Annotated in this window: 42 protein-coding genes and 1 pseudogene (2 of these 43 cut by a window edge); 23 read left to right on the top strand and 20 right to left on the bottom strand. The window is 51.7% G+C overall.

The window, feature by feature from the left end; genetic code table 11:
• The 4 genes from B156_RS29440 to zwf form a co-directional block, all read right to left on the bottom strand.
• On the bottom strand, nt 1–711 hold the start of the coding sequence (locus tag B156_RS29440) for a capsule assembly Wzi family protein (RefSeq protein WP_157627094.1). Its footprint begins 831 nt before the window's first position; the window shows 711 of its 1,542 coding nt (coding positions 1–711); its start codon is at nt 709–711; the stop codon falls past the left edge of the window.
• A gap of 78 nt (nt 712–789) precedes the next feature.
• On the bottom strand, nt 790–1,530 hold the full coding sequence (pgl, locus tag B156_RS0118575) for a 6-phosphogluconolactonase (RefSeq protein ID WP_018621279.1): 741 nt from the start codon (nt 1,528–1,530) through the stop codon (nt 790–792).
• Between the two features lie 9 nt (nt 1,531–1,539).
• The gene (locus B156_RS0118570) at nt 1,540–1,884 is read right to left on the bottom strand and encodes a cupin domain-containing protein (RefSeq protein WP_018621278.1); all 345 of its coding nucleotides are present in this window, start codon (nt 1,882–1,884) and stop codon (nt 1,540–1,542) included.
• Between the two features lie 95 nt (nt 1,885–1,979).
• Complete coding sequence (zwf, locus tag B156_RS0118565) at nt 1,980–3,524, bottom strand: glucose-6-phosphate dehydrogenase (RefSeq protein ID WP_018621277.1); 1,545 nt, start codon at nt 3,522–3,524, stop codon at nt 1,980–1,982.
• Nucleotides 3,525–3,652: 128 nt separating this feature from the next.
• Between zwf and rpiB the strand changes: the two genes are divergently transcribed.
• The 4 genes from rpiB (at nt 3,653) to B156_RS0118545 (ending at nt 9,234) form a co-directional block, all read left to right on the top strand.
• Nucleotides 3,653–4,084 carry a ribose 5-phosphate isomerase B gene (rpiB, locus tag B156_RS0118560; protein ID WP_018621276.1) on the top strand — a complete coding sequence of 144 codons (432 nt, stop codon included), beginning with the start codon at nt 3,653–3,655 and terminating at the stop codon, nt 4,082–4,084.
• 109 nt (nt 4,085–4,193) lie between these two features.
• The gene (locus B156_RS0118555; protein WP_018621275.1) at nt 4,194–6,320 is read left to right on the top strand and encodes an FUSC family protein; all 2,127 of its coding nucleotides are present in this window, start codon (nt 4,194–4,196) and stop codon (nt 6,318–6,320) included.
• A 111-nt stretch (nt 6,321–6,431) separates the two neighbouring features.
• Complete coding sequence (locus tag B156_RS0118550) at nt 6,432–8,405, top strand: S9 family peptidase (protein ID WP_018621274.1); 1,974 nt, start codon at nt 6,432–6,434, stop codon at nt 8,403–8,405.
• A 211-nt stretch (nt 8,406–8,616) separates the two neighbouring features.
• A complete protein-coding gene (locus tag B156_RS0118545) occupies nt 8,617–9,234 on the top strand; it encodes a 3'-5' exonuclease (RefSeq protein ID WP_026260904.1) in 618 nt (205 codons plus the stop codon).
• 10 nt (nt 9,235–9,244) lie between these two features.
• Here B156_RS0118545 and B156_RS0118540 read toward each other — a convergent pair whose 3' ends face one another.
• Nucleotides 9,245–10,396, bottom strand: coding sequence for a site-2 protease family protein (locus B156_RS0118540; RefSeq protein WP_018621272.1), 1,152 nt, complete (start codon nt 10,394–10,396; stop codon nt 9,245–9,247).
• Between the two features lie 75 nt (nt 10,397–10,471).
• Nucleotides 10,472–11,101, bottom strand: a complete 630-nt coding sequence (locus B156_RS0118535) for an HAD family hydrolase (protein ID WP_018621271.1) — start codon at nt 11,099–11,101, stop codon at nt 10,472–10,474.
• Nucleotides 11,102–11,187: 86 nt separating this feature from the next.
• Here B156_RS0118535 and B156_RS0118530 point away from each other — a divergent pair, with 86 nt between their 5' ends.
• Both B156_RS0118530 and B156_RS0118525 read left to right on the top strand, forming a co-directional pair.
• Complete coding sequence (locus B156_RS0118530) at nt 11,188–12,372, top strand: AAA family ATPase (RefSeq protein ID WP_018621270.1); 1,185 nt, start codon at nt 11,188–11,190, stop codon at nt 12,370–12,372.
• On the top strand, nt 12,365–12,880 hold the full coding sequence (locus B156_RS0118525; RefSeq protein ID WP_018621269.1) for a hypothetical protein: 516 nt from the start codon (nt 12,365–12,367) through the stop codon (nt 12,878–12,880). The genes B156_RS0118530 and B156_RS0118525 overlap by 8 nt, the downstream gene beginning before the upstream one ends.
• Nucleotides 12,881–12,929: 49 nt before the next feature.
• Here the strand turns inward: B156_RS0118525 and B156_RS0118520 are convergent, their stop codons facing one another.
• Nucleotides 12,930–13,898 carry an acetyl-CoA carboxylase carboxyltransferase subunit alpha gene (locus B156_RS0118520; RefSeq protein ID WP_018621268.1) on the bottom strand — a complete coding sequence of 323 codons (969 nt, stop codon included), beginning with the start codon at nt 13,896–13,898 and terminating at the stop codon, nt 12,930–12,932.
• Nucleotides 13,899–13,987: 89 nt separating this feature from the next.
• Nucleotides 13,988–15,433: an MBL fold metallo-hydrolase RNA specificity domain-containing protein gene (locus tag B156_RS0118515; protein WP_018621267.1), complete on the bottom strand. Its 1,446-nt coding sequence runs from the start codon at nt 15,431–15,433 to the stop codon at nt 13,988–13,990.
• Nucleotides 15,434–15,571: 138 nt separating this feature from the next.
• Between B156_RS0118515 and dacB the strand changes: the two genes are divergently transcribed.
• Complete coding sequence (gene dacB / locus B156_RS0118510; protein WP_026260903.1) at nt 15,572–17,116, top strand: D-alanyl-D-alanine carboxypeptidase/D-alanyl-D-alanine endopeptidase; 1,545 nt, start codon at nt 15,572–15,574, stop codon at nt 17,114–17,116.
• 106 nt (nt 17,117–17,222) lie between these two features.
• Here the strand turns inward: dacB and B156_RS0118505 are convergent, their stop codons facing one another.
• The 4 genes from B156_RS0118505 to B156_RS0118490 all read right to left on the bottom strand — a co-directional run bounded on the left by B156_RS0118505 (nt 17,223) and on the right by B156_RS0118490 (nt 20,392).
• Entirely contained in the window at nt 17,223–17,687 is a 465-nt protein-coding gene (locus B156_RS0118505; RefSeq protein WP_018621264.1) for a response regulator, read from the bottom strand.
• Nucleotides 17,641–19,119 carry a sensor histidine kinase gene (locus B156_RS0118500; RefSeq protein WP_026260902.1) on the bottom strand — a complete coding sequence of 493 codons (1,479 nt, stop codon included), beginning with the start codon at nt 19,117–19,119 and terminating at the stop codon, nt 17,641–17,643. The genes B156_RS0118505 and B156_RS0118500 overlap by 47 nt, the downstream gene beginning before the upstream one ends.
• A gap of 96 nt (nt 19,120–19,215) precedes the next feature.
• A complete protein-coding gene (gene hslV, locus B156_RS0118495) occupies nt 19,216–19,755 on the bottom strand; it encodes an ATP-dependent protease subunit HslV (RefSeq protein WP_018621262.1) in 540 nt (179 codons plus the stop codon).
• 163 nt (nt 19,756–19,918) lie between these two features.
• A complete protein-coding gene (locus B156_RS0118490; RefSeq protein ID WP_018621261.1) occupies nt 19,919–20,392 on the bottom strand; it encodes an Lrp/AsnC ligand binding domain-containing protein in 474 nt (157 codons plus the stop codon).
• Between the two features lie 538 nt (nt 20,393–20,930).
• Between B156_RS0118490 and lepA the strand changes: the two genes are divergently transcribed.
• Nucleotides 20,931–22,718 (top strand): translation elongation factor 4, encoded by a 1,788-nt coding sequence (gene lepA / locus B156_RS0118485; protein ID WP_018621260.1) that lies wholly within the window; start codon nt 20,931–20,933, stop codon nt 22,716–22,718.
• Between the two features lie 237 nt (nt 22,719–22,955).
• Here lepA and B156_RS30395 read toward each other — a convergent pair whose 3' ends face one another.
• Together B156_RS30395 and B156_RS30390 are read right to left on the bottom strand one after the other, a co-directional pair.
• Nucleotides 22,956–23,258 (bottom strand): ATP-binding protein, encoded by a 303-nt coding sequence (locus B156_RS30395; RefSeq protein ID WP_084757789.1) that lies wholly within the window; start codon nt 23,256–23,258, stop codon nt 22,956–22,958.
• Nucleotides 23,259–23,274: 16 nt separating this feature from the next.
• Nucleotides 23,275–23,733 (bottom strand): phytochrome family protein, encoded by a 459-nt coding sequence (locus tag B156_RS30390; protein ID WP_052635771.1) that lies wholly within the window; start codon nt 23,731–23,733, stop codon nt 23,275–23,277.
• A 297-nt stretch (nt 23,734–24,030) separates the two neighbouring features.
• On the opposite strand from B156_RS30390, the gene B156_RS0118470 reads away from it, so the two are divergent.
• The gene (locus tag B156_RS0118470; protein ID WP_018621258.1) at nt 24,031–25,227 is read left to right on the top strand and encodes a glucuronyl esterase domain-containing protein; all 1,197 of its coding nucleotides are present in this window, start codon (nt 24,031–24,033) and stop codon (nt 25,225–25,227) included.
• 147 nt (nt 25,228–25,374) lie between these two features.
• Here B156_RS0118470 and uvsE read toward each other — a convergent pair.
• Nucleotides 25,375–26,210, bottom strand: a pseudogene (gene uvsE, locus B156_RS29430) (UV DNA damage repair endonuclease UvsE).
• Between the two features lie 570 nt (nt 26,211–26,780).
• On the opposite strand from uvsE, the gene B156_RS0118455 reads away from it, so the two are divergent.
• The 4 genes from B156_RS0118455 to B156_RS0118440 all read left to right on the top strand — a co-directional run bounded on the left by B156_RS0118455 (nt 26,781) and on the right by B156_RS0118440 (nt 31,010).
• Nucleotides 26,781–27,509, top strand: a complete 729-nt coding sequence (locus B156_RS0118455) for an OmpA family protein (protein ID WP_018621256.1) — start codon at nt 26,781–26,783, stop codon at nt 27,507–27,509.
• A gap of 70 nt (nt 27,510–27,579) precedes the next feature.
• Complete coding sequence (locus tag B156_RS0118450) at nt 27,580–28,356, top strand: oxygenase MpaB family protein (protein WP_018621255.1); 777 nt, start codon at nt 27,580–27,582, stop codon at nt 28,354–28,356.
• Nucleotides 28,357–28,448: 92 nt separating this feature from the next.
• Nucleotides 28,449–29,831, top strand: a complete 1,383-nt coding sequence (locus tag B156_RS0118445; RefSeq protein ID WP_018621254.1) for an L-serine ammonia-lyase — start codon at nt 28,449–28,451, stop codon at nt 29,829–29,831.
• A gap of 117 nt (nt 29,832–29,948) precedes the next feature.
• Complete coding sequence (locus B156_RS0118440; protein WP_018621253.1) at nt 29,949–31,010, top strand: AI-2E family transporter; 1,062 nt, start codon at nt 29,949–29,951, stop codon at nt 31,008–31,010.
• A gap of 23 nt (nt 31,011–31,033) precedes the next feature.
• Here B156_RS0118440 and B156_RS0118435 read toward each other — a convergent pair whose 3' ends face one another.
• Nucleotides 31,034–31,900, bottom strand: coding sequence for a helix-turn-helix domain-containing protein (locus B156_RS0118435; RefSeq protein ID WP_018621252.1), 867 nt, complete (start codon nt 31,898–31,900; stop codon nt 31,034–31,036).
• Nucleotides 31,901–32,088: 188 nt separating this feature from the next.
• On the bottom strand, nt 32,089–32,850 hold the full coding sequence (locus B156_RS0118430) for a TrmH family RNA methyltransferase (protein WP_018621251.1): 762 nt from the start codon (nt 32,848–32,850) through the stop codon (nt 32,089–32,091).
• On the opposite strand from B156_RS0118430, the gene tamL reads away from it, so the two are divergent.
• Both tamL and B156_RS0118420 read left to right on the top strand, forming a co-directional pair.
• A complete protein-coding gene (gene tamL, locus B156_RS0118425; protein WP_018621250.1) occupies nt 32,849–35,506 on the top strand; it encodes a translocation and assembly module lipoprotein TamL in 2,658 nt (885 codons plus the stop codon). The two genes, B156_RS0118430 and tamL, sit on opposite strands and share 2 nt — an antisense overlap.
• A 146-nt stretch (nt 35,507–35,652) precedes the next feature.
• Nucleotides 35,653–36,381: an SDR family NAD(P)-dependent oxidoreductase gene (locus B156_RS0118420; RefSeq protein ID WP_018621249.1), complete on the top strand. Its 729-nt coding sequence runs from the start codon at nt 35,653–35,655 to the stop codon at nt 36,379–36,381.
• On the opposite strand, the gene B156_RS0118415 is transcribed toward B156_RS0118420, so the two are convergent.
• The 3 genes from B156_RS0118415 to B156_RS0118405 all read right to left on the bottom strand — a co-directional run bounded on the left by B156_RS0118415 (nt 36,378) and on the right by B156_RS0118405 (nt 41,452).
• Entirely contained in the window at nt 36,378–37,232 is an 855-nt protein-coding gene (locus B156_RS0118415; RefSeq protein WP_018621248.1) for a sugar phosphate isomerase/epimerase family protein, read from the bottom strand. The genes B156_RS0118420 and B156_RS0118415 overlap by 4 nt on opposite strands.
• Nucleotides 37,233–37,350: 118 nt before the next feature.
• A complete protein-coding gene (locus B156_RS0118410) occupies nt 37,351–40,542 on the bottom strand; it encodes a PVC-type heme-binding CxxCH protein (protein ID WP_018621247.1) in 3,192 nt (1,063 codons plus the stop codon).
• Nucleotides 40,543–40,552: 10 nt separating this feature from the next.
• Entirely contained in the window at nt 40,553–41,452 is a 900-nt protein-coding gene (locus B156_RS0118405) for a ThuA domain-containing protein (RefSeq protein WP_018621246.1), read from the bottom strand.
• Between the two features lie 821 nt (nt 41,453–42,273).
• Between B156_RS0118405 and B156_RS0118400 the strand changes: the two genes are divergently transcribed.
• The 8 genes from B156_RS0118400 to B156_RS0118360 all read left to right on the top strand — a co-directional run.
• A complete protein-coding gene (locus B156_RS0118400) occupies nt 42,274–45,624 on the top strand; it encodes a SusC/RagA family TonB-linked outer membrane protein (protein WP_245563778.1) in 3,351 nt (1,116 codons plus the stop codon).
• A 19-nt stretch (nt 45,625–45,643) separates the two neighbouring features.
• The gene (locus tag B156_RS0118395; RefSeq protein WP_018621244.1) at nt 45,644–47,410 is read left to right on the top strand and encodes a RagB/SusD family nutrient uptake outer membrane protein; all 1,767 of its coding nucleotides are present in this window, start codon (nt 45,644–45,646) and stop codon (nt 47,408–47,410) included.
• A 305-nt stretch (nt 47,411–47,715) separates the two neighbouring features.
• Nucleotides 47,716–48,840, top strand: a complete 1,125-nt coding sequence (locus B156_RS0118390; protein WP_018621243.1) for an alpha/beta hydrolase — start codon at nt 47,716–47,718, stop codon at nt 48,838–48,840.
• Between the two features lie 106 nt (nt 48,841–48,946).
• Nucleotides 48,947–50,590 (top strand): amidase family protein, encoded by a 1,644-nt coding sequence (locus tag B156_RS0118385; protein ID WP_018621242.1) that lies wholly within the window; start codon nt 48,947–48,949, stop codon nt 50,588–50,590.
• A gap of 301 nt (nt 50,591–50,891) precedes the next feature.
• Complete coding sequence (locus tag B156_RS0118380) at nt 50,892–51,932, top strand: LacI family DNA-binding transcriptional regulator (protein WP_018621241.1); 1,041 nt, start codon at nt 50,892–50,894, stop codon at nt 51,930–51,932.
• A 53-nt stretch (nt 51,933–51,985) separates the two neighbouring features.
• Nucleotides 51,986–53,227 (top strand): mandelate racemase/muconate lactonizing enzyme family protein, encoded by a 1,242-nt coding sequence (locus tag B156_RS0118375; RefSeq protein WP_018621240.1) that lies wholly within the window; start codon nt 51,986–51,988, stop codon nt 53,225–53,227.
• Nucleotides 53,228–53,356: 129 nt separating this feature from the next.
• A complete protein-coding gene (locus B156_RS0118365; RefSeq protein ID WP_018621238.1) occupies nt 53,357–56,488 on the top strand; it encodes a SusC/RagA family TonB-linked outer membrane protein in 3,132 nt (1,043 codons plus the stop codon).
• An 18-nt stretch (nt 56,489–56,506) separates the two neighbouring features.
• On the top strand, nt 56,507–57,671 hold the 5' portion of the coding sequence (locus tag B156_RS0118360; protein WP_018621237.1) for a SusD/RagB family nutrient-binding outer membrane lipoprotein. It continues 368 nt past the right edge of the window; 1,165 of the gene's 1,533 nt are visible here — the first part of the coding sequence; its start codon is at nt 56,507–56,509; its stop codon lies beyond the right edge, outside the window.

The raw sequence follows: 57,671 nt of genomic DNA, 5'->3' as shown, positions 1-57,671 counted from the left end.
TCCATCGTTCGACACGCCGGGTGCTATGAAGGGAGAGTACCCATTCCAGGTAACCTGATGATTGATACCACCATATACACGAATAGGCCCCGACGGTCGGCCAATTCGAATGTACAACGTTGACTGCTGCATCAGTGCATTGGAAACTTTCCGGTTTACATTTTCAAACCAGGCGTTGGCAAACGTTGCGTTGATGCTAATGGCCCCATTTGTGAAAGGAAGAGGAACATACCCCCGGGTCCCTAGCTGAATGGTGGGCAGCGGGAGCGCATTTCCCGACATGGCATAGGCACCCGACGTTAGCAACGTATCTACCAAACCCACAATGGTTTTTCGGCGACCGGCATAAACTTCCAGCTGGCGCCACCGTGCCTTGATGTACGCTTCGGGCACGTATACCTGCTGATTGGCAGGTATGGGACCCACGTTTCCAACCACCTCAACCCCGTATCCCCAATCAACCCGCCGGTTTTGCTCTGGCCGATAGTCGGAGGAAACACCCGCCCGAACCGTTGCAAATGAGTTAGCCAGGGGCACTACTCCATATTGGTTGGCCCGTTGCCAGAAGGGTACACCTCTTCCGGATTTTCCTAATGCACCAACTTCTACGAAAGCCTGCGTAGTTCTTTCCGACGAATCCGCTTGCCCGGCCGCTCTCTGGTATGGAATAAGTAGTGCTACAATAAGTAACGGATAAGGGATAAAGCGCATTAGCAATAGAGTAAGCAGGATAACCAGTCAGTTGACGAGGTGAGTTGATTGTAGAACGATTATAAAGGTAAGTACTTGTTAACGAGTCAGCTTTTCAGCCGCTTTTTCATCGACCAGCCACACCAGTTCCCCTGTTTCCGGCTTGATTTGCTGAGAGGGATAGGTGTCCGGATTATAGGCTCCTTCCAGTACTTCTTTCAGCGGATCGGCCTTTTTAGGCCCTGCTACCAGAAACAGGATGCAGGATGCCCGATTCACGATGGGTGCCGTCAGGGTCAGCCGAAACATAGTTTGCTGCGTTAAAAAATAAGCTTTTGTCCAGGCCTTTTTTTCGTGAACCACGTCAGTGCCGGGAAACAAAGACAGGGTATGCCCATCATCCCCCATACCGAGCAGCACCAGATCGAACGTGGGGCTGGGCGACGCGTCGTCTGTTTCGCCAAAGTACGTATGCAAGACCCGGTCATAGTCGGCGGCAGCAGCGTCGGGTTCCAGGTCGGTACGCCAGATGTGAATCTGATCTTCGGGTGTATACACATGTCCAAGCAGCGTATCGTAGGCCATGCCGGCATTACTCTGCTCATCGTCGATGGGTACGTACCGCTCATCACCCCAGAATATGTGCAGCTGCGCCCACGGAATCTGCTCTACAAAGGGCGGTTTAGCCAGTAGTTCGTGTAGGGCTTTGGGCGTACTTCCCCCCGATAGCGCAATTGTAAACCGATCCTGCGTTTTAAGCACCTCGTTGATGCGCTTCGCAATAAAACTGGCCGCTTCTTTAGCCAGTTCGGCCGGATTTTTCTTGATAATCAGTTGCATGGACGTTTCTTACACAAAATCCTCACGCATGGGCGTGAATAAATCAACCAGCTCACCTGCTTCCACACACACGGCCCCGTGCCGTACGTTAGGCGGTATATAATACGCATCACCCTGCCGTACGGTACGGGTCTCGTCGGCAATGGTAATAGCAAAAGCCCCACTCGCTACGTAACTCATCTGCGTATGCACATGGCTGTGAGCAGCCCCGATACCACCCGTTTCAAAGCGGACTTTTACCATCATCAGGTTGGCGTCATAGGTCATCATCTTACGCTGCACCCCGTCGGCTACCGTTTCCCACGGCAGGCTTTCGTCATCTACAAAAAGAACACCCAGTTGAGTTGTCGTCATGCGTTTAGGTATATAGCTTGAGGTGTATGGTGTTTGGTATACGGCTGGCCGACGCGTTAGCTACGTATACGTCAGCCACCATAAACTGTAAAGCTTTATTCTGCCGTCCAGTCAAATCCATCTTTTTCGACCAGTTGCCGGGCGGCATCCGGTCCCCACGAGCCAGGGGTATAATTCGGAAAATCAGGCGTTTTACTTTCCCATTCGTCCAGAATCGGCGTTACCACTTTCCAGGCGGCTTCAACCTGATCGGCCCGCATAAACAGCGTGGCATCGCCCGTCATCACGTCGAGCAGTAGGGTTTCGTAGGCTTCCGGCTCCTGACCGTCGTAGGTATCTTTATAGCTAAATACCATTTCGACCGGATCGATGGCCAGTGTTTGGCCGGGCCGCTTTACCTGAAACCGAAGACGGATATCCAGATCGGGTTGAATATCGATAGTGAGCCGGTTGGACTGCCAGTTTTTAGTGGCTTCGTTCGGAAACGCGTAGGATGGGGCGGTTTTAAATTGAATCGTGATAACGGTAGCCTTCCTGGGCAGCGCTTTACCCGTGCGGAGATAGAACGGCACATCTTCCCACCGCCAGTTGTCGACGTATAGTTTGACGGCTGCAAACGTCTCGGTGGCTGAATCCGGTTTAACGCCTTCCTCCTCCCGATACCCTACAATTTCTTTCTCCTCTTTTTTGCCAGCCGATTTCTTACCCGGTCGGTCCGCCGGTGCGGTGGATTCGCCCGGACCATACTGCCCCCGAACGGCAACATCCTTCACCTCATCGGGCTGAATCCGGCGGATAGCGTTCAGCACGTCGACTTTTTTGTTCCGTACTTCGTTGGCCTCGAACGAAATAGGGGCCTCGGTTGCTACCATACACAGCATCTGGAGCAGGTGATTCTGGATCATGTCGCGCAAGGCACCTGAGCCTTCATAATACCCTCCCCGTCCTTCCAGTCCCACCGTTTCGGCCGCCGTAATCTGTACGTACTCCACGTAGCGACGGTTCCAGATTGGCTCAAAGAGGGAGTTAGCAAAGCGAAGGGCCAGAATATTCTGCACTGTTTCTTTACCCAGGTAGTGGTCTATCCGGTAAATCTGCTCTTCGGCGAAAAGGCCGCCCAACAAGGTATTTAGCTCTTGAGCCGTTTTCAGGTTATGCCCAAAGGGTTTCTCAACGACAATCCTGACCCGTGATTTGTCGCCACAGAGCGAGAGCTTGCCAAGGTTCATGGCAATATCGGGCACCAGTTGCGGGGCCACTGCGAGATAAAACACCACATTGGCCGCTACACCCCATTCCTTTTCCCGGGCGGCAACAAAGTCAGCCAATTTCGTATAAGCTTTATCATCACCGGCATCCATCGGCAGGTACGAAATAGCCGGTGAAAACGACTTCCAATCCTTATCCCCATCGTTTTTTCGCCTTGAAAACGACGCTATCCCCTCCTCCAGACGCTCCCGAAACGATTCGTCGGAGTACGGTGTCCGGCCTAATCCAACAACGGCAAATTGATCGGACAGGTACTTGTCAAGGTACAGATTATACAGCGCAGGGGTTAGTTTACGAAGGTTCAGGTCACCGCTGCCGCCGAAAATAAACAAAACGGTAGCAACGGGTTTCTGATTGGTAGCTGGTATCATAAGTTGGTTGTATTGGGAGGGTGCAAATTACCGTCCGTCTGTTTTCCGAACAAGTTTAGTCCCATAAGGTTTCATCTTGGCCCCCGATTCCACTACTTTTGGGCGTTGTTCTTACTTTGTTTAAATACATGAAAATAGCTATTGGTTCCGACCACGCAGGTTTCCACTACAAGGAAGCCATCAGGCAATTTCTGACCAGTCTCGGGCACGAGGTCATTGATAAAGGTACCTATGCCGAAACGCCATCCGTCGATTATCCCCTCTTTATCCGGCCCGTGGCCGAAGCCGTAGCTGCCGGCATCGTGGACCGGGGTGTGGTGCTGGGCGGTTCAGGCAATGGAGAGGCCATAGCCGCTAACCGGGTAAAGGGTGTTCGCTGCGGGCTGTGCTGGAATGAAGAATCGGCCCGTTTATGTCGCCAGCATAATGATGCCAACGTCATCTCCCTCGGCGAACGGATGATGGACGAAGAAACCGCCCTGAAACTAGTTAAAATCTGGCTCGACACGCCGTTTGAGGGTGGCCGTCACCTGGCTCGTATTCAGGAATTAGATAGATAGTCAGTTGATTAGTTGGTTGATCGGTTGATTAGTGGCTGATGTAAAAATAATACTCGCGTCAGCCATTAATTAACTAATCACCCCACCAACTAATCAACTGACCAAGCCCATGAACAAACGCACCCGACAAGTTAGCTACTTCCTGTTCAGTCAGTATTTTTCTGACGGACTGCGAACGACGCTTTCTGTTTTGTTACCCTCGCTGGTATGGGCGCAGTTCGGGCAGCTACAAACGGGGCTTGCCATGTCGCTGGGGGCGTTGAACGTTAGTTTGAGCGATGCCCCCGGCCCGGTTATGCACCGCCGGAATGCCATGGTTGCTACAGCCCTGATTGGGTTTGTGGTTACGTTCATCACGGGTTTTGCCCGCATGAACCCCTATTTTCTGGCGGTAGAGATTCTGCTGTTCAGCTTTTTTTTCTCGATGTTCGCCATCTGGGGAAACCGGGCTGCTTCGGTAGGTACGGCGGCTTTGCTCATCATGATTCTAATGCTCGACCGCCCACTTAACCCGGAGGGGGTAATTGAGGAAAGTTTGCTCGTGCTGGCTGGCAGCGTGTGGTACACCGTCATTAGCTTGCTCGTATCGCAGCTACGGCCTTACCTGCTGGCAAAGCAGGCGTTGGGGAAGTGCATCCATGAAATTGCCAAACTCATGGTTATCAAGGCTGATTTTTATTCCACTGCTACCCAACTGGATGACGATTACCGGCGATTTATTGCCCAGCAGGTGGTTGTGAGTGAACATCAGGATGCCGCGCGCGAAGTATTGTTCAAAAGCAGGCGTATCGTGGCCGAATCGACCCAGACCGGCCGGTTGCTCTTACTGACATTTACCGATGTAATTGACCTGTATGAGCAGATTATTGCCATGTACTACGACTACTCGGACCTGCGCGACCGCTTTGGCAAAACCGGCGTACTGGAGAAGATTACCCACCTCATCAGGCAGCTATCCTCCGAACTCGATCACATTGGTCTGGCCGTTCAGTCACCCATTCCGCTTAGCCAACCCCGGCCCCTCGACCCGTTGCTCCAGTCGTTGAAACAGGACATCGACGCCCTGAGCGATCAGGAAGGAAGTACGCTGGTGCTTAAAAAAGTACTGGTCAGCCTTCGTACCGTCCGGCAACGAATCACTACGATTCAGGGAAACCTGTCGGGAACTAACATTGATCCCCAATCCGACCGCGACCCCGAATACGGGCGGTTTGTATCGCATCAGGTCATTACGGCTGCTTCGTTTCGCGACAGTCTGACGCCAGATTCATCTGCCTTCCGGCATTCGGCCCGCGTGGCCATCGCCATGCTGCTGGGCTTCATCCTGACCAAGCTCCTCCCCTACGGCCACCATAGCTACTGGGTTCTGCTCACGATTTCGGTTATTCTGAAACCGGCGTTCAGCCTGACCAAACAGCGAAATATCGAGCGTATTGGCGGCACGCTGATTGGCGGTATCATTGGCGTGCTGATTCTCACCTTCATCCCCAACAAAACGGCTCAGTTTGGTTTTATGACCCTGCTCATGCTGGGCACCTACAGCGCACAGCGCGTCAACTACCAGGTAATGGTTATCTGCCTGACTCCGTTTGTGCTGATTTTATTTAGTTTTCTGGGTGTCAATTACCTGGGTGCTGCGGAAGAACGGTTCCTGGATACGCTTATCGGCGGTGGCATTGCGCTGGTAGCTGGTTACGCCTTTTTTCCCAAGTGGGAGTCAGAACAGCTACTAAGCCCCATGCAGGCGGTGCTGAGAGCCAATGTCCGTTACGCTCAGTTACTACTTGATAGTTTGTTGGGGAAAGGCATTGGCCTGGTCGACTACAAACTGGCCCGGAAAGAGGTTTTCGTCACATCGGCTAACCTGGGCGCTACCTTCGACCGGATGGTTTCGGAGCCAAAAAATAAACAGCGTAATGAGAAACTCATCTACCAGTTTGTGGTATTGAACTACGTGCTGTCAGCCAACATAGCCACGATTATGTCGGCCCGGCTGTCTGGTGAGCCGGTTTATTATCCGGCTTCCTACCTGAAACCCGCTAAAAGGGCGTTGTTCATACTAACAGAAAGTCTGCAAAAGCTGAACAAATCGACCGAAAAAGTTGAACTGGATTCCGGGATGCAGGAAGCCTATCGTCCGGCGTCAGTTACGGAAGATACTTCTCTACTGGAACATCTCCAGTTTATTCAGCAAATCAGTGGTGATATTATCAAACTGGTTGAACAGATAGACTAGCGAGCATCCTTCCAACGCGCTGCCAGTATCCGGTCAATTTCGCAATTACTCCCTTTCCAATTTGCTTATAGTTCTTTATTTTCAGCCTTTTATACCCATTCATCTCGTCAAATGAATTATTTCTCCCCACTTATTCTGCTGGCTTGCCTGGTCGGTACTTACGCTGGACTGGCTCAGGCTCCTACCATCGACCAGTCCATTGCCATGAAGAGCGTATCAAACCCGCAGCTTTCGCCCAACGGCCGGTGGGTAGCCTACACGCTTACCAGAGCGAATTGGGACGATAATGCCTACGATACCGATATCTGGATAGCCAATACGGCAACCGGCGATAAATTTCAGCTGACGCATTCCAAGAAATCGAACAGTAGTCCGGCCTGGTCGCCCGATGGAAAATGGCTGGCGTTTCTGTCTACCCGTGATGAGAAGGCGCAACTCTACGTAATTAGTCCAACGGGCGGAGAAGCCCGGCCCGTGTCGAAATTTGAGACGGGTGTAACGGCCTTCAAATGGTCGCCAACGGGGAAGCAACTCATTTTTTCAGCGACCGTACCCGATATTAAAACCGACAAGGAGCGTAAGGAGAAATACAGTGATTACGAAGTCGTTCGGGACGATTACAAAATGGTTCACCTGTACCTGCTCGATAGCCTGGATAAGGAGAAACCTGCCGTAGCCAAAGCCTTAACCAAAGGTATCGGGTTTTCGGTAGGCAGTTTTGTGGTATCGCCAGATGGGAAGAAAATCGCCTTCGATGCGTCGAAAAACCCGGACATCATCAACGGTCATACATCGGACCTCTACGTACTGACGCTGGGCGATACGATAACCCGCAAGATTGTTTCGCTGAAAGGGCCGGACCAGAACCCGGTCTGGTCGCCGGATGGGCAGCAAATTGCCTTCACGACCGCCAACGAAAATGAGTTTTATTTTTATAGCAACCGGCTCATTGCCACCATACCGGCCACTGGCGGAACGCCCAAAACACTGACCAATACGTTCGATGAAAACGCGAGTTTGCTGGAGTGGACAGTAAGCGGAATTTTGTTCAGCGGGTATCAGAAAACGGCGGCCCATTTGTTCAGCATTGACCCGGCTTCCCTCAAAATAGACCGGCTCACCAAACCCGACAAGCTGATTGCTACACAGTTCTCTTTCAGTAAAGATGGCCGACAGATGGCCTTTGTGGGGGCCATGCCGAACCAGTACCCGGAGATTCAGACATCGATCGTATCTGCTTTTGCACCCCGAGTACTGACGGATATGGGTACCCAGCTTGCTTCGTACAAAACGGCCACCCGTGAGGTAGTGAGTTGGAAATCGGTTGATGGGAACGACATTGAAGGTATTTTAATCAAGCCTGCCAACTACGACCCGGCCCGTAAATACCCGTTGCTGGTTGTGATACACGGTGGTCCTACGGGTATCGACTTACCATCCGTGACAGCTGACCGGTACTACCCCGTCGAGCAGTTTGCCGCCAAAGGGGCACTGGTGCTGCGACCAAATTATCGGGGGTCAGCGGGTTATGGCAGCAAATTCCGGGCGTTGAATGTCAAAAACCTGGGCCTGGGTGACTATGATGATGTTATTTCGGGGGTCGATTACCTGATTGGTAAAGGCATGGTCGATAAAGACAAAGTGGGGGCAATGGGCTGGAGTCAGGGAGGATACATATCGGCCTTTATCACGACTTACAGTGATCGGTTCAAAGCGACATCGGTAGGAGCCGGCATATCGAACTGGGCTACTTATTATCAGAATACCGATATTACGCCGTTCACCCGGCAATACCTTCAGGGTACCCCCTGGGACAATGCCGATGTGTACCAAAAGACTTCCCCTATCAGCTATATCAACCGGGCAAAAACGCCCACGCTTATTCAGCACGGTGAATTGGACAAACGGGTACCCATTGCCAACGCCTATGAATTGCGGTTAGCCCTGGAAGATAAGGGTGTGCCCGTAAAAATGGTGGTATATAAAGGGTTTGGCCACGGTATTACCAAGCCAAAGTCTATGCGGCAGGTGATGGAGGAAAATTACCGGTGGTTCAGCAAATACATCTGGGGTGAATCCCTATAAAACCCATCTTACTTCCGGGTTCAGCAAGCCAATAACGTCATTTAACACAAAGCCCCGGCATTTGGGCTGTCGGGGCATTTGCAGGCATGTATGAAAGTAAAACCCCGAATAGCCTCTTTTTGTTGCCTAAATGAAAAACTGATTGATTATTTTTCAGTTTAATTCGCAAAAATAAATCCGTTATCACTTATCGCGTTTTCGCCAACATCCAATGCCTTTTTTAGTCCTTGACCTTGAAATGACCGGCCCGGAGCCGGACTACAATGAAATTATCCAAGTGGGTGCCGTACTCTTCGACGATAACTGGATCGAAAAGGGGCAATACCTCACCAATGTATACCCGGAGAATAAGGAAGCATTCTCCTCATCGTCCGAAAAAATCCACAACCTGTCCCTGGCCGAACTGGAGGATGCACCCATGATTTATGATGTATTGCCCGAACTGGAAGAATGGATTTGCACGGAACTCGGTCTGCGCGTTCCGAAAGGGCAGCTGGATCGAACACCATTCCTGCGCGATGTCATCATCTGCGGGCAGAGCGTTATCAACGATATCAATTTCCTGAAAGAAGCGTACCGGTACGAGAAGTTAAAATGGCCCTACTCCCGCGTCCTGCTCGATTTGCACACGCTGGGGTACTTTAGCTTCCGGGTACTAAAAGCCAACGGTCAGAAAGTTCCGGATCGGTTGAGCCTGACCGCCATTGCCAGCTACTTCGGTTTTGCCCGCGAAGACGGGTTTCATAACGCACTGGAAGATGCGGTGTTGACCGCTAAATGCCTGAAAGAGGTGTTTGCCCTGAGTGAACGGCTAAAAATACCAGCCTAGCCGTTTTCTGCTACGAGATGATAAAAGGACGGGGGCTAAAGCACAGGACAAAAATCAGCAGGGCAAGCCAGCCCAGTACCTGCCGTTTTAGATCGAGTGGCTCCTCCAGTTCCGTTTCCGGGTGGTAAATACCCAAAAAACGGCCTAATACGAAAACGAAAACCAGAAAGCCGGAATAGCCCTCCAGGTCGGGATTGACCCAGGACACCACCAGTTGGGTAGCCACTACGCTGAGGGTAACCAGTAGCGATGTCATCCGATTTTTGCTGATACGCGCGAAAGCCAGGTACAGAAAGCCAACATAAAGAGCAAAATCGCCTAGTTCGGAGAAAAACTCCTCGTTAGTCGGCACCGCAAAATCGGCCGGTTTATAGATGCCCAAGCCAGCGAAAAAAGCAAAAGCCGTGAACAACGCGGGAGCCACTACCTGAAACCGTTTACGGCCAATGAGGGCATAAAGTATATGCCCCCCATCGAGTTGACCAATGGGAATCAGGTTAAGCGACGTAAAAAACAGCGACAGGTATCCCGCCAGCACAAACGGGTAGTGGGTCATCTCATACGGGTGGGGCAACCGGGCGGGATCGGCCACGTAGGTTTTAAAGAAGCTGAACAAAAAATTATCGCCCAGCGCTACGGCGCCCCCCGCGGGCATTTTCTGATACGCATACTTCCCGTATTCCAGCCCCCATTTCTGGTACTCCGGATGAATGGTAAAAATATACTCCGGCGGGGGCAGGTGCGAGAAAGCGTACCACAGCACAACCAGTGCCAGCACAAACCCGGCCAATGGTCCGGCAATGCCAATATCGAAGTATTTTCGGCGGCTGTTGATGTAATCCTTGATGCGGATGAAAGCCCCCAGCGTACCGATGCTTTGCCCGATGCCAAACCAGATAGGAATGTAATATGGGAGGGTTACCCGGACCCGATTGGCTTTCGCCGTAAAATAGTGGCCAAACTCATGAACAGTCAGGATGGCCAGAAATGGCACCGAAAACTGAAACCCCGCCAAGAACTCGGTCCAGCCGAGCGGCTGCGACCCTTCAAACGGAATAAAAATCCGTCCGTACATCCACTCCGCCCCCGCCAGCGTGGTGGTGACAAGGGTAACTAAAAAAAGACCTCCGTGCAGGAGGTACGATTTAACGCGTTGATTCATAGACGACTTATGAATAATGAACTGCAAAGGATGGATGGGAGTAGCATCCCATCATCAACAATTCTCTATTCATCATTAATAATCCTTCAGGTAGTCGAGAATTGTCATGGGTGGCTGAACGTGTACAGCCTGAATACCTAACCCGGCAGCCGCCTGTATGTTTGCCGCATTATCGTCAAAAAAGGCCGTCTCTTCGGCTACCAGACCTGCCTCGGTCAGCACGTGCTCATAAATGGCGGACGATGGTTTGGCCATGCGAACGTCGTACGAATAGAATACCCGCTCGAACAGGTCTTCCAGTGTTGGCTGGTTCAGATTGACCAGCAACTGGTTTACCTGCCGGATATGAATTGGACTGGTATTACTCAGTAAAAACAGCCGGTAGTTTGGCGCAAGCTCTTTGATACGCTCAACCCGTTCGACGGGTAAATCGAGCAGTACACTATTCCAGGCCGTGTCGATTACCTCATCCGCCCACTTTTCGTTACCAAGTAACTGACGAACATGCAACCGGAATGCTTCATCGTCGACCAAACCCGTTTCGTACCGATTCCAGATATCGTACTGTTTCCAGATGGCCCGCACCTCGGCTTCGGGCATATTGGCAAGCATCGCAAAATTCCGAACGGGGGCGGTCAGATCAATGGGAATGATAACATCCCCAAGGTCGAAAATAAGGTTTTTCAGCGTTGATTTGTCAGGCATAACGGGTAGTAACGGGTTCGTTTCGGGACGGGTACGAACCGGAAGCCAAAGATAAGGTTAGATTTGCAGACAAACGGCGAAGCAATATGGCAAAGTTGACAGTAAAGAACGTCGGCCCAATTCGGGAGGCTGAGGTAGAGGTCAAAAAGCACACGGTGTTTATCGGCCCGCAAGGTTCCGGTAAAAGCACGCTGGCTAAGTTGATTGCGATTGGGGGAGATACTCAATTATTCCCAGGTGCAATTACAGAAATATTTTTGGAAAAGTACGGAATCAGCACTTATATTTCTACCGACACTAAAGTTGACTACCTTGATGATTTATATAGTATTTCCTTTGAAAATAATAAGGAATTTATTGCCCCTAAAGTAAATGATAGAATAGAATCAATGTATGAGGTATTAGCAAGAAGATACATTGACTCTAGTAACGATTTATCAAATAGATGGATAAAAAAATTATCTGGTGTTGAAGCTCAGGATGTTTTAAAAAACTTTGATGAAAGTAAATCAGCCTTTCTAATTCTATTAGAAAACTTACTTACTCATCCTTCTATATATATACCGGCAGAACGTACAATAATCTCGCTCCTTTCTTATCATATTTGGGGTATTGTATCTTCTGGGGCTGACTTACCTGACATAGTTACTCAGTTCGGCTCATCCTTCGAATTTGCTCGTAATTACATAAAGAGACTGGAAATTCCGTATTTAGACATTCTTTATTCTCTTGAAGCGGGTTCAGATATGGTTTACAGTGATAAATCTGGTCATGTAATTTTATCAAAAAGTGCTAGCGGCTACCAATCTATCATCCCTTTATTGCTTGTGGTAGAACACCAACGCCGTCAATCCCAGCGTCATTTTATCATCGAAGAGCCAGAACTTAATCTCTTTCCAACTGCACAGAAAGATCTTATTTATAACCTGATGGGTGGGCTTGATCCAACTATTGACTACAAAGAAGCGGAGTGGGTTATCACGACGCACAGCCCCTATGTGCTCACGTCTTTTAACACGCTCATACTCGCGCATAAAGTAGCGCAAAAGAGCGACGAGTTGCGGGCCGAAGTGGAGAAAATCATTCCGTCCCGGTGCTGGATTAATCCCGATGAGTTTGCCGCCTATTATGTCGATAAGGGTACAGTACGGAGTATAATGGGTGAAAAAACTGGCCTTATTGCCGATAGTGAATTAGATAATGTGTCGGAGGATTTTGCCGGTGAGCAGGATCAATTATTGAACTTGTACAGGAGCGTCCCCAGTGCGTAACCTGATCGAACGAACATTTCCGGAAACAGTCCAGAAGACTTGTCTGCAAACGAGCGTAGAAACTGAGTTTTTTGTATTCGATACCGAAGCTAAACAGTGCGCTATTCAAACCGACCCGTACGGTTTAAAGCACTTCACCGTTGAAAACCCGACCGGGCGTAGTATTCATTTTCTGGCGATTGACCATTGTCTGTTTACTGACCGGGACAAGACCCGCTGTGATTGCGCCGTTTTTGATGAGAAGACCTTTTGCTTTATTGAAATAAAGGAAACAGAAACTGCCGCCCGTCGATCTGTGCATTATCAGAAAGCAAAAGACCAATTAAAAGCAACCATTCAGTATTTTCAGGAACGAATGACATTTACCACGAAACGGATTGAAGCCTACGCCTGCGTTGGACGAACCGCTGTGCGACCTGCCCGACAAACTACTGACCTGAACGAGCAGGTAGAATTTGCTGATATGGGAGCCATTCTATATCACGGGAATGTTAAACGTTTTGCATAAAAAAGCCGCTAAGTCATACTCAGCGGCTTTTTTGCAATTATCACTGTCTTCACTCCATCACAACGCCCATTTCGCAGAACTTATCGATGCGCTGGTTGATGCGTTCCTGAGGGTCGACGGCGTTGAGCTCCGCCAGCGTGTCCAGAATAACATTTTTGAGAAGGTTGGCCATTTCCTGATGGTCGTTGTGCGCTCCGCCAAGGGGTTCCTCTACAATTTCGTCAATTAATTTATTGGCTTTCATGTCGCGGGCCGTTAGCTTCATGGCTTCGGCGGCCTGCTCCTTAAAATCCCAGCTTCGCCATAGAATAGTGGAGCAATTTTCGGGCGAAATCACGGAATACCAGGTGTTTTCAAGCATCATGACCCGGTCGCCGATGGCTACGCCCAAGGCTCCACCCGATGCGCCTTCGCCAATGATGATGCAAATGACCGGCACCGTCAGCATAAACATTTCTTTCAGGTTGCGGGCGATGGCTTCCCCCTGACCGCGTTCCTCCGCTTCCAGACCCGGATACGCGCCCGGCGTATCAATCATGGTGATGATAGGCTTATTGAATTTCTCGGCCAGCTTCATCAAACGCAGGGCTTTGCGGTATCCTTCGGGGTTAGGCATTCCGAAGTTACGGTACTGCCGCTGCTTGGTGTTGCGGCCTTTTTGTTGCCCGATTATCATGACTGTCTGGCTCGGTTCGCCGGTGCGGCCCAGTTCGCAGAAGCCGCCTACCATAGCCGGGTCATCCCGAACAGTTCGGTCGCCGTGCAATTCGATGAACTGATTGCACATAAGCGAAATGTAGTCGAGCGTATACGGACGATCGGGGTGCCGGGAAAGCTGTACCCGTTGCCAGCGCGTCAGGTTCTGAAAAATCTCCCGGCGCAGCTTGTCGATACTCCGCTCCAGTACGGAAACCGCTTCGCTCACATCGACATTGCTGGTTTGGGCCAGTTTTTTTGTCTCTTCCAGCCGTGCTTCGAGGTCAGCAATCGGTTTCTCAAAATCCAGGTACGTTCTCATTCAATGATGACCGGGTCGCCGGTGCGATGATGACTGATAAATGATGAATTAAGATCCGCAGCCATTTGCAGACATTCATCAGTCATTATTTATAATTCGAATATTTCGCCTTTTTTCGGGATAATCACCTGCGGATACCCTTCTTCGGCCAGGGTTACTTTAAACGACTCCATGCTCTCGTATTCGCCGTGAACGAGAAAGATAGACCGGAGCGTTTCGGGTGACTGCATTTGCACAAAATTAATCAGATCGTTTCGATCACCGTGTCCACTGAACACATCAATTTTCTTTACGTTGGCCAGTACCTGATGTTCTTTCCCTTTGATCGTGAGTGTCGATTGTCCGTTCATAAGACGCCATCCCAGCGTCCCTTCGGCGCAATAGCCGATTATGAGTATTGTAGCGTACGGGTTACTGATATTTTCGGCTACGTGGTACTCAACCCGGCCACCCTGCACCATGCCCGACGATGAGATAATGATACACGGCTCCCCGTAATTGGAGACGGCTTTACTGGCTTTTGAGGATTCCAGAAACTGGAAGTTCTCAAAGTCGAACAGGGATTCGTTTTCCCGGTAGAATTCGCGGGCCTCACCATTCAGCATTTTTACATGCTGCATGTACACCTTGGTGCTCTCGTAACCCATGGGGCTATCCGAAAAAACCTTGATTGGTGGAAAACCGCGTTCGGTGTAGAGCCGATTCAGGGTGTATAGCAGTGCCTGGGTTCGGCCAACGCTAAAGGACGGGATAATGAGTCGCCCCGGAATGTCGATACAGGCCTGCTGAATAATATCAGCCAGCGCATCTTCGGGCGACATCGTATTTTCGTGCAGCCGGTTGCCGTACGTGCTTTCACACACTAGGTAATCGACGGGCGGAACGGGAGAAGGGTCAACCAGAAGCGGGTAGTTTTTACGGCCAATATCGCCCGAAAAACAAATGCTTTTGCGCTCACCATTTTCCGTAACGTTGATCAGAACATGGGCTGCGCCCAGCAGATGACCGGCAGGCAAAAACGTAACGTCTACGTTATCCGCTATTCTAAATTTTCGGTTGAAGGCAATGGGAACCACATTTTCCATTGTTTCCCGCACCTGAAGGTCTAAATACAGATCCTGTTGCATCTGTACCTGACGATCCTTAACGCGCTGTTTTTTGCTTACGTTCAGTTCATTTATCCGCTTTTGATTGAGCGAAGCCGCGTCTTTAAGCAGTACATTCGCTAAGGCAAAGGTAGGCTCGGTACACAAAATCTGTCCTTCGTACCCCTCGCGAAACAGGTTCGGCAGATTGCCCGAGTGGTCCATGTGCGCGTGCGTCAGCAGAACCAGGTTTATACTCGATGCTTCGAAGGGGAACAGGCCGGGGTGCGTAACAACGGGGGCCGCCTGCCCGTTTGAACCAGCCTCTCGTGGCCCAGATCGCTCCATGTCAGAACCACAGTCAATCAGGATGCGGTAATCATCCTCCAACTCCAGCAGATACATACTACCTGTTACTTGCCGGGCTGCCCCCAAAAATGATAATTTCATGCGTACAACTTTAACTAATCAATAGCCTCTATCCGAAGTTTAATGAAAGGAGCGTCATTTCAAGGCAAGCAGGATAGTACACTTTTCGTAAGTTTGCAAAAGTACGAAATACCCTCCGAATCGCCTAACTGTTCCCTAATGCGCTTTTTCCCCCATTTTTACGCGTTCCTGTTCGTCTTCATACTTGCCTGTTCATTCGTTTGCTACACACCAGTTATTGCAATACCTCAACCTGAACCACCGGCCGATTCGGCCGGCGTACAGCATCTTATCAGGGTAGTAGAGGCCTTTCAGGCTGGTCCGGCAGTCCGTTTTGGAACGGTTGCCCTCTCGGTACGGCGGGTGCGCGATGGGCAGGAGTTCGTTGGCTACAACGCCCGCCTGAGTTTACCTTCTGCTTCTACCCTCAAACTTATCACCACCGCCACCGCCCTATCGGTACTGGGGAGTCAGTACACGTATACCACGTCACTCGAATACGATGGTACTATAAAAGACAGCGTGCTAACGGGTAATGTGTATATACGTGGTACCGGCGACCCATCGCTGGGAAGCTGGCGCTTTACTACTTTCGCCGACTTACCCGGGTTACTTTCCAGTTGGTCTACAGCCGTTCGGGCAGCGGGTATACGTCGGATTCAGGGTATGGTCGTTGGCGATGCCAGTCTGTACAGCGACCTGACCACCCCCGATACCTGGCCCTTCGGTGATTTGGGCAATTATTACGGCGCCAGTTTGAGTGCGCTGAATATCAACGAGAACCTGTTTCGGGTCTTTTTCCGGCCGGGCCGAAGTGTAAACGCCCCTGCCGACGTACTGCGTACCGACCCACTCCTACCCTATCTTAGCTTCAGTAATACCGTTACGACCGACGCCCCCCGTACCGGCGATCAGGTCAATATTTACGGTGCCCCCTTCACAAACCAGCAGTGGTTAACGGGTAAAGTGCCCCTGGGCGCACCGGCCAACGAGTTCAGTGTGAAAGGCTCCCTGCCCGATCCGGCTTATTTTGCCGCGTACGCCTTACAGAATCAGCTTATCCAGGATAACGTACTAATTAGTAATCCGGCCGTTTCCATAGGTGGTGGCCTGGCCACTGCTGTTCCTGCAAACGGCAGACGTACGTTGCTCAATCAGCATAAGTCTCCCATACTAATTAACCTGATACAGCAAACAAACTATCAGAGTATCAATCTATTTGCGGAAGCCCTGCTGCGAACCACGGCCCTTGCCCTCGACAAAACGGTTCGAACTACAGAAGCCAGTGTCGACGTACTAACGCAGTTCTGGAAAAAGAAAGGTGTTAATCTGGATGGATTTCGGATTAAGGATGGTAGTGGCCTATCGGCAGTAGGGGCACTCACCGCCGACAATATGACGGGTATTCTGAGCGCTATTGGCCGGGAAAAAACGTTTTCGCAATTTCATGAAACGATTCCGGTAGTGGGCCAGACGGGTACGGTACGCAGCCTCGCCCGTGGCACGGCCGCAGCGGGGAACATTCGGGCCAAGAGTGGCTCTATTGAAGGCGTGAGAGCTTACGCCGGTTATTTCAAAGCCGATGATGGCGAACTAATGAGTTTCTGCGTTCTGGTCAACAAGTACACACCCGGCCAAAACCGCACCGTGACTAACGAACTGGAAAAGATTTTTGTGGGAATGGTGGAATTGAGGGGGAAGTGAGTTAGCTGGCCAGTCTATCAGTTGGTTAGTTAGTCGATCAGGGGTTGATGCGCCAACGATGCCATGCGTCAACTATGAATCGACTAATTAACCAACCAATCAACAGCTACGATTCCTCCTGATGTCCACAAACGGTTACCACGCCAAACCAATATTGCCCAATGGCTTTAGTGACCTCACTCAGCCGCTGAAATGTTGGAGGCTTGGTAATGAAGCTATTAGCGCCATGAAAGTAAGATGTCTGCACGTCGTCTTTAGCATCTGAGGTGGTCAGTACCACAATGGGAATGTGCCGAAACTGATCGTTCTTTTTGATTTCGCGCAGTACCTCCCGCCCATCTTTACGAGGCATATTCAGATCAAGCAGAATAAGCTCCGGCAAGGCATGAGAGGCTCCGGCATAGCGGCCATTATAGTTCAGAAAATCCAGCAGATCTTCGCCATCTTCGGCAAATGAAATACGGCTGGAGGGATAATGCTGATGAAATGCCTCCCGCGTCAGATAGCGGTCATCTTCGTCGTCATCAACCAGCAGGATATGAATAGGCTTCTGTTGAAGTTGATCTGTCATAAGGTTGAATAAATTGATTTTCCGGTAAAACCACCACAAACGTTGTCCCTTCGTTGGGTCGGCTATAGGCCGTTATGTGCCCATGATGGCTCATTACCACCCGCTTGCAGATGGCCAGGCCAATGCCCGTACCTTCAAAGGCCGTTTTACCGTGTAGTCGTTGAAATACTTTAAAAATGTGGTCTAAATACTTCTCGTCAAACCCAATGCCGTTGTCAGTTATGGTTATCTCGAAATAAGGCCGGTTAGGGTGCAGACCAGCGTACGCTTCGCCATTTACCAACCGAGACTGAATGCGCAGCAAAGGCTGTACGCCCGACCGGGTAAATTTCAGCGCATTGGAAATCAGGTTATTGAACAGATGGTCCATTTGGCTGGCAACGGCCTGAACAACAGGCAGATCCCCTACTTCCAGTTGCACATCCATCCCTTTGAGCCGCAGTTCCTGATCGTCCAGAATACGCCGGACAATAGCATTTAATTCAACCGTTCTGAATGATTCCTGATGATTGGAAATGCGCGAAAAGTTGAGCAAATCTTTGATCAACTTAGACATTCTCCGGGCAGAACCGGATATTTTCCCCATAAACAGCATACTATCCTCATCGAACAGGCTACTGTAGCGGTCGGTAATCAGGTCGGCAAACGATTGGATTTTTCGTAACGGTTCCTGCAAATCATGACTGGCCACAAACGCAAACCGCTCCAGTTCTTCATTGGATGTTTCTAGTTGCCGAATCTGCCCTTTCAGCTGGTCTTCATACGCCCGAAGCTGATCCAGCGTTTTTTGCCGACGGGTCAATTCCAGTTCAAGCAGACGGTGGGAAACGGCCAGACTCATAAACGTTAGTAAAGACAGGGCAAAAATAATGATGATTGAGTTGCGGAAAGAGCGGGCTGCCTGACGATTCTGGCTATCCATCATGGCGTTTTCTGTTTCAATCATCATGGCTACGTGCTCACGCAGCACGTCCATCCGGCGCTTTGCCTGGGCTCCTACGGACAGATTATTTTCGTCGTAAAGCCTGACACCCAGCCGGGCCTTGGTTACGGCCAATTTATCCTTAACGAGTTTTTCGAGCAGATTACGATGCTTGACCTGAGCTCGTTTACCGGTGGTCAGGGTTCGCAAACGGGTAATCTCATCCGGCAACAGTTTAAGTGCTTTGTGGTAAGGTTCCAGATAGGTACTATCGCGGGTGATAACGTACCCTCTTGAGCCTGTTTCAACATCTTTCACCAGCGATAAAATTCGCTCAAGTGTGCCAGTCACTTCGTACGTATGCCTGATACGACCCGTATCTTCACTGTATTGATTGTAGCTGTAAAATGATATCGCAAATCCCGACGCAATAAGCACCATCGCACTGATGAATCCCAGTGCGATGCGCCGGTTCATGAGTCTGGGGGCAAATTGAGCAGTTAGATTCATGCGGGGAAAGAGCAGGTTTCGGCAGCAAATGTAGAAACGGATACTTAATCAACGCAATACAGCACGGATTAGCCACTTACTTTACCCGAATCAACCTTATAACGTTTCAACGACCAGATTATGGTTTGTGTAAATACATACGTCGGCAGCAATATGTAAACTTTCACGAACCATATCCGTGGCGGATAACTCGGCCGCGTGTTTTTTAAGGGCCAGTGCAGCCGATTGAGCGTACATGCCCCCGGAGCCAATAGCCGCTACGTCGCTGTCAGGCTCAATAACATCGCCCGTACCCGATACCAGCAGCAAATCATCCTTGGAGGCTACAATAAGCATGGCTTCCAGTTTTCGGAGATAGCGATCGGTACGCCAGTCTTTCGCCAGCTCGATAGCGGCCCGTTTGAGGTTACCACCGTAAGCGTTCAGTTTTTCTTCAAAGCGTTCTATGAGGGTAAACGCATCGGCAGTAGAACCGGCAAAACCCGCCAGCACTTTACCGTTCATCAGCACGCGTACTTTACGAACATTACTTTTGGCAACGGTATTGCCCATTGTAGCCTGACCATCAGCCCCGAGGGCCACCTGACCATTGTGCCGAATACCGACTACCGTTGTTGCATGAATTATAGGTTGCATGAAATTGAGAAGTTATTAGGAAATATAACGCACCAAAACCGGTTTACGGTTCACAGTCCAGGGTATATGGTAGTTAGCTTACGGTTTGTGTTTGGCTAACGCGCTAAAGTGCAGAAGCGTTAGCCAAACACAAACCGTAAACCACAAACTGTAAATCGAGTATTTAACTCTCGGAGAAGGGAATGGGACGATTGACGCTTTCCTCGAGCGAAATAAACGTTTCGGTGCGCTGAATACCGTTCACTTTCTGAATTTTATCGTGGAGTACTTCGCGCAGGTGCTGTGTATCGCGGCACACTATTTTGGCGAAGATGCTATAAATACCCGTAGTGTAATGAACATTGACTACCTCCGGAATTTTTTCCAACTGCCTGGATACATCCCCGTACAATGAGCTTTTTTCCAAATAAATGCCCAGAAACGCACTGATATCCCACCCCAGTTTGGCATGGTCGATCACTAATTGGGAGCCGCAAACGATCCCCATCTGCTTCAATTTATTCATGCGAACATGCACGGTGCCCCCCGATACAAAAATACGTTTCCCAATCTCCGTATAGGCCATGTTGGCATCCTGCATCAATAAATTCAGGATTTTCAGGTCTGTATTATCAATTTCTAAATTTTTTTCGCTCATTTTAGTCTGCTTTTCGATGAATGGCAACAAAAGTACACGTATTATGATATCATTGTAAATTTTTAGAAATTTTTATGCAAAATTTGCAACGAATATGCACGCTGTACTATCTTTGTATTGTCAAGTTGATCGAGCGGGGTCACACGCCGGTCTTCTTGATTTTTTCCTCACACTGTAGGATGTCGAAATTGGCAGACGTGCCCTCCTGTCTCGGGGGTGGTGATAAAGGATAAACGCAGCATAATGCCGTCCGCAAGGGCGACTGGGGTTGACCACCAGATTTGTACTGTAGCTAACTGCACCGTGGGCGGTTCGAGTCCCCCTCCTACAGCTACTGACCGCCAGAGCGGTCAGAACAAGTTTAGTTTGTTGATGAAGTGTAATTAGACACGCCGGTCCCATATGAGACCGGCGTTTGTTTTTTTTCTGCTTTACAGGCCAACCGAAACCGCATTAACGAACCGGCCCGACTTTTTTGCGTATTTTTGCTCTTTAATTCGCAGATTCCTCCGTCGTAGCGACGATTTTATAGTCCAACGTGAAACACATCCGTAATTTTTGCATTATTGCCCACATCGACCACGGCAAGAGCACCCTGGCCGACCGTCTACTAGAATTTACCAACACAGTGGGTGCCCGCGATATGCAGGCCCAACTGCTCGATGACATGGACCTGGAACGCGAACGCGGCATCACGATCAAGAGCCACGCCATCCAGATGAACTATACGCACAACGGCGAAGTATATACGCTTAATCTTATCGATACGCCCGGTCACGTCGACTTTTCGTACGAAGTGTCGCGCTCCATTGCCGCCTGCGAAGGCGCATTGCTACTCGTTGATGCCGCGCAGGGTATTGAGGCTCAGACCATATCGAACCTGTACCTGGCCATGAATAACGACCTGGTCATTATTCCGGTCCTGAATAAAATTGACTTGCCGGGTGCCATGCCCGAAGAGGTAAAAGATGAAATGGTCGACCTGCTCGGTTGTGATCGGGACGATATTATTCCGGCCAGCGGAAAGGAAGGGATTGGCGTCCCCGAAATTCTGGCTGCGATTGTGAATCGAATTCCGCCCCCGAAGGGTGACCCCGAAGGCGAATTAAAAGCGCTTATTTTCGATTCGCATTTCAATTCCTACCGGGGTATCGAAGTTATTTTCCGGGTTAAAAATGGCCGGATTCGGAAAGGCGACCGGGTTAAGTTCATGAATACCGGCAAAGAATACATTGCCGACGAGGTGGGTACGTTGGGCCTGGTTCAGGTTCCCCGCAATGTGATTGAATGTGGTGATGTAGGTTACCTGATTTCGGGTATTAAAGTAGCCAAAGAAGTAAAAGTAGGTGATACCATTACCCAACTCGACCGCCCGGCAAAAGAGGCTATTCAGGGATTTTCGGAAGTAAAGCCGATGGTATTTGCCGGTATCTACCCGGTAGAAACCAGCGAGTTCGAGGATTTGCGCGATGCCATGGAGAAACTACAGCTCAATGACGCAGCCCTCATTTGGGAACCGGAAACATCGGCAGCCCTGGGCTTCGGTTTCCGGTGTGGCTTTTTGGGTATGCTGCACATGGAGATTGTGCAGGAGCGACTGGAACGCGAATTCGACATGACCGTTATCACAACCGTACCCTCCGTGCGGTTCGAGGTGGTTACGACAAAAGACGTAGTACTACAGGTATCGGCCCCGGCTGAAATGCCCGACCCCAGTACCATCCGCTGGATTGAGGAGCCCTTCATCAGGGCGCAGATTATCAGTAAAGCCGATTACGTAGGGGCTATTATCGGCCTGTGCATGGATAAACGTAGTCTGCTCAAAAACCAGGTGTATCTGACCCAGGACCGCGTGGAGTTACAGTTTGAGATGCCCCTGGCCGAAGTTGTCTTTGACTTCTTCGATAAGCTCAAGACCATTTCGCGCGGGTATGCCTCCCTCGATTACGAGTTCATCGGCAACCGCGAATCAACCATGGTGAAGCTGGACGTTATGCTGAACAGTGAACCTGTAGACGCGCTGTCGGCCATTGTTCACCGAGACAAGGCGTATGAGTGGGGCAAGAAACTCTGTGAAAAACTCCGGGAATTACTACCCCGTCAACAGTTTGAGATTGCCATCCAAGCGGCCATTGGTCAGAAAATTATTGCCCGCGAAACGGTAAAGGCCCTCCGTAAAGATGTACTGGCCAAGTGCTACGGGGGTGATATTTCGCGGAAACGTAAACTGCTCGACAAGCAGAAAAAAGGTAAGAAACGAATGCGGCAGGTCGGCAATGTCGAAATCCCGCAGGAAGCCTTTATGGCAGTGCTAAAGATTAATTAATACCGAATGCCAGCCTCCTAACGGGCTGGCATTTTAGTTGCAACAGCGTCGGCACCGAAAGCTTGGATTCGTTGGGGAAGTAGCTCAAAATAGCACTCACATACCGGAGCATCTGAGACTGAAGGGCAAGACGCATCGTTCGGATTAATGATCCCATTCTCTTTGGCGTTCTTCATCATGGCCGTGACCATCGCAGTAATTTCAACGGTAGATGGCAAGGCGGTTGACCAGGCATGGTCAGTCGATTGGTAGAATGAGGGAAACGGTAGTTCCTTTACGTACTTCCGAGTGAATATTGATTAGACCCGAATGATTTTGAATAATTTTTCGGCAGTAAGTTAAGCCAAAGCCCACTCCTTCCCGAACCTTACTAGTCGGTAATTGAGCAAACATATCGACTATCTTTTCCAGTTGAGAGCCCTCAATATCGATTCCATTGTCGGCAATCTGGATTTCTACGTAGTCGTTTTTCGGTGACAATTGATCACGGCGCTCTGATAGTGCCAGCTTCCGACAGGAGATGGATAAAACAAGGGGCACTTCTCTCTTTGCAAACTTAGTGGCGTTGTGAAGTAAGTGGTAAAAAAAGCTGTTCCATTTGCAGGGAAACTGCCTTCAGGGACGGTAACGGGTCAGTATGCACGCTTGCTTTCTTTGCCTTTAGTTGCGGACTTACTTGGGAGCAGACTACCGCTAGAATATCATTTAAATCGGTTAATTCAATAAAAGTATCATCATCCAAAACGGAAAAGTCGGCTAAGTCTTTAATCATTTTAGAGAATTTCTCTGCCCCGATGTTGATCTTTTCGGCTAGCCATTCCGTTTTATCATTCTCTTTTCGTTTAGCCGCATCTGCTAACATCCCGCTAAAAAGCCGCAGCTTTCGAAGGGGTTCCTGAAGGCTGTGATTCGATATGTGGCGATACTGCCGATTTTCATCAATGGACTGGGTGAGTTGTCGGCTTAAATTTTTGACGGCCTGATCACTCTGCTCAAGTAGTTCGAGCTGCTGCAAATGAGAGATTAACTGGGCGAAAGCGGTAAATAGGCCGGTAACCCTGGTATTCTCAAGGTCTACCGGGTGTACAGTATAACAGGCTTGACCTAACTGGCATTAAGGACACATGGAGTTGGCTCTAGCCGTGCCTAAAGCCCGGTATTGACAGGGCAGGACGCTCAGGATTTGAATTGGTAAGACCGGTATTCCCAGGATAGTAATCATTCTGCGCAGCTGGCAAAGGAGGTAATTAAATAGGTTGACAGGCTTTACACGTTTATTCACTGGCCAACAAATTTTCCACTTACCTACTGCATGCAGCATCTTAAACGTTTTGCTTTCCTTTTTTTTGCTATACTTATCAAGGCGCAGGCACAAAATGGGGTTGTAGCCAATTACGACGAATCACAAGTGCCGCCTTACACCTTACCTGACGTGTTGAAAACAACTACGAACCGGACCGTTAGGGATAAGGAAACATGGGAAAAAGTAAGACGCCCCGAAATCATCAAGCTTTTTGAAGAAAATGTGTACGGACAACTGCCTAAATCCTATGAGCGGCTTACGTACTCGATAAAAAATGAACACGGTGGCGCCATGGCCGGTAAAGCTACCCTGAAAGAGGTGGTTATTGAAGTTGTCGAGAATAATAAGCCGTTGACAATAAATCTGGTGCTTTTTGTACCGACTAAACAGCAGGGGCAAGTTCCCGTTTTTCTGCTGATTAACAACCGGGGCAAAGAGAATACAGACCCTACGCGGTCGCATAAAAGCGATTTCTGGCCGGCCGAAATGATTATCGACAGCGGGTATGCCATTGCAGCTTTTCACGTTAGTGATCTGGCTCCTGATGATTCAGTCCGGTACGTAAACGGCGTGCTTGGACTTTATCCGCAACAATTGACCGCTAATGACGGCATGCGGGCGATAGGAGCCTGGGCGTGGGGGGCAAGTCGTGTACTGGATTACTTTGAAAAAGATGCCGCTATAGACGCAAAAAAGGTGGCACTTGTTGGCCATTCCCGGGGAGGAAAAGCGTCTCTATGGGCGGCAGCTGAGGACCAGCGGTTTGCCCTGTGCATTACAAATTGTTCGGGTAACACCGGGGCGGCTTTATCACGCCGGCGGTTTGGCGAAACGATAAGTCGCATCAACACCACTTTTCCGCACTGGTTTGCCAAAAACTACAAAAAATTCAACGACAATGAGGCTTCATTACCCGTGGATCAGCATATGCTCCTGGCCACCATTGCGCCCAGGCCGCTTTACGCAACGAATGCAACAAAAGACCTTTGGGCCGACCCGAAGGGAACATTCTTATCGTTGAAACAGGCCGAAAAGGTGTATGCTTTATATGGCATTGAATCAAATCTGCCGGCCAATCCGCCTGCTACAAATCAGCCAGTCATTGTTTCTCCATTGGGTTATCATATCCGGGAAGGTGAGCATAACTTAACCGCCTATGACTGGAATAATTTCATAAAATTTGCCAACGTTCATTTTAAAAAGTAAAAACCAACTGGTTTCAAGCACGCTTGCCTGTTTATTACTACTACGGGAGGAGCGTATGCTATGGATTAGAATGGAGTACTATTAAATATACTTCCCTCTTACCCGGCCACTAATCATCAAAACGGCCAAATAGTAATGCTAGGGTAGCTACATAAGGTCCTGAGCTGGTTGTTGATGAACCTCACTCCGCTGACGTAGCAAGGCTTGCTCTTTCTTCTTGCACTCAAAAACAATGTCTACCTCTTTGCCATACGTGTTAACCCGCGAGTAGAGCCAATCGGCATGCGCTTCGCGCCGGGCGTTGGGATCTTCATGCACCTGGCGCGAATCCGAAAAGTGAAACACGGGGCGTACATCCCAGGTACCGTAGGCCATCAGGAATGCTTCTTCTTCCGTTTGCGTGCCGGGATTGAGCGAGTGATGAAAATAATCAAAGACAGTCGGTATACCCGTATGCTCATAAATCGGTAACAGATCGGCAACCGTATACAGGCTCGCCCGGTCGTCGTTCTCAACCGTCAGCCGGGCGCGAAGATTGGCCGAGAGCAAGGAAAAATTCTGAGAAAAGCGTGCTATGGTTGCCACTTTGTCGCCATAGGCGCCCCCACGTGAATGTTTATTTTATTCCAGTGGGAAGGCACTAACTGCATCAAATCGAACACTTCTGATTGATATTCAAGGTCTTTTATGGTATTGTCGAGCACTTTTCCCTGACCAGCCAATTGATTGAACGGGCCAGGATGGGTCGTTAAGCGGATAGGGCGACTGCCAATCGCTTCGAGCGTAGCCCGGATGTCGGAAAAATCGGGTAGATCAGCCAGACGGTATTCTGATGCCCAGGGAAATAGATCCGACGAAACGCGGAATAACCGGATATCCTGTTGAAGGTTCCAGTCCACGATGGTTAATAAGTCCCGCACATTTTTCAGAGCAAGCTCCGAAGCATAGGCAATGCCCCTCTCGGTAAACGTCTTACGAATCATGCCTCGATTCGTCGTGATTTTAGCGGCCTGAAGGCTTAAATTGATGCAGGCATACCCAACAGTTGATGGTGTAAACGTCATTTTACGGTAACTAACCCATACCGCTTTCAGTTATCTTTTTGTTAGCATCTGGGCAAGAGCCGATGGATTGTAATGGCATTGACCATTTATTTATAGCCAATGTTAAAAAGAACAGAATATCTTTTCGCTGTTCAGCCCACCCCTGGTTTTCTTCAGACTAGCCCTTTATCGCCAATGAAAGCCCAGCCATTACCTACCTGGACTCACTGTCCAAAGAAGTCTGCTCAGCATGACAGGCCAACGTTCCAGGGTCGATGCCTCCCAGACTAATGATTCCAGCTATGCCAATTTCGATTGGTTTCGGGTTGAATCTGCCACCCGGCAGCAACCGTAATCAGCCCTGATGGTTCATCTTTCATCAACTGGTTACCCGAATGAAAGACGATAAAAAGCACTCGTAGAAAGCTACCTGACCCTTACTGCCAGCTCATTGCGAGGCTGGCATTTTATTTGCACCAACGGTGGTATTCGCCCTCCTGTTTACCCGACATGCGCATTCTACTGATCCTGTTTTTTGGCCTGCTGATGCTTCCAAACGCGTACGCTCAGCAATCGGACGCTGTCAAGTCGCAGAAAACGTTGTTTACCATCTCGGCAGTAGATGATAAAACGTCGGCAGAGCTACCCGCTGCGTACACCATTCAGGCCCTACTGGCCAATAAGAAATGGGCGGGTAAAAGTGAGCGGGGTGGCAAGGCTTTTTCGTTTACCCTGACCCGTACCGACACCCTGAACGTGATTGCCCGTTCGCCGGGGTACTACGAAGCCGAAGAGCTAATGGTGGTTACGTGCGATACCTGTGCCAACTACGGCTACGTTATCCGGCTCGAAAAAGAAGAACCAAAAGATAGTGTGTTTCGGGATTTACAGGTTAACCAGGCTTTCCGGCTGGATAATGTGTACTTCGATCAGAGCAGTTACGTGTTGCGCCCCGAATCCTATCCACAATTGGACAAGCTGGTAAAAACATTGCTCACCACCCCAAAACTGGTTATCGAAATTGCCGGTCATACGGATAATGTCGGCGACCGGCGGCTGAACCAGGCGCTGTCTGAGAACCGGGCCAAGATTATAACCAGCTACCTGGTTAAGAACGGTATCCCCGAAGAACGTCTGCACCATACCGGCTACGGAGACTCCCGACCAGCGGCTCTCAATGACACAGAAATGAACAAACGAAAGAATCGGCGCGTTGAATTCGTTGTAGTAGCGATGTAAAAAGATGGTCATTGGTTGTCATTGAGTGGTCACTGATTGGCAAATGGCTATCCCTGACTAGTAACGACGAATGACCACCTCTGATCAATCCATCAAGTACTTTGTTGAACCCGGCTCTATTGTCCGCCAAATCTGGGGTGATGCCGACGTAATTTTGCTGGTTTTTGCCGGGTCGGCGGCTGAGTTTGCGCTGAACCGGGCCGTCGACTGGCTGTTTTATACGGGGAAGCTCCCGGCCGATCCGATTGCCCGTCTGTTTTCAACCGTCCGTTACGCGCAGGACATTGTGTTTCAACCCGACGACAAGGCCCGTCAGACAGTGGCCCGGATGGGCGCCATTCATTCGGGTGTCGAGCAGAAACGAGGGCATCAGATTCCCGACTGGGCGTACCGCGACGTACTGTACATGCTCATCGGCTATTCCGAACGTGCCTACGAAACCCTGCACCGGCCCCTCACCAATCCAGAACGGGAAGAACTATTCGCTACGTTTCGGGAGGTAGGCACCGGGATGCACGTTCCGAACTTACCAGCCACGTACGCTGACTGGAAAATTGACCGGGAGGCCCACCTAAACCGGGATCTTGTTCGCAGCGAATTTACTGATAAGCTATTTCAGCGCTACCGGGAGCAGTTGGGAGGCTGGCGCTATGAGCTACTACGGCAGGTACAGAGAATGATCGTTCCCAATCAGGTAAACAAGTTGCTGAATTTACCCCAAAGCTGGCTATTACTGCATACACTTGGCCTGTACGGGGTGTTTACCAGGCTTGGGCTTCGGCCGGTGATACAGCGTATTCTCTTGCCAACCGAATACCTGGGCCAGATTCAGGGGTTAGATAAATAACGTGTTTCTGGTTGGCAGTAGTCAGTTTATGGTAATTTATCAGCCAATCGGCGGGCTTTCATCAACGCTATTCTATAAACGAGCACATCAACATGCAGTCATCCCCCATTACTACGTCCATTTTTGACCTATTCAAAGTGGGTCCGGGTCCATCGAGCTCGCACACGATTGGCCCGATGAAAGCTGCTTACGATTTCTGGCAGCGACTGACCCAACTACCGGAATCGGTACTGACGCGGGCGGATGGGATTCATATGTATCTCTACGGCTCCTTGAGTGCCACGGGAAAAGGGCACGGCACCGACCGGGCCATTATGGCTGGGCTGATGGGCTGGCAACCCGAAACAACCGACCCGGATGCGCTGATGAAACTGCTGCACGACCCCACCGTAAGTTATCCGATTCAGGTAGGAGGCCAGACGATAGAAGTAGGATCACAACAGATTCATTTCGAGAGAAAACGGTACGAATCTCCCTACGCCAATACCCTGGTGCTGACCTTAACCCACGGCCAGGAGCTACTGGCTCAGGAAGAATATTACTCCATTGGGGGTGGGTTTATCCTGCGAAAGGGGGAACCGGAAGCCGGAGCTGATGCACAACGGGTACCCTATCCGTACAGTACCATGACCGAACTAAAAGCGCAGCTTACCACCAATTCGCTTTCGCTGGATGAGCTGCTGATGGCCAACGAAATGGCCCTGACCGGGCGCAGCCGCGCGGAGATTAACCAGCAAATTGATCAGCTTCTGGACTTTATGCACAAAGCCGTTCGGCGGGGGCTTCGGCAAAAAGGTGTCTTGCCGGGCACCATCAAGCTGAGCCGAAAAGCGTCGATTCTGTTCCAGCAGGCGAAGGGCATGAGTCAGTCCTCCGATAGTTTTCTGATCTTCCTGAATGCGTATTGCCTGGCCGCATCGGAGGAGAACGCAGCAGGCGGCATTGTGGTTACGGCCCCCACCTCGGGCGCATCGGGGGTAATTCCGGGGCTGACCTACCTGGTCCAGCACCATTTTCATTACAACAAAGCCACTATGCGAAGCGGGATGCTGGCGGCTGCAGTTATTGGGTTTCTGGTGAAACACAACGCCAGTATTTCGGGTGCCGAGATGGGGTGTATGGGCGAAATTGGTACCGCTTCGGCCATGGGAGCGGCTTTACTGACCCGCTGCGCCCAACCCAAAGGCGACATTGGGGCCATTGAAGCAGCCGCCGAAATTGCCATCGAACACCACCTGGGTATGACCTGCGATCCTATTGGCGGCTACGTGCAGATACCGTGCATCGAGCGCAACGCGATGGGTGCCGTAAAAGCATACAATGCCTATCTGCTGGCCACCTCGGGGGCAGCGTTCTTCCAGAAAATCTCGCTCGATGCGGTCATTAAAGTAATGAAAGCAACGGGCAGGGATATGTCCAAGCGATACAAGGAGACCTCACAGGCCGGACTGGCACTAAGCGCCACGGAGTGTTGAGAAAACAATTTGTCTTGTATAGTCATTAAGTAGTCATCTACTGCGCGTCATTGATGCCCTGCTACGTACTACCAGTAAATAACGCACGGCAAATGACCCTTAACTGACTTTTCTCCAATGTCTACTATTTATACCCCCCAACAGCAGCGCATTCTACTGATTGCCAGTCTGTTCATTATTGCCGGCTTCATCGTGTTTGGCCTGAGTGGTTACATCTCCGCCTTTCTGGGAGCGGGGATTCTGTACGTGGTCCTGCGGCCCTGGTTTACGGCCCTGGCCATCAGGCGAAACTGGAAGCGTCCGCTCGTGGCTGCCCTGCTTATCATCTTCTCCTTCGTGGTAATCATCATGCCGTTTGCCACATTGAGTCTGTTGCTGGTTGATCGAATTCAGTATTACAGTCAGCATACGGAGGATATTCTGGGTCTGGTGAGGAAGGTAGAAGACCTCACGGGATATCAAATTACCAGTCAGCAAAATATCAGCAACATTGCCCGGCAGGCGGGTACGTATGCCAGCCGGATACTACCCTCCATTGCCGGTAGTGCCCTGGATTTTATCGTTATTATTGGTCTGATGCTGTTTACGCTGTACTTCATGTTCGTACAACAGGAAGATTTTTTGTCGGGATTGCGGAAATACCTCCCCTTCAAGAAGGAAACGCAGGAAGAACTGGGCGAATCGCTCCGTAACAACGTGAATGCCAACGTACTGGGGCAGGCCTTGGTGAGTTTCGTACAGGGTGTACTGACCGGAACAACACTCTGGATTTTCGGGGTACCCGACCCATTCTTCTGGGGAACAGTCGGCTTTTTCATGGCCTTTATCCCGGTATTGGGTACGCCACTGGTTTGGGGGCCTGCCGGGTTAATCCAGCTTTCGCAGGGTAACACGGCCCAAGGCGTTGGCATACTGGTGGTAGGCGTCGTCATTATCATCAATATCGACAACCTGCTCCGCATTATGCTGGCCAAACGCATGGGCGATATTCACCCCCTCGTTACCCTGGGCGGTATTGTGCTGGGCGTGCCCATTTTCGGTATCCTGGGGTTGGTCGTGGGTCCGTTGCTGGTTTCCTACTTCATCGTGTTAATCCACGTATTTGAACGCCAAAACCGGAAGCAGGAAAAAGAAGTGGCACAGGCAGAAGCGGACGTTGAAAAAACAGCGCAGGAGTGATGATTTCAGGCAGCTAGTGATTCTCAGCCTTCAACCGTTTTCAGGTACTGGCCGGGTGTGAGGCCGGTAATTCCCTTGAACTGACGGTTGAAGTTGGACAGGCTCGTGTACCCGCAGACGAGGGCAATCTGGCTGATGCTCTGGTTGGATTGGTGCAGCAACCGACAGGCATTCTCGATGCGTATTTCATTGAGTATCCCGGAAAACGTTTTGCGGGTATGAATCTTGAAAAACCGGCAGAAAGCACCGGGAGTCAGGTTGGCAACATCAGAAACGGCTTCGAGGGTGATGGGCGATGCATAGTGTTCCAGCAGGTAACTGAATACCTGATCGAGCCGTTGATGGTCGTCGGGCCGACGGGGCCGCTCGTAGGCCATCGTCGATAGAATCTCCCGCTGGGGATGGGTAGCCAGAAAATCCAGCGTCGTCAATAATACCATCAATTGCTCGAACGGGCGCAGGTGCGGGAGTGATTCCATCTGCTTCGTTATGGCATTTGGCGACTGAAACCGAATGCGAACCCCGTGCTTTGCCTCCTCGAGCAACTGGTTGACGGGGCTTAGTTCGGGCAGCGAAAATAACGTGTGCTGCAGGGTGTCCTTCCGAAAAAAAATGGAGTACGCCACCGAACGCAGTGTCGTGTCGGGCTGGTAATAGTCGGCATGATTTCGCAGGACGTGGGTCAGGTTGTCGCCGATCAGCAGCAAATCGTACGGGCCAAAACTATCAATCCGGTTCCCAACCAGTAGGGTGCCTTCGCCCCGTTTGATGAGGGTCAACTGAATTTCGGGATGATAATGGAGCCGGTTGTAAAAGCTGACATCGTTATCTTCCTGCACCCGGATTGACCGGTCGTCCACGGTTGGGATACGAAACAATAGTGGTTTCATAGGCTCATTATTCTGCTGATGAATCCGTCAGTATTCAGAGGACTTCGGCGTCGATGGTAAACAGCTCACGTTTGTCATCGGTTGTGGGTACGTGGTGGCTATCAGATTTCCCCGGTGATATTGCTTGTTGTGGTGATGTCAGTTTCTCAAAACCAGTGCAGTGCCGTGGCATGACACCACGATCAATATCACGATGTTCGCTGCCGGATGTTGTCCAGCAAGACGGCCGTAGCGATACCCACGTTCAGCGATTCGGCTTCACCATAGCGGGGAATAGTAACCCGTTTCGTTACGTACTGCGCTACGGCGGGCCGGATACCATTCGATTCGTTACCCATAATCAGGTAACCGCCCGCCCGGCTGGCCGCCAGTTGGTGGACATCTTCTCCATCCAGAAACGCCCCGTACACCGCCTGCCCGGATGAACCAGCCAGTTGGTCTAACACGGATACGATATCGCCGTACCACCAGTCGACGCGGGTGAAGGAGCCCTTGCTGGCCGAAATAACTTTAGGGTTATAGACATCAGCGGTGGTTTCGGAACAGAGAATTTTCTGCACCCCGTACCAGTCGGCAATGCGCAAAATGGTACCGAGGTTGCCGGGGTCGCGCACATCGTCCAGTATTAACGCAATCTCACCCGGTTCAGCCAATAGCGGGCGGTTTTCTTTCGTTCTGACCACAGCGAGGGCCGCGTTGTTGCTTTCCAGGGTTCCGGCCCGTTCCAGGTCGGCCACTGACGCGATTTCGACCGGTGTTCGTTGGTGGTCTGTCAGGTGTGCGTTTTCTTTGTAGAATACTTCGGTGGCAACCACGAGTTCAACCGCAAAGCCGGATTGTAATACCTCCTGCACGCTCTTGGCCCCTTCTACCAGAAAGGCTCCCTGCTGCTGCCGGTATTTTTTCTGGTGTAGCGACTGGATATATTTAAGCTTATTTTTAGAAAGCATGAAAGAAAGGTATGATATAGGCACCAGGCTACGTGACGGGGGTGCTGGTTTTACAACCGGCAACATACATCATCTAGCCCGGTTAGGTCTGCTATTGTTCCTGATTTCCCTGTCCGGCTGCCTGAGTACCAAAAACCTACGCCCTAACGCGTATATTTTGACCGCTCAAACCGTACGCGGCAACCGCACCGTTCCGGGCGAATCCCTCGAAAGTCTGGTTCCGCAAAAGCCGAACCGCCGGATTCTGGGCCTGCCCATCACGCCCCCGCTCTGGTTTTATGAACTGGGCCTGAGCCGGTACGACCACCAGAAAGCTGTACAGGAGCTGGAGGCCAAAACTAACGAATTTGAACAGGAAAGCCAGCAACTGGCCGACCAGCCGCAGGCACTCAAAAAACTCAACCGGCGCTACGGGCGTAAACTGAAACACCTGCGGCTAAAAGCCGAAGAAGGAAACTGGCTGATGCGGAGTCTGGGCGAGCCTCCCTCCTATTTTGCCGAAGCGGATGCGAAAGCCAATGCGGCCAAGATGCAGAAATACCTGTTCGACAAAGGATTCTTCAACGCCCAAACTACCTATGCACTGGATACCCTGCGCCGACGGCAGATCCGGGTAAACTACCTGATTACGGAAAACGAAGGTTTCTACCTGCGCAACATCACCTACCAGATTGACGATCCCCGCGTTGATTCTCTCGTTCGGAAATCGTTCGATAAGTCGCTCCTGAAAACCGGCGACCGGTTCGATTTCGAGAACATGACCGGCGAGCGAGTACGGATAGAATCGCAACTGCGTGATCAGGGCTACTATGCGTTCTCACGCCAGTACATCCGGGCCACCAATGTGGACACCATCCGGCGGGGTAATGACCGGCGGTTCTACGATAAACTCGAACCCGGCGATTCGACCCGTCGTAATGTGGATGTAGCCCTGCAAATTGCCAATCCACCGGGCCTGTTGGCCCATCCGATCTACCACATTGGCGAGGTAGAAGTACGCATCAATGGGGCTGATGCGCCGGACCTGACCGCACCAGTCGTGCTGGCAACTCCGATGGATACCGTCAAACGGAATGGTATTACTTATCTGCTGGGTGGGCGGGATATTTCGACGCGCCTGCTGGAGTCGAAAGTGCTGCTCCGACCGGGTCAGTTGTACAGCCAGAGCGACTACCGCGATACCCAGCGGCAGTTGTTTCTGCTCAACCAGTTCAAGTTTGTTAACCTCAACTTTACCGATACCACCAACCGCCGGTTGCGAACGCTCATCACAGCCACCCCGCTGGATAAGTACGAAGCTACCGCAGAAGGTGGGCTAACGGGATTGCTGTATCAGGGGCAGGGATACCCCGGTGGTTTTGGGAGTCTGATATTCCGAGTGCGCAACCTGTTTGGCGGGCTGGAAACCTTCGAAACCTCCGTTCGGTACGGGATAGAAGCACAAACGGGCTTCCTGACCGATCCTAATGCTACCCGCCAGGTGTACAAATCGCAGGAATTGGGAATCAGCAGCTCGCTTATATTCCCCCAGCTTCTGTTTCCCAGCCGCTTCCGCTTCCGGTTTAACCGCTACGCCCCGCGCACCCAGATCAGTCTGAGTTTTAACAACACCTTCCGGCCCGACTTCCGGCGGTCGTTGCTGCGAGCTACGATGGCCTATACCTGGCAAACCAGCCCCACCAAACAGTTCAGTTTTCTGATTGCCGATATTAACCTCATCAACGCTAATTTCGACACGGAACTGGGGGAAGCATTCCAGAATCAACTGGAGCAGCTGCGGCAGTTGGGCAGTACCGTTTACCTGAGTTTTCGGCGGTCGCTCAGTTCGAGTTTCAGCTTTGCCTACACCTATAACACCAACACCCCCGGCCAGAACCGGCGGGCCAATTTTCTGCGTACGGTACTGGAATCGGGTGGCACCACGCTCAACTTTTTCTCGGACAAGACCGTTGCCCGCTGGAGCGATACCAACGTGACGGGTCTCCAGTTTTACAAGTTCCTGCGGGCTAACGTCGATTACCGGCATTATATCCCCCTCCGCACTCACACCACACTCGCTTTCCGCATCAACACGGGTATTGCGTACGGCTACGGACCCAATGGCGGCCCGGTTCCCTACGAGAAATATTTCTTTGCCGGAGGTAGCAACAGCATCCGGGCGTGGCTACCCCGCCGGTTAGGCCCCGGTTCCGCCTTCCCCTACCAGAATGACCCCGGCACGCCCGCCATCAACGAAAATACGGGGCAGTTTATCTATCAATTCGAGCAGCCGGGCAACGTGTTGCTGGAGGGCTCAGCTGAGTTGCGTGGGCGGCTGTTTCACCTGGGGGCCGACGTAAACGGAGCCATTTTTGTCGATGCGGGCAATGTCTGGACGCTCAGCAACAGTACCAATCGCCCCGGCACGGCGTTCCGATTCAACACGTTCGTGCCGCAGATCGCGGTGGGTACGGGCGTGGGTCTGCGGCTCGACTTCTCCTTTTTTGTTATCCGTTTTGATGGGGGTGTAAAAGTATGGGACCCCGCCCGGCAATACATCAGTCAGCTTGACGGGCCGGTCGACAAGCGTTTTGTTCTGCCTGAGTTTTCTTTCAAACAGCTTTTCAGCGGCCCTAATCCGCTGGTTATCAACTTCGGCATCGGCTATCCATTCTAATACGTACTGACCGATACTCCGGCTTGATTGTCGGGCTCTCAGGCTATCCCATTTCGGGATTAAACCCCGAGGTTGCCCACCGGTCTCAAACCTTGCACATTCATCGGGCGTTACGTAGGCAGTTAACCATATTTACAGGACAAAGAATGAGATTTAAGGATAAGGTAGCCATCGTTACCGGAGCAACCTCCGGCATTGGTCGGGCTACTGCCGTACAACTGGGCCGGGAAGGGGCCAGCGTGGCCTGTATAGGGCGTGACCAGGCCGATGGCGATGCCGTGGTAGCCGAGATTGAAGCGATGGGGAGTAACGCTATTTTCGTTAAAACCGACCTAGCCGACGATACCCAGCTGGTAGCGGCCGTTGAGCAGACACTGGCTGCCTGGCAGCGGGTAGATGTACTCATCAGCGACGCGGGGGTAATGACCTTCGAGCCGATCCTGATGCTTGACCCGGCCGACTGGGACCGGGTTATGCACGTGAATCTACGGGCTCTTTTTCGCCTTTGTCAGCTCTGTTTGCCTCACATGAAGGGCGGGGCCATTGTGGCGGTCAGTTCCGTTCATGCCCACCAGACCACGCCCAACGTGGTACCCTACGCGGCCAGCAAGGGCGCCATGGAGGCTTTCGTTCGTGGGCTGAGTCTCGAAATCCCCCACGAGCAGGCCCGCATCAACGTGGTAGCACCCGGCGCGGTCGATACACCCATGCTCTGGGATAACCCCAACGTAAAAAGCGGGACCGAAACAATTACGGGGCAGGTAGGCACACCGAAGAACATTGCGGCCGCCATTTGCTTTTTGGCCTCGTCCGAAGCGGCTTTCATCAACGGCACAACGCTGGTAGCCGACGGTGGCCGACTGGCGCAGCTCTAGACGGCGTACTTCTCCTGCATCATTTTGATGAATTTGAGCCCATTTTCAGCAATGTCCCAGGGCTGGCTGAACTCCCGCCAGACGTTGATAGAGTTGGCGAAATCAACATCGTTCCGGGTGAAGGCTTCAATGGTCATCCAGCCGGTGTAGTCCAGTTCGGCCAGCGTCCGGAACGTATCATCCCAGGGAATATGGCCGGAACCGGGCGTACCCCGGTCGTTCTCGCTGATGTGGACGTGGGCCAGCACCGGTGCAATGGTTTTAAGCGCATCCGGGAAGTGCTTCTCCTCCATGTTGGCATGGTGCGTATCGAACATGGCCCGCACGTTAGGGTGGTCCGTCTGGCGCACCAGTTCCAGCAACTGAGTCATGGTATTGCAGAGGTAACACTCAAACCGGTTCAGGGCTTCGGGTGCCAGTATGATACCCGCCTGCCGGGCGTAATCCCCTACTTTGTGCAGGACTTCAGCACTGTGGGCGTATTCGTCGGGTTGCGGCTCCCGGCGGGTAAAGGTGGCAAAGGCGGAGTGAAACGGGCCGCATAGTACCGACGCACCCAGGGCGTGAGCCCGGTCAATGGCTCCCTTCAAATGGGATACGGCCTGCGCCCGGACACTGGCAGAGTCACTGGCGGGGTTGGTGTCCGGTCCAACAACCGTGACGCAGGTGCTAAGCAGTCCGAGTTGCTTCAGGTGGTCGCCAAACTGACGATAGACGTCAACCTCCTGCGTATCGATGAAACACTCGACCCCATCGTAGCCAATCGTTTTGAGCCGGTCGGCAATGGGATTCATTTTTTCGGATATAGCGGCCGTCCAGACTAGCAGGTTGAACCCAATGGGAGAAGGCATGTAGTTTGTTTTTGGTTTAAGGTATTCGGTTTACGGTTTGAGGTTTATGGTTGGCTGACGCGGGCCGTGAGGACGCCGGTCCACTGTAAACCTCAAACTCAAAACCGTAAACTGACTTTTATTTCCCCATGGGGTGCTCTTTCAGCAACTGACCGGGGGAGTAAAAATCTTTTTTGTTATTGGTGGCGGCCCGTACCTTTTTCACCTGTTCGGGCGTAATGGCCGACGCATCGTTGCCGAACGATTTGCGAACGTAGGTCAGTACAGCGGCTACCTCATCATCTTTAAGCAGGCCACCGAAGGGGGTCATGGGCACCTGACCGGAATACTTTTTCCCATCAATCTCCATTGGTCCCATCAACCCTTTCAACACTAGTTTTATTAGCCGGTCTTCGTTACCCTGCACCCAGGGGCTATTGGCAATGGGCGGAAACTGGGAGGCCGATAGCCCCTTCCCATCCGGCTGGTGACAGGTGGCGCAGTAGCCATCCCGACCGTAAATTTCTTTCCCCTGAGTGAAAAGTGCCAGTTCTTTCCCTTTCAGGTTCGACTTCACCACCGCTTCGGTCTTTTTCCGAACCGACTCACCGTTCAGGTGCGCTACCGCCGTTTCGTAGGCGGGCAGCATCCATTCGTCCAGCGGTTTCTTTTTGGCTTCGGCCAGAATGGGTAACCCCTTCTCTTTACCAATCCAGGAAGCGGCCACAATGGCTTCCAGCCGGACCCGACCGTTATCGTCGCGGGCGGCCTGCATCAGCAAATCGGCCTGGTCGGCTACTTGATGACCCGTGTACCGAACCACCCGCACGGCTGCGGCACGGGCGTGGAAATCGGGCGATTTCAACACCTGTCGCAACAACGGCTGATCTACTTTATCCAATCCCCAGGTGGCCCAGAGCGCTTCCAGCCGATTGTGTTCGTAATTGGAGTCATTTCTATCCAGCGCGGCCAACCACTGCGTAATTTTGGGCAGCACCTCCGATGCTTTCCGGCCCCGCAGTTCGCGCTGGGTGCGGTAACGGGTGCGGTATTCGGGCAGTTTCAGGTTATCCAGCAACTCGTCGATGCTGGCACCGTACACCTTTGCCGGGGTTACCAGCGGACGCGATGGGTACGTAACCCGGTACACCCGGCCGTGGACGTGGTCCCGCAGCGGGTCGCGGGCGTTGTGCTGCATGTGCCCGATCAGGATGTTGTGCCAGTCAATGAAGTAAAGCGACCCATCCGGCGCAAACTCCATATCGACGGGGCGAAAATTCCTGTCGTTGCCCTTTACCAGGTCCGTTACGAAATTACTCCTGAAACCCGTTCCCTGGTCTTTCAGGGTGTGCATCTTCATTCCCAGAAATCCGATGGTATTGTTGATCAGAAAATTACCCTGTACATCGTCCGGAAAGTGGCGACTGGATACAAACTCCAGGCCGGAGGTGGGCCGTACCCGCTGCGAATCCTCAATCAACTGGAACGACTTATCCGTCGACTCGCCGTAGCGGGGCAGCACGGTGCCGGGCAGCATCCACCGCACATCGGGGCTGGATGTTTCGGCAAAGATGGGTTGCCCCCATTTATCGAAGGCAATACCCCAGGGGTTTGGAATGGCCAGTTGCGCCGTGCGCTCCAGTTTATGCAGTTGGGGCGCGTAGCGGTAAAAACCACCGTTGGTAGCCCGAACGGTGCCGTAGGCTGATTCAACATCGGTATGCAGAAAAACACCCTCACCCATGTAAATAGCCCCCGACGGGTCGGACGCGTAGGCACTGATTTCGTGGTGCGTATCATGGTCATCGAAGCCACTCATGATAATAGTCACCTTATCGGCCTTATCGTCGCCATTGGTATCGGTGTAGAGTTTCAGATTCGTACCCTGCGACAGGTACACGCCTTCGGGAGTCAGTTCAAAACCTACCGGCACGTGCAGTCCTTCGACAAAGATGGTTTGTTTGTCCGCCTTCCCGTCGTTGTCGGTATCTTCCAGAATCAGGATTTTGTCGTTAGGTTTAGTGTCGCCGGGCTTGTAGTGCGGGTACGATGGCATAGTCACTACCCATAGCCGACCCTTGTTGTCGAAGGTCATCTGAACAGGGTTCGCCAGATCGGGAAACTCCACTTCCGACGCAAACAACTCAATCTGGTAGCCGGGAGCAGCCTTAAGTTCATTGAGGGCATCCTTGCCGTACAGATACGTCAGGCTGCCGTTGGCTTCGGGGTTAAAATTAGTGTTGACGGGCGGCAGGGTGCGGGTATTTTTATCGGCCGCTGCCAGGTCTATCCTTCTGCCCTGCGTGGCCGCTATCCATACCGCCGAATCCCGGATGATGGTCATCTGCCGGATTTTCTCGATTTCGGCGGGGTAGTTATCGGGACCAAACGGTTTGTACCGACGACCGTACACGTGTACGCCATTGGGAATTTTGTAATCGTTGAGCCACATCCAGTTCTTTTCCTGCACGGCCTGGTACACCAGTTCCCGGTTGGTACCGGCTTTGGGTGCTGCCTTCCCGAATACCTCATCCGCCAGCAGTGCACCCAGTTTCCGGTAACCCGCATCGTTCAGCTGCGATCCGTCGATGGTCAACGGTGCTTTACTGGCATTATACCAGCTTTGGGAAGGCGTGAACGCATCGACGAAAAAGACCGATCCGGCGTTCTGACTGTTCTTTTCGACCACGTCCTGCATGGCTTTGGTGTACAGGGCCAGATTGGCATTTTCGGTTTTTCCGCCCGGCACATCCAGCGAATCCGTCAAATCTTCGTACGCAATGGGCGACACGATCACCAGTTTGGGCGCACCTGCTCCGTTGTATTTCTGAGCGAGGGTATGTTTGATAAACGCATCCAGTTCCGCCCGGTAATTTTCCAGACCAGCCGGTCCCTGAAAAGACTCACTGTTCCCGAAGAACGCGATGATGACATCCGCTTTGAGTTGGTTCAGCCATTCATCGGGGGATGGAAATGTCCCCTGACTATCGGACGGATTAGCGTATTCGGTCTGGAATTTTTCGGCACCGGGGAAAGCCCAGGGCGAGAAACGGGCCGAACGGGGCCGGAAGCCGGGCGTATCGCCAGGGTCGCACATGTTGCGGATAAACAGCGAGCTATCCGGGTATCGAACCTGCATGTCGGTTTCGAAATGATCGAAATTGACCATCCTCGACCCCAGATTACCACCCAGCAAAACGATGTGCTCCCCTTTTTTGACGGGAATCAGTTCCGCGGTATTGACTCTAAAGGCACTAACTGCAATCAACAGCAGCCCGACAACAAGTATCAGGCCCATAAGGCTATTTTTTCGGGCAATGAGGAGTTTCATACGTTCAGAATTATTGGGGGTGACCGTAGGGCACGTTGATGTCAATTTTGCCTTTCCAGCGTTTCGGTACCGGCAAGCCCAGTTCCCAGTGAATAGCGTTGATAACCAATCGCTGGAACGGCTCTTCGTTGAAATCCTCCGGATGGCCAAGTGTCGTCATAAACGCTTTACCGCCCCACTGATTCTGCCACGTCCAGGCTACAGGATTGTCGACGGCCGCTTTATCGGGGTTAACGGATTTTCCCATCAGCAGCGGCACTGACCCTTTAACAGGATAATCGGGCAGGGTACGATACAACCAGGATGCCGCATGGAAAGACGGCGCCACGCCCGTCAGGATGGGATTTTTAGCCGCTGCGGGGATGATGGTCACATCTGTTGTGCTCTTATGCCCATAGTGGGTATGCTGCGCCTTACCGCCCCAGCCCGGAGGAGCTCCAAAGGCAAATTCTCCAAAGGCGTTCCACCGCTGCCGGGGGTCGCCGTCGGGAAAATTGAAAGCGTGGGTGGTGGTTCGAAAGCCCATAACCGGTTTCCCTGACTTCAGGTACGCATCAATGTAGTTTAGCTGCTCCTGGGGGAGTTGCCGCCAGCGCAGGTAAAACACGACGAGGTCGGCATCGCGCAGGCTTTCCAGACCGGGAATATCCTTCTCTCCGTTATAGTCGGGGTACGCTTTGAGCACTTTCGTCTGCATCCCGTAATTCTTTTCCAGCTCTGCCGCTATGAAGGGCAACGTCAGTTCGCCACTGTACTCATGATCGCCGGTCACAAATACAACCAGTGGTTTTTTAGCTTTCCCGAGAACCGATTTTACCCGGTTAGCCAGGGTTTCTACTGGGTTAAGCAAACTGGAAACGGCCAGTAAACCCGTTGCCTGCTTGATAAATGTCCGGCGTTGTGTTCTCATAAGGGGATAATTAGGCGGAGCGAATGCTCTTACGCTAAGGGTATTTTGATTGAAATTTACTCAATGTGGCCCTATCGACTTTTATTTCTGTGCTCCTTATCGGTCCGTTGCTGGTGAACTGCCATTGGCTGGTCTAATCGTGCAGGGCCCGGGATAACCGTTGGCGTTACCTCATCGCTGATGGAAATTATCCATCCGTTGCGCCTGTAAGCTGGTTGTAACCTGCCCGAATGCCGTGTTTATTGGCCAGGTCGCCGGAAAAGCACTATACCATACGTACCGGTATGTTGGCCCAAATCAGCCATTTGCGCGGCAGCTGGTTTCCTAAAGTAGTAAGAAGTTACAGCGCTGCTCATGGTCTTAACTTATATTTTTCCCACCTTTTTTTGTACGAAATGAGTATAAAAGCACTATTTACGTCATTTCATGACAAAAATTCGGTTTGCGTGCAAAAACACTATGGACTCCCGGCCAGTACTGATTTCGTCTGCGATGCAGCTTTATGTTGGCACGCTGTATCCCACACCTGTCAGCGTTACGGCAATAAAGCTTCGGTTATTGACAACCGATAAAACGCAAAAAGTATGTTCATAAACCTTACTATTCGGCAAACACTAGCGTAACACTATGCGCCTACTTTTGCAGCCCTACTCCGTCGTGTCAGCCTTGAATCTACCCTGGTGAACCCCTTTCCAGCACCCCGATGCACTTTTTCAGTCAATTGATGCATCATACGAAGCAGGTAAGGAGCCGGTTGTGAGTACGGCCAAAGGCTGTGCGGTCAACAAAATTTTTACACTTAAATAAATACCTCCAAGCTTATGGAAAAATGTCTACTTTATCGGAGTCGGTGCACGAAAATGGCGTTGGCTCCCCTGCTCATTACCTGCCTGCTTATGGGCACAGCCTGGGCCACCGATGGGCCCTCGCCGAAACGGTCAGACCAGCGGCTTACCACGCAGTTACGGAACGAAGCGGTTAAGGCGAATACCGTAAATCAGGCGTTGATAACGCCTGCCCTGGCGGCTGATGTTACGGTTACGGGTATCGTCACCGACGAAAAAGGCGACGGCATGCCGGGCGTAAGCGTGGTACTGAAAGGTACCCAGCGGGGAACCACGACCAGTGCCGAAGGCCGGTTTTCGCTCGACGTACCCAACGCCACATCAGTACTGGTCTTCTCATTTGTTGGCTACCTGCCGCAGGAATTAACGGTGGGGAATCAAACCCAGCTGAAGGTGGGTCTGAAAGTAGATACCAAATCGCTGGGCGAGGTGATTGTGGTGGGGTACGGCACCCAGAAGAAAGCGAACCTGACGGGAGCCGTTGACATGATTACCGGCGACGTTTTCGACAATCGCCCCATGACCAACCTGAATCAGGGCCTTCAGGGCGTTTTGCCCAACCTTAATATCAAGCTGGGGGATGGCAAGCCCAATCAGGCACCTAGTTTCAATATTCGGGGTACTACTTCCATTGGGCAGGGGGGCAACGCACTGGTACTTATCGATAACGTAGAAGGTGATCCCAGCCTGCTGAACCCGAATGACATTGCCAGCATCACCTTACTGAAGGATGCGGCCTCCGCTTCCATTTACGGCGCAAGGGGTGTGTTCGGGGTCGTACTCATTACAACGAAGAACCCATCGGCCGGTAAAACCAGCATTACCTATTCCAGCAACTTCTCCCTCAAGAGCCCCATTGCACGCCCTGACCTGGTAACCGATGGCTATACCTGGGCATCCATGTTTGCCGAATCCTTCGTCAACTTTGGGGGTACGTTCCCTCAGAATGTGAACAAAACGCTCAAGTTTTCCCAGCCCTACCTGGCCGAACTGAAAAGACGCTCTGAAGTAGGCGGACTACCCGATGTAGAGGTTGACCCCGCTACGGGTGAGTACGTGTACTATGCCAGCACCGACTACTACGGCCACCTGTATAAAGACAAAACAACGTCCAATGAGCATAACCTCAGCATTTCGGGCAGCAGCGAGAAAGCGAGTTATCTGTTGACGGGCCGGTACTTTGGGCAGGGGGGATTGTTCCGGTACAACTCGGATGATTACCGCGTGTTTAACTTCATGGGCAAAGGCTCTATTCAGTTGTACCCCTGGTTGCGGGTACACAACATGTCGCAGTACTCCGACATGAAATACCACAATCCCTTAAATGTGGGCGAAGGCGGTGGCGTGTGGCGCAATATTGCCGACGAAGGCCACCCGTTGTCTCCCCTGCTGAACCCCGATGGGTCAATCACCTTTTCGGCGGCTTACAGCATTGGTGACTTCTATTACGGCAAAAACGGCATCGACAACAACAAAAAAGTATTCCGGAATACAGCGGGTTTTGCCACTGAATTCTTCAATAACAAGTTCAGAGTCAAGGGTGACTTCACCATTCAAAACACCGATAACAACGACCGGACTAAAGCCGTACCCGTACCGTACAGCACCAAGCCGGGCATCATTTCCTACATTGGCACGACCTCAAATTACATTAACGATGTGTACCGGGAAACGGCCTACATGACCACCAACTTCTATACGGAGTACGAAAACACGTTCAAAAGCGATCATTACATAAAGGCGCTGGTGGGGTACAACTACGAGCAGTCCAACTACAAACGCCTGGCGGCCCAACGCAACGGGCTTATTTTTGAAGATGCCAACGACATCAACCTGGCCCTGGGGCAGGCTATTGTAACATCCGGCGGCTGGGAGCGGTGGAAAATTCAGGGTGGTTTCGGACGGCTCAACTACTCCTACAAAGACCGGTATCTGCTGGAAGTGAATGGTCGGTACGATGGTTCGTCCAAGTTTCCAGCCAACCAGCGGTTTGCCTTTTTCCCTTCCTATTCCGTAGGCTGGAGACTCTCGAAAGAGTCGTTCTGGAATGTGCCGGGCCAGGTTGTTTCTGACCTGAAGTTCAGGGCATCCTACGGCTCACTCGGCAACGGAAACATTGACTCCTATGCTTACCTGGAGCAGTTTGGCATCTCTCAATCCGCCCTTATCCTGAACGGTCAACGGCCGCAGCAAACCCGCAACCCAACGGTAGTGCCACAGGGACTTACCTGGGAAACGGCCACCACCACCAACGTCGGTATTGATTTGTCGATGCTGTCCAACCGCCTGACCTTTGTGGCTGACGCCTACGTTAGAAACACGACCGATATGTTTACGGTGGGCCTGACGCTGCCAGCCGTTTTTGGCGCCACGGCCCCCAAAGGGAACTATGCCGATCTGCGAACCAAAGGGTGGGAAATGATGCTCTCGTACCGGGATAAATTCATGACCGGCACTAAACCGTTTAACTTCGATGTTCGCCTGACCCTGGCCGATTACAATGCCGTGATCACGAAGTACAACAACCCGCAAAAGCAGTTGAGCGACTATTACGAAGGGCAGACGCTGGGCGAAATATGGGGCTATACGACCGATGGCTATTACACCTCAGCCGATGATGTAAAAAGCAGTGCCAGCCAGAACCTGTTCAGAAGTGCATCCAGTGGACTGTGGTTTCCGGGCGATATCAAGTTTAAGGACACGAACGGAGATGGAGCCATTACGCCGGGTTTGAGCCGGGTTTCTGACCCAGGCGACCGCTCCATTATTGGTAATTCAACACCCCGCTATACCTATGGCGTTATGCTGGGGGCTGACTGGAACAACTTCTTCTTCTCGGCCTTTGTGCAGGGTGTTGGCAAACAGGACTGGTATCCAAGCCGGGAAGCAAACCTGTTTTGGGGACAGTATAACCGACCTTACGGCGACATTCCCAAAAGCCAGCTCGGTAATATCTGGACGGAAGACAACGTGAATGCCTATTTCCCCCGGTACGTGTCCCGCATTGCCAGCAACGCCAACGGGACGCTGGCGGCCCCGCAAACAAAATACCTGCAAAACGTAGCGTACATGCGCCTAAAAAACATTCAGTTAGGCTACAACTTACCCAGAGCCGTAACGTCAAAAATCGGCTCTTCAGCAGCGCGGGTTTATCTCTCAGCCGAGAATATACTCTCGTTATCACCCCTGTACAAAATTACCCGCGATATAGACGTAGAAAGTGCGGTAGCGTCTGACCAGGTATTCAGTCCCGGTGGCAACGCCGGCGATGGTTACAACTACCCGATTCTGAAAAGTGTGACCTGTGGTTTGTCTATCACTTTCTAACCCTACAAAACGTACGATCATGAACGCAAAATATAGCCTTATACTGCTGTTTACCCTTTTACTGACGGGGTGTAATCTGGAGGAACTCCCGGAAGCGACCACCACCAAAGGCCCCATTTTCAGCAGCGAAAGTGGCCTGGTGCTCTACACCAATTCGTTTTATAACATCCTGAACGGGAAAAACCTGCACCGGGCCGATGCCATGTCCGACTACTTGGCTCGGAAAGACAGCCCGGCCTTTATTACGCCTGGCAACTACAGTGCGCAGGTGAGTTCGGGCTGGTCGTGGTCCGATTTGAGAAACATCAATTACTTCATTCAGAATTGTAACAGCCCCGCCGTTCCGGTAACGGTCAGAAAGAACTACCTGGGCATTGCCCGGTTTTTCAGAGCCTGGTTTTATTTCGATAAAGTGAAACGGTTTGGGGATGTGCCCTGGATTAACAAACCGCTTGATGTATCGGACACCGAAATCCTATACCGGGAGCGTGATTCGCGGGTGATGGTGATGGATTCGGTGCTGGCCGACCTGGATTACGCCAGTCAGAATATTACCACGGCCAGCGAACCAACCCGCAGCCTGATTACCAAATACGTGGCCTACGCCTTCAAGGCGCGGGTAAGTCTGCACGAAGGCACCTTCCGGAAATACCACACGAAGTTGAATCTGGGCAGTTCGTCGGCCGGGTTGCTGAATCAGGCGGCCGTAGCCGCCAAGAAAGTAATTGACGAAGGAGGGTACAAGCTGTATGACGGAGCCGGGGTCGATCGATCCTACCGCCAGGTGTTCATCAACCCCGCCCCCATTGGCACGGAAGTTATGCTGTCTGCTGTTAATGACCTGGCCCTTAATAACCTCAACGATGGCAACTGGTACTGGACCAGCGGCACCTACGGCGATAAGGCCAGCTTTATCCGAACCTTTATCAATACGTACCTGAAGATTGATGGTACGCCTTTTACCAACGACCCGGCGTATAAAACAACGTTGTTTAAAGATGAAGTAAAAGGGCGCGACAAGCGGCTCCAGCAAACCATTCGTACTGGCGATTATAAACGCATAAATGCGGGCGTTCTGGTACCGGCCCCTCCCCTGTTTTCCTATACGTTTACGGGGTATATGCCCATAAAATGGACGCTGGATGATATGTACTACGACACCCGTGATTTGAATATCAACTCGGTATCCATATTTCGCTATGCCGAAGTGCTGCTGGCTTACGCCGAAGCCAAAGCCGAGCTTGGTACCCTTACGGATGCCGACTGGGCACTGAGCATTGGGGCTTTGCGCAAAAGAGCAGGTATCACCGGTGGATTAACCGCCAAACCAACGGTTGCCGACCCTTATTTACAGGCAAACTATTTTCCGGGTATTACGGACCCTTCACTGCTGGAAGTTCGCCGGGAACGCGGTATTGAACTGTGCCTGGAGGGATTCCGCTTTGATGACATCGTCCGGTGGAAACGGGGTGAACTTATGGAAATGGAGTGGAACGGTATGTACGTTCCCGCCCTGGATACGCCATTAGACTTAAACGAGGATGGTATTCTGGACGTAGCGTTTTACAAGAAGTTGCCCACCAAGGTTGCTGGCGTTACGTACGTAGACGTATCACCTACCATAGCGGGCAAACCCAATTCGCAGTTGTTGACCGGCGACACATCGGGCGAACTGACCTGGTTGAACAACATTCCCAGGAAGTGGGAAGATAAACACTACTACTACCCCATTCCGTCAGCCGATATAATCACCAATCCTAAACTCGGGCAAAATCCGGGTTGGTAAGCTACTCAGCTGATTTTCCGGAAAACCAGTTTCTTCTAGGACCCCGGCCTACCAGTCGGGGTCCTGGTTTTTGTTGTCCATGCAGTATAATCTGGTATGGGACGACTGGTGTCATCGAACTATTTAATCACTTCCACACGGTCCACCCCTGAGCGTAACTCCCCCCGCATGTTTCGTAGTCGGACAACAGGCTCGAAAACAGCTCAATCGCCCTGAAAAAACAAATCCCTTAAACCCATGTTTACTACTGCATTGTCTTCTGTTTATCAATCACAAAAAATTCTTCAATGACATCACAACGGCATATGAAACAGGGTCTACCCACCTTAACGGTTTTGTCAATTCTAGCCCTGGCATCCTGCACCACAAAAACCACGGAAACGACCAGCACCGACACTACGGTTATCAATCAATCTGAAACAACCCAGCAATCGGGTAATTTGACGCCCACTCAACCAAAACCGGCCTGGGGTAAGGACATGACCGACCCAATGGCGGTTGTGATTGAGAAACTAGCCAGCTATAACGCTCCGCCCCTGGTTAAACTTTCGGCTCCGGAGGCCCGCCAGCAACCAACACCTGCCGATGCTGCCATGGCCGTTATGAAAGAGCGAAACCTGCCCGTTCCGCCCAACAATGTTGATACTACGGGGAAAGACATCCCCGTTCAGGGCGGACAGATTCACCTGCGCATATACACCCCCAAAACCGGCAAGAGTGCCTATCCCGTTATTGTTTATTACCACGGCGGTGGCTGGGTTATTGCTAACCTGGACACGTACAACGCTTCGGCCCAGGGGCTGGCCAATCAGGTTGAGGCCGTAGTGGTATCCGTTGCTTACCGGCAGGCACCGGAACATAAGTTTCCCGTTGCGCACAATGACAGCTACGCAGCCTACGAGTGGACCGTTAAAAACGCAGCGTCCATAAAAGGTGACCCCAAGCGGATTGCGGTAGTGGGCGAAAGTGCCGGGGGTAACCTGGCCGCTGCCGTAAGCATGATGGCCAGGGATAAAGGCCTGCAGTTACCCGTACATGAAGTGCTGGTGTATCCCATTGCCGGGTATGATTTTACAACGCCTTCCTACATGGAGAGTGACAGTGTAAAACCCCTGAGTTCCGGGTTGATGAAGTGGTTCTTTGAAAAATACCTGAATAGCCCGTCTGAAGGGAAAAATCCAATGATTTCGCTGGTGACGGCAAACCTGAAGGGCCTGCCGCCCACCACCCTTATTTCTGCCCAGTATGACCCGCTCCGGAGCGAGGGCGAAACGCTGGCCAATAACCTGGAAAAAGCGGGCGTGTCTACCAGTCATAAAGTATATAACGGCACAACGCACGAATTTTTCGGCATGGCCGCCGTGGTTCCCGCAGCAAAAGAAGCGCAGGCCCTGGCCACTACCGAACTTAAAAATGCCTTTACCAGGTAAACTCAAAACTATTCTGACAAAAAAGCAATGCTTCACAAAGCATTGCTTTTTTTTGTAGCTTATATTGAACCCCGTTTCCAATCAACAACCTAAAAAAGCAACTCTGATGAATAAAGGAGTTTTCCTGCTATTGTTTGTAACGGCTTCCTATGCCGTGGCCCAGACAACCAATATCCCCACCTGGACGCCCTACGATGAGGCTGACGAACTAGCCAAAAACGCGACCCATGAATCCCAGCGCATGCGCTATAAACTTATTCAGTCTAAAAACCTGGATAAAAACGACCTCTGGAAGAGCATGGCGGGTCAGTTGGGCCGTTTCTCGCAGCAAGACTACCAGGCCCTCAAACCGCTCATTCTGGAGCAGGATATCCCCACGTTGCAGGCTAACATCAAATCCGGCAAACTGACCTACGAAAAATTAACGCAGTGGTATCTCTACCGAATTCTTACTTACGAAAACGACCGGAACAAAGCCCTGAACAACCTGATTTCTATCAATCCGAAGGCTGTAGCTGAAGCCCGCCAACGGGATAAAAACAAAGCAAAGGCTACCCACCCCCTGTTCGGGATGCCCATTATCCTGAAGGATAACATCAATTTTGAGGGATTACCCACTACTGCCGGGGCGCAGGCGTTCAAAAACAATTCGGCCAAAGATGCCTTCATTGTGGATCGGCTACAGGAGAAAGGCGCTATTATTCTGGCGAAGGCCAACCTGAGCGAGTGGGCCAATTTTATGTGTCTGGACTGTCCTAATGGCTACAGTGCTATGGGTGGCCAGACGCTGAACCCCTACGGACGGAAACAGTTCGACACGGGCGGGTCGAGTTCGGGCAGTGGCTCAACCGTAGCGGCCAACTATGCCGCCGGGGCGGTAGGCTCCGAAACGTCGGGTTCTATTCTATCGCCGGCGAGTGCCAACTCGCTGGTGGGGCTCAAACCCACAACAGGTTTATTGAGCCGGGGTGGTATTGTGCCCATTTCGAGTACGTTTGATACGCCCGGCCCCATGACCCGCACGGTTACGGATGCCGCCATTCTACTCTCCGCCATGACGGGCGAAGACCCCACCGATCCGGCTACAAAAGGCAACCCCAAAAACAAAACCTACTGGCAGGATCTACAATCGGGCAGCCTGAAAGGGGTTCGCTTTGGTGCTTATACACCCTTCCTGAAAGACTCGCTGTACAAAGCGACAGTCGAGAAAATCCGTTCGCTGGGCGGCACGGTCATCGACATCGAGCTGGAGCAGGCCACGAACGAAGGCTTCAGTACGCTGCTGAATGCCGACATGACCGCAGACCTTCCGAACTACATGAAGAACTACGGCTCGGGTTCGCTTCCCTACCAGTCGGTGGCCGATATTGTAGCCTATAACAAGCTGGACTCGGCCAACCGAATGCCCTACGGACAGGGCCGTTTTGGGGGCGTACTCAAGACCAACATCAGTGCGGACGAAATGGCCCAGTTGCGAACCAGTATCCGCAAAAACGGGGTCAGTTATTTCGAAAAGCCCATGCAGCAGCATCAACTGGATGTAATCCTGTCCATCAATAACCGAAGCGCGGGCCTTGCCGCAGCGGCCAACTACCCCTGTCTTACGGTGCCCATGGGTTACCGGCCCAACGGCGAACCCGTTGGTATTACATTTATTGCCCGGCCGTATGAAGAGGACAAACTCCTGAAACTGGGCCACGCCTACGAGCAGGCCACCAAAGCCCGTAAACTTCCGGAAGCTTATAAATAAGGCAAGTCTGTAATACATTAAATCAGAAAGCCGTCCTGCGCATCAGGACGGCTTTCTGATTTACCGATGAGTTGCTTTTTGCTCAGACATATGAATGGATCATCTACAACTTCTGACTCAGGGAGACCCTCTACTCCTGTTCTGGTGCTTCTTCTGCGCATTCGCCATTGAATTGGTTGTATAAGGCTGTAGGACAGCTTACTGATAGGCGAACCTCCAGTCTTGTAAAAAAATACAAAAAAAAGTAAAAAACTTTTTTGATTAACCGATTAAGCATAAGTTTGTCCATAATTATTATCCGATGAGTGCAAAAAGAACGTCGTTAAAGGACATAGCTCAGGAAGCGGGCGTTTCTACGGCTTTGGTATCGTATGTACTGAACGGCAAAGAGAAAGAGAGTCGGGTAGGGCCGGAAATTGCCACCAAAATCAGGGCAATAGCCATCGCCCTGAATTACCAGCCCAATCACGTTGCGAAGAGTTTACGAAGCGGAAAAACACAGACTATTGGCCTGATTATCGCCGATATATCGAACCCCTTTTTCGCCAATATTGCCCGGATTGTTGAAGACGAAGCCAAACGTAATGGTTATACGGTCATTATCGGCAGCTCGGATGAGAACGCCGACAAGTCGCGGGATTTGCTGAATGTATTGATTAACAGGCAGGTAGATGGGTTTATTATCGTGTCGGCCGAAGACTCGGCCCAACAGGTACAGTTGCTGAAAGAAAAGAATATCCCGTTTGTACTGCTGGATCGGTATTTTCCGGATATGCAAACGGATTTTGTGTCGACCGACCATTACCGGGCTGCTTACGACGGGGCCAGTCACCTGATTACCAACGGCTACAGACGCATTGGTATGATTGCCTACAAATCGGCTATGTTCCATATGCAGGAGCGGATACGGGGGTATCAGGACGCGCTGAAAGATGGCGGGTTGCCCTTTCAGAAAGGATATCTGAAAAAAATCAGATTCACCCACATCGAACAGGAAGCGAAGGTGGCTATTGATGAACTGACAAAGACCGATAAACCCGTTGATGCGCTGATTTTTGCCACCTACGGATTGGCAATAAATGGACTGATTTACCTGAACGAACAAAAGTTGAACGTACCGGATGATGTAGCCATCGTCAGTTTTGGGCAGGCCGAAGCATTTGACCTTTATTACTGCCCCATTACTTACCTGAAACAACCCATTGACCTATTGGGCCAAACGTCCGTTAGCCTGCTGGTAAAAAAGCTGAAAGAGTCTCCCGATGAACCCGCTCAGATACTCATGAATGCCGAACTAGTGGCCCGAAACTCGTCGAAACCAAAACGAATCCATCAACACTGAGTTTCACTTCTTTGCTTAAACGATTAAGCTGACTATTCCTTACCTTAACATCTATGCAACGCAGACGTTTTTTACAATCAGCCCTGCTCGGCTCAACGGCGGCTCTGGCCGGTCTTCCGCTCCTGTCGGCTGCGACAGCACCCAAACTGAAGATCACCAAAATCCGGTATTATGCGGCCCCCGGTTATACCAAGCCTCTGTTCAACCAGGCGAGGGGCATCGTCGAGATTCAGACCGATGGGGGCATTGTAGGCATTGGCGAGGGCGGCTCCAAAGACATGGTGGAGCAACTGGCGCAGATGATTATTGGCGAGAATCCATTTCGCATCGAAGACATCTGGCAGCGGCTTTACCGGGGTATGTTTTACCCGCCGGGCCGCGAGAAAATCCACGCTCAGGGGGCTATCGACATGGCCCTGTGGGATTTGAAAGGAAAAGCCCTCGGCGTGCCGGTGTATGAACTCCTCGGTGGAGCCACGCGGGATTATATTGAGTGTTACGCCACCGGGTTCCGGGCCTCCAAAGCAACCACCGAAGAAGGCCGGGCGCAGGATTGCATTAAAGCCGGACTGCGGGCTTACCGCATTGGTCCCACTGGCGGCAACGGCGATCAACCCTTCGATTTCTACGAGAACGCCAAAAAGACCATCGACCTCTGCAAGCGCATCGACGCGGCCGTGGGTGGCAATGGCAACTGGGCCATCGACCTCCACACCCGCTTCGATACCACCGAGGGAGTGAAAATATGCCGCGCCCTCGAAAACTTAGAGCCTTATTTCGTAGAAGACATCATCCGGTCAGAAAACCCGGCGGTTTACCAAACCGTACGAAGCATGACCACCGTACCCATTGCCGTCGGCGAGCAATTCGGTGACCGCTGGGACTCGAACGAGTTAATCGAGAACCGGCTCATTGATTACACCCGCTTCACGCTGCCCAACACGGGCGGCATCTCGGAGTTCAAGAAACTGGCTTCCATGTGCGAGACGCACTATGTAGGCATGATTCCGCACTTTACCGGCCCGCTGTCAACAGCCGCCCTGGTGCATACGCTAGGTTCCAGTAGCCCCATGCGGTGCCTGATGGAACTGGGCGGGGGCGAACCCGAACGCCCGGCCTACTTCAATGACGATTTTATCAATTTCAAAAACGGCAAACTTTACCTCAATCCCGAACCGGGCTTAGGTGTAAAATTCGACCCGAAGAAAGCCACGCTCGTGCTGGAAGTAACCGAAAACACGAAGTTTCCGCATCCCGTTCTGAAAAGCCCCGACGGAGCAATTCATAACTGGTAAACAGCTTCCGGTATTGGGTTTACGGTAAAGAGCAGTCTGAAGGCACTCATACTGACCGCTCCTCGCCACCATAAACCCAAACGGATAAACTGCAAACGCTTAATCGCTAACCCAAAATCCCCTTTACCCATGAAAAAGTTTACTGGATTACTTGTCTTGTTGCTGTTATGTGTGGGCTTTGGATACGCCCAGACAAACCGTGTTACCGGTACTGTTACCGGAGCCGATAACCAGGGGTTACCGGGCGTAAACGTGCTGGTGGGAGGTACCTCTACCGGAACCACTACCGATGCCGATGGGAAATACGCCATCAACGCGCCCAACAATGCGTCGCTGGTTTTTTCGTATATCAGCTACCTCAGTCAGACGGTGCCGGTCAACAACCGCTCCATCATCGATGTAACATTAGTAGAAGATGCCAAAGCTATCGACGAGGTAATCGTTACAGCACTGGGTATTAAGCGCGAATCCAAAACGCTGGGCTACGCCACGGCTACGGTCAACGCCGAGCAGATTAACGTGAACCGCACGCCTAATTTTGTGAGCGGGTTGCAGGGTAAAATGGCGGGGGTAAACATCACTACGATGGGAACCGGCCCCGCCGGAACGGCTAAAATCCGCATTCGGGGGCAGTCGTCGTTTAGTGGCAACAACTCCCCGCTGATTGTGGTAAACGGCGTACCGATTGACAACTCAAACTACGCTCTGGGCGGGGATTTTGGCACGCGGGCGGCCAACAGCTCCGACGGGGGCGATGGCCTGAGCAGCATCAACCCTGACGATATTGAAACCATGACCGTGCTGAAAGGGGCCACCGCTGCCGCTCTGTATGGCTCACGGGCCAAGGACGGCGTGGTGATGATTACGACCAAAAACCGGGGGAGCGGCAAAGGCTTCGGTGTGACCTACAACGCCAACTTCACCACCGACACGCCGTTGGACTACACTGATTTTCAGTACGAATACGGGCAGGGCGAAGGCGGCAAACGACCTACTACCCCTAACCCGACATCGGGTGTGTGGAGCTTTGGTGAGAAGTTTCAGCCGGGCATGACGCAGGTGCTGTTCGACAATAAGACGTACCCGTATGAGCCGGTCTACAATCGGGTAAAACAGTTTTACCGCGTGGGTACGAACTTCACCAATACGGTTACGGTAGCCAATAACACGGAAAAAGGTGGGTTCAGCCTATCGTTCGGCAACACCGACAACAAGGGAATCATGGAGAATAATACCTTCAACCGGAAGGTGATTAACCTCGGCTTTACCCAAAACATTACCAATCGGCTGACGGCGTCGGGAAATATCAACTACTCGAAGGAAAATAACATCAACCCGCCCCAGTTGAACACCCAGGATTTCTCGGTTTCGACCGTCATCTTTACGCTGGCCAACTCCATGCCGTTCGACGCCCTGCGCGACAATCAGACCAAGCCCAACGGCGATGAGTTCGTGTTTTCACGGTTTCTGGTGCGCAACAACCCGTACTACTCCATGAGTCGTCACTTCGAGAACATCAATCGTGATCGGCTCTTCGGCAACATCGCCCTCCGATACCAGTTTACCGACTGGCTGTCGTTGCAGGGCCGGATTGCCCAGGATTCGTACGTCCGCAACCAGGATTATAACATTCCCAATGGTTACGCGCCCATTCCGCAGGCACCCGTTGGCTACGTAAATGGCTCCTATACGCAGGACGTGCGCCAGAACCTGGAGCGCAACATCGACTTCCTGCTGACTGTTAACAAAACGTTCGGCAAGATTGGCGTGGATGTTAACCTTGGCGGTAACGCCCGCTACGCCCGCAACGATTATAACAGCGTAACGGTGCAGGATTTTGTGCAGCCGGGGCTATATACGGTGGCCAATGGGCGGATTAAAAACCCCATCTACCAGTTGGCCGAAAAAAACATTAACTCCCTCTACGGGGCGGCTACGATCTCCTACAAAGAGTTTCTGTACCTGAGCGCCACGGCCCGGAACGACTGGTTTTCGACGCTCGCTCCCCAAAATCGCAGCATCCTGTATCCATCCGTAACGGGCAGTTTTGTTTTCTCGCAGGCCTTCGATAACCTGCCTTCCTGGCTGTCGTTCGGCAAGTTACGGGCGGCCTACGCCCAGGTGGGTTCAGACAATGTGGCTCCGTATTCCAACGCGTTATATTACTCCGTCGACAACAACTCGTTTCCTAACCCGGCGGGGCAACTTGTACCGCTGGGGGGTATCAATGCCAGCGTAGTACCCAACAAAAACCTGCGCCCACTCCGCATTCAGGAAGCCGAGGTGGGTATGGAACTGAAATTGTTCCAGAACCGGGTTGGGTTCGATTTAACGTATTACCACAAAACCACCGACGACCAGATTCTGGCGGCCCAAATCTCCGATGCCTCGTCCTACACCAGCAAGCTCATCAACGTGGGCCGGAGCGCGAATCAGGGTCTGGAGATGCTGTTGACGTTCTCACCGGTTTCGAGTACCGACTTCCGGTGGGATGTGAGTGCCAACGCATCCTACAACACCTCTAAAGTGCTCAAGCTGGGCCTGTCGCCCAATGACACCATCATCACCGTCAGCAGCGGTGGGGGGCGCAATCTGGCGCAGGTGGTTGGCAAGCCCATTGGGCAGCTATACACCTTCACCTACCTGCGCGATGCCCAGGGGCGGCAGGTTTTTGACGCCAAAAGCGGGTTGCCGCTTCGGAACAACACGCTGCAAAACGTGGGGAATGCCCTGCCTAAATATTTTGGCGGCATTACCAACACGTTCACCTATCGGGGAATTGCCCTGTCGGTCCTGATTGACTTCAAACTGGGCTTTAACATGATTGCCGGACGGAACATCAACTACGTGCGGCACGGTCTTTCGAAACGAACGCTGCCAGGCCGCGATGTGGGCTATGTGATTGGCGATGGGGTGAACCCAAACGGCGAAGTCAACAAAACCCAGACGGCGGTGCAGCCATTCTACGAATCCATCAATCCGTTGGGTATCAATGAAGATTTTGTGACCAGTGCCGGTTTCTGGAAACTACGTCAGATTTCGCTCGGCTACGATTTCACCAAACTACTGCCCAGCGGCTTTTTCATAAAGGGAATACGTCTGAACGCCGTAGCCAACAACGTACTGATTATCAAGAAGTGGACCGAGAACATGGACCCCGAAGAAGCCCTGGTATCATCAGACAACGGCGTCGGCCTGGACTTCTGGCCGGGTCTACCGCCTACGCGGAGTGTCGGGTTCAATTTGAATGTGAAATTTTAGACACCCTACCTTAAAATCATGAAAACGAAACTAAATTATACCCTCATCCTACTGCTCTCACTGAGCCTGCTGACGGGTTGCGACAAGGGCTTCGATGAAGTCAATATCAACAAAGTAGACCCAACATCGCTGGCTCCGTCGCTGGTGCTGAATAAAGCGATTGTCAGTACAACCTACCTTGATGGGGGGTCTACGCTGGGCATGCTGACCTACACGTTTCCGATTGTGCAGCAAATCATTACGCCCTACGGCAGTTCATTGTCGGGCGGGAATTACAACCAGAACAATAACGGTAACACGCCCCTGGTCTGGACTAATTTCTACCGCAACGTAGTGAAGCAGTTGATTGCCGTACTGGACCAGACCAAAGGCGACCCACTCCAGGTAAACACCTATAACGCAGCCCGTATCTGGAAAGCCTACGCCTTCATGATTCTGACCGATACCTACGGTGATATTCCATACGTTGAAGCCGGTCAGGGGTACACAACCGAGATTATCACGCCCAAATACGACCCGCAGCAGGATATTTATAAAGATATCCTGAAGGAACTGGAGGAAGCATCGGCAGCACTCGACCCCAAGCAGCCTGCGGTTGTTACGGATATTCTGTACGGAGGTAATGTGGCCAACTGGAAAAAACTCGGCTATTCGTTTATGCTCCGGGCCGCCATGCGCCTGACCAAAGTGGATGGCACAACGGCGCAGGCTTACGTCAAGAAGGCCGTGGCGGGTGGGGTATTTCAGTCCAACGCAGACAACTCTACTATCCGGCACACGGCCATTTACAACAACTACATTGCCAACCACTTAGCGGCCCGCGAAAAAACCAATTTCTACCTCGCGGCTCCGTTTGTGAATTACCTGAAAGACAACAACGACCCCCGGCTGGCCGTGTTTGCGGTGCGTTATGTGGGGGCCAAGGGTGGACCGGAACAGGTACCGGCACGCGCTTCATCGGACCCGGCGGTGCAGATAGGCATGCCCGTGGGCTATAACGACGTAACGATAACGTCCACCTTCGCGGCAAATGGCGTGGCAAGTTTGTGGGATTATTCGCAGGTGAACCTGACAACGGTGCTGGCCCTGGACGCACCCGAATTCCATATTACCTACGCGCAGGTGCAGCTTCTGCTGGCCGAAGCAGCCGTGCGCGGCTGGGTGGCCGGTACGGCAGCTGACT

It is taken from the genome of Spirosoma luteum DSM 19990, from assembly GCF_000374065.1.
Taxonomy (GTDB): domain Bacteria; phylum Bacteroidota; class Bacteroidia; order Cytophagales; family Spirosomataceae; genus Spirosoma; species Spirosoma luteum.
This window is presented reverse-complemented; position numbering and strand designations above follow the sequence as displayed.

What these genes read in the sequence shown, in the direction of transcription:
- pgl (WP_018621279.1), bottom strand. Translation starts at nt 1,530, where the DNA reads ATGCAACTGATTATCAAGAAAAATCCGGCCGAACTGGCTAAAGAAGCG.
- B156_RS0118570 (WP_018621278.1), bottom strand. Translation starts at nt 1,884, where the DNA reads ATGACGACAACTCAACTGGGTGTTCTTTTTGTAGATGACGAAAGCCTG.
- zwf (WP_018621277.1), bottom strand. Translation starts at nt 3,524, where the DNA reads ATGATACCAGCTACCAATCAGAAACCCGTTGCTACCGTTTTGTTTATT.
- rpiB (WP_018621276.1), top strand. Translation starts at nt 3,653, where the DNA reads ATGAAAATAGCTATTGGTTCCGACCACGCAGGTTTCCACTACAAGGAA.
- B156_RS0118555 (WP_018621275.1), top strand. Translation starts at nt 4,194, where the DNA reads ATGAACAAACGCACCCGACAAGTTAGCTACTTCCTGTTCAGTCAGTAT.
- B156_RS0118550 (WP_018621274.1), top strand. Translation starts at nt 6,432, where the DNA reads ATGAATTATTTCTCCCCACTTATTCTGCTGGCTTGCCTGGTCGGTACT.
- B156_RS0118545 (WP_026260904.1), top strand. Translation starts at nt 8,617, where the DNA reads ATGCCTTTTTTAGTCCTTGACCTTGAAATGACCGGCCCGGAGCCGGAC.
- B156_RS0118540 (WP_018621272.1), bottom strand. Translation starts at nt 10,396, where the DNA reads ATGAATCAACGCGTTAAATCGTACCTCCTGCACGGAGGTCTTTTTTTA.
- B156_RS0118535 (WP_018621271.1), bottom strand. Translation starts at nt 11,101, where the DNA reads ATGCCTGACAAATCAACGCTGAAAAACCTTATTTTCGACCTTGGGGAT.
- B156_RS0118530 (WP_018621270.1), top strand. Translation starts at nt 11,188, where the DNA reads ATGGCAAAGTTGACAGTAAAGAACGTCGGCCCAATTCGGGAGGCTGAG.
- B156_RS0118520 (WP_018621268.1), bottom strand. Translation starts at nt 13,898, where the DNA reads ATGAGAACGTACCTGGATTTTGAGAAACCGATTGCTGACCTCGAAGCA.
- B156_RS0118515 (WP_018621267.1), bottom strand. Translation starts at nt 15,433, where the DNA reads ATGAAATTATCATTTTTGGGGGCAGCCCGGCAAGTAACAGGTAGTATG.
- dacB (WP_026260903.1), top strand. Translation starts at nt 15,572, where the DNA reads ATGCGCTTTTTCCCCCATTTTTACGCGTTCCTGTTCGTCTTCATACTT.
- B156_RS0118505 (WP_018621264.1), bottom strand. Translation starts at nt 17,687, where the DNA reads ATGACAGATCAACTTCAACAGAAGCCTATTCATATCCTGCTGGTTGAT.
- B156_RS0118500 (WP_026260902.1), bottom strand. Translation starts at nt 19,119, where the DNA reads ATGAATCTAACTGCTCAATTTGCCCCCAGACTCATGAACCGGCGCATC.
- hslV (WP_018621262.1), bottom strand. Translation starts at nt 19,755, where the DNA reads ATGCAACCTATAATTCATGCAACAACGGTAGTCGGTATTCGGCACAAT.
- B156_RS0118490 (WP_018621261.1), bottom strand. Translation starts at nt 20,392, where the DNA reads ATGAGCGAAAAAAATTTAGAAATTGATAATACAGACCTGAAAATCCTG.
- B156_RS0118470 (WP_018621258.1), top strand. Translation starts at nt 24,031, where the DNA reads ATGCAGCATCTTAAACGTTTTGCTTTCCTTTTTTTTGCTATACTTATC.
- B156_RS0118455 (WP_018621256.1), top strand. Translation starts at nt 26,781, where the DNA reads ATGCGCATTCTACTGATCCTGTTTTTTGGCCTGCTGATGCTTCCAAAC.
- B156_RS0118450 (WP_018621255.1), top strand. Translation starts at nt 27,580, where the DNA reads ATGACCACCTCTGATCAATCCATCAAGTACTTTGTTGAACCCGGCTCT.
- B156_RS0118445 (WP_018621254.1), top strand. Translation starts at nt 28,449, where the DNA reads ATGCAGTCATCCCCCATTACTACGTCCATTTTTGACCTATTCAAAGTG.
- B156_RS0118440 (WP_018621253.1), top strand. Translation starts at nt 29,949, where the DNA reads ATGTCTACTATTTATACCCCCCAACAGCAGCGCATTCTACTGATTGCC.
- B156_RS0118435 (WP_018621252.1), bottom strand. Translation starts at nt 31,900, where the DNA reads ATGAAACCACTATTGTTTCGTATCCCAACCGTGGACGACCGGTCAATC.
- tamL (WP_018621250.1), top strand. Translation starts at nt 32,849, where the DNA reads ATGAAAGAAAGGTATGATATAGGCACCAGGCTACGTGACGGGGGTGCT.
- B156_RS0118430 (WP_018621251.1), bottom strand. Translation starts at nt 32,850, where the DNA reads ATGCTTTCTAAAAATAAGCTTAAATATATCCAGTCGCTACACCAGAAA.
- B156_RS0118420 (WP_018621249.1), top strand. Translation starts at nt 35,653, where the DNA reads ATGAGATTTAAGGATAAGGTAGCCATCGTTACCGGAGCAACCTCCGGC.
- B156_RS0118415 (WP_018621248.1), bottom strand. Translation starts at nt 37,232, where the DNA reads ATGCCTTCTCCCATTGGGTTCAACCTGCTAGTCTGGACGGCCGCTATA.
- B156_RS0118410 (WP_018621247.1), bottom strand. Translation starts at nt 40,542, where the DNA reads ATGAAACTCCTCATTGCCCGAAAAAATAGCCTTATGGGCCTGATACTT.
- B156_RS0118405 (WP_018621246.1), bottom strand. Translation starts at nt 41,452, where the DNA reads ATGAGAACACAACGCCGGACATTTATCAAGCAGGCAACGGGTTTACTG.
- B156_RS0118400 (WP_245563778.1), top strand. Translation starts at nt 42,274, where the DNA reads ATGGAAAAATGTCTACTTTATCGGAGTCGGTGCACGAAAATGGCGTTG.
- B156_RS0118395 (WP_018621244.1), top strand. Translation starts at nt 45,644, where the DNA reads ATGAACGCAAAATATAGCCTTATACTGCTGTTTACCCTTTTACTGACG.
- B156_RS0118390 (WP_018621243.1), top strand. Translation starts at nt 47,716, where the DNA reads ATGAAACAGGGTCTACCCACCTTAACGGTTTTGTCAATTCTAGCCCTG.
- B156_RS0118385 (WP_018621242.1), top strand. Translation starts at nt 48,947, where the DNA reads ATGAATAAAGGAGTTTTCCTGCTATTGTTTGTAACGGCTTCCTATGCC.
- B156_RS0118380 (WP_018621241.1), top strand. Translation starts at nt 50,892, where the DNA reads ATGAGTGCAAAAAGAACGTCGTTAAAGGACATAGCTCAGGAAGCGGGC.
- B156_RS0118375 (WP_018621240.1), top strand. Translation starts at nt 51,986, where the DNA reads ATGCAACGCAGACGTTTTTTACAATCAGCCCTGCTCGGCTCAACGGCG.
- B156_RS0118365 (WP_018621238.1), top strand. Translation starts at nt 53,357, where the DNA reads ATGAAAAAGTTTACTGGATTACTTGTCTTGTTGCTGTTATGTGTGGGC.